This is a genomic window from Rhodovulum sp. YNF3179, assembly GCF_050586465.1.
Lineage (GTDB): Bacteria > Pseudomonadota > Alphaproteobacteria > Rhodobacterales > Rhodobacteraceae > CAJXYS01.
On the sequence record NZ_JBOCEG010000001.1, the window covers coordinates 54,996 to 109,999 of the forward strand.

General features: G+C 66.3%; 62 protein-coding genes and 1 tRNA gene (1 of these 63 only partly in view). 51 read left to right on the plus strand and 12 right to left on the minus strand.

What is annotated here, in order from left to right; genetic code table 11:
• From rplA to ACQ5SP_RS00495, 47 genes are all read left to right on the plus strand, one after another.
• Positions 1-26: the end of a 50S ribosomal protein L1 gene (rplA, locus tag ACQ5SP_RS00265; RefSeq protein WP_430935225.1), read on the plus strand. 676 nt of this gene lie to the left of the window's left edge; the window shows 26 of its 702 coding nt (coding positions 677-702); the start codon falls outside the window, past its left edge; it ends in the stop codon at positions 24-26.
• A gap of 241 nt (positions 27-267) precedes the next feature.
• Positions 268-786, plus strand: coding sequence for a 50S ribosomal protein L10 (rplJ, locus tag ACQ5SP_RS00270; RefSeq protein WP_430935226.1), 519 nt, complete (start codon positions 268-270; stop codon positions 784-786).
• A 74-nt stretch (positions 787-860) separates the two neighbouring features.
• Complete coding sequence (rplL, locus tag ACQ5SP_RS00275) at positions 861-1,244, plus strand: 50S ribosomal protein L7/L12 (protein ID WP_430935228.1); 384 nt, start codon at positions 861-863, stop codon at positions 1,242-1,244.
• 244 nt (positions 1,245-1,488) lie between these two features.
• Positions 1,489-5,628, plus strand: coding sequence for a DNA-directed RNA polymerase subunit beta (gene rpoB, locus ACQ5SP_RS00280; RefSeq protein WP_430935229.1), 4,140 nt, complete (start codon positions 1,489-1,491; stop codon positions 5,626-5,628).
• 53 nt (positions 5,629-5,681) lie between these two features.
• Positions 5,682-9,923, plus strand: coding sequence for a DNA-directed RNA polymerase subunit beta' (gene rpoC, locus ACQ5SP_RS00285; RefSeq protein WP_430935231.1), 4,242 nt, complete (start codon positions 5,682-5,684; stop codon positions 9,921-9,923).
• A gap of 235 nt (positions 9,924-10,158) precedes the next feature.
• Positions 10,159-11,034 carry a DMT family transporter gene (locus ACQ5SP_RS00290; protein WP_430935233.1) on the plus strand — a complete coding sequence of 292 codons (876 nt, stop codon included), beginning with the start codon at positions 10,159-10,161 and terminating at the stop codon, positions 11,032-11,034.
• A gap of 238 nt (positions 11,035-11,272) precedes the next feature.
• Positions 11,273-11,644 carry a 30S ribosomal protein S12 gene (rpsL, locus tag ACQ5SP_RS00295; RefSeq protein ID WP_430935235.1) on the plus strand — a complete coding sequence of 124 codons (372 nt, stop codon included), beginning with the start codon at positions 11,273-11,275 and terminating at the stop codon, positions 11,642-11,644.
• 12 nt (positions 11,645-11,656) lie between these two features.
• A complete protein-coding gene (gene rpsG, locus ACQ5SP_RS00300) occupies positions 11,657-12,127 on the plus strand; it encodes a 30S ribosomal protein S7 (protein ID WP_430935237.1) in 471 nt (156 codons plus the stop codon).
• 21 nt (positions 12,128-12,148) lie between these two features.
• Positions 12,149-14,290, plus strand: a complete 2,142-nt coding sequence (gene fusA / locus ACQ5SP_RS00305) for an elongation factor G (RefSeq protein WP_430935239.1) — start codon at positions 12,149-12,151, stop codon at positions 14,288-14,290.
• 45 nt (positions 14,291-14,335) lie between these two features.
• On the plus strand, positions 14,336-15,511 hold the full coding sequence (gene tuf / locus ACQ5SP_RS00310; protein ID WP_430935215.1) for an elongation factor Tu: 1,176 nt from the start codon (positions 14,336-14,338) through the stop codon (positions 15,509-15,511).
• Between the two features lie 74 nt (positions 15,512-15,585).
• On the plus strand, positions 15,586-15,894 hold the full coding sequence (gene rpsJ / locus ACQ5SP_RS00315) for a 30S ribosomal protein S10 (RefSeq protein WP_430935241.1): 309 nt from the start codon (positions 15,586-15,588) through the stop codon (positions 15,892-15,894).
• Positions 15,895-15,908: 14 nt separating this feature from the next.
• Complete coding sequence (gene rplC, locus ACQ5SP_RS00320; RefSeq protein ID WP_430935243.1) at positions 15,909-16,754, plus strand: 50S ribosomal protein L3; 846 nt, start codon at positions 15,909-15,911, stop codon at positions 16,752-16,754.
• Entirely contained in the window at positions 16,751-17,371 is a 621-nt protein-coding gene (gene rplD, locus ACQ5SP_RS00325; RefSeq protein WP_430935245.1) for a 50S ribosomal protein L4, read from the plus strand. The genes rplC and rplD overlap by 4 nt, the downstream gene beginning before the upstream one ends.
• Positions 17,368-17,664, plus strand: a complete 297-nt coding sequence (locus ACQ5SP_RS00330; RefSeq protein WP_430935247.1) for a 50S ribosomal protein L23 — start codon at positions 17,368-17,370, stop codon at positions 17,662-17,664. The genes rplD and ACQ5SP_RS00330 overlap by 4 nt, the downstream gene beginning before the upstream one ends.
• Positions 17,665-17,752: 88 nt before the next feature.
• Entirely contained in the window at positions 17,753-18,592 is an 840-nt protein-coding gene (gene rplB, locus ACQ5SP_RS00335; RefSeq protein ID WP_430935249.1) for a 50S ribosomal protein L2, read from the plus strand.
• A 3-nt stretch (positions 18,593-18,595) separates the two neighbouring features.
• Entirely contained in the window at positions 18,596-18,874 is a 279-nt protein-coding gene (gene rpsS / locus ACQ5SP_RS00340; RefSeq protein WP_430935251.1) for a 30S ribosomal protein S19, read from the plus strand.
• Positions 18,875-18,879: 5 nt separating this feature from the next.
• Positions 18,880-19,260 carry a 50S ribosomal protein L22 gene (rplV, locus tag ACQ5SP_RS00345; protein ID WP_430935253.1) on the plus strand — a complete coding sequence of 127 codons (381 nt, stop codon included), beginning with the start codon at positions 18,880-18,882 and terminating at the stop codon, positions 19,258-19,260.
• Positions 19,260-19,958 (plus strand): 30S ribosomal protein S3, encoded by a 699-nt coding sequence (gene rpsC / locus ACQ5SP_RS00350; RefSeq protein ID WP_430935255.1) that lies wholly within the window; start codon positions 19,260-19,262, stop codon positions 19,956-19,958. Before rplV ends, rpsC begins: the two co-directional genes overlap by 1 nt.
• A gap of 21 nt (positions 19,959-19,979) precedes the next feature.
• Positions 19,980-20,393, plus strand: a complete 414-nt coding sequence (gene rplP / locus ACQ5SP_RS00355; protein WP_430935257.1) for a 50S ribosomal protein L16 — start codon at positions 19,980-19,982, stop codon at positions 20,391-20,393.
• A gap of 95 nt (positions 20,394-20,488) precedes the next feature.
• Positions 20,489-20,692 carry a 50S ribosomal protein L29 gene (gene rpmC, locus ACQ5SP_RS00360; RefSeq protein WP_430935259.1) on the plus strand — a complete coding sequence of 68 codons (204 nt, stop codon included), beginning with the start codon at positions 20,489-20,491 and terminating at the stop codon, positions 20,690-20,692.
• Between the two features lie 13 nt (positions 20,693-20,705).
• A complete protein-coding gene (gene rpsQ, locus ACQ5SP_RS00365) occupies positions 20,706-20,939 on the plus strand; it encodes a 30S ribosomal protein S17 (protein ID WP_430935261.1) in 234 nt (77 codons plus the stop codon).
• 77 nt (positions 20,940-21,016) lie between these two features.
• On the plus strand, positions 21,017-21,385 hold the full coding sequence (gene rplN / locus ACQ5SP_RS00370; RefSeq protein WP_109424462.1) for a 50S ribosomal protein L14: 369 nt from the start codon (positions 21,017-21,019) through the stop codon (positions 21,383-21,385).
• Positions 21,385-21,699, plus strand: a complete 315-nt coding sequence (gene rplX / locus ACQ5SP_RS00375) for a 50S ribosomal protein L24 (RefSeq protein WP_430935263.1) — start codon at positions 21,385-21,387, stop codon at positions 21,697-21,699. The genes rplN and rplX overlap by 1 nt, the downstream gene beginning before the upstream one ends.
• On the plus strand, positions 21,692-22,252 hold the full coding sequence (gene rplE, locus ACQ5SP_RS00380; protein ID WP_430935265.1) for a 50S ribosomal protein L5: 561 nt from the start codon (positions 21,692-21,694) through the stop codon (positions 22,250-22,252). The genes rplX and rplE overlap by 8 nt, the downstream gene beginning before the upstream one ends.
• 20 nt (positions 22,253-22,272) lie before the next feature.
• Positions 22,273-22,578: a 30S ribosomal protein S14 gene (rpsN, locus tag ACQ5SP_RS00385; RefSeq protein ID WP_430935267.1), complete on the plus strand. Its 306-nt coding sequence runs from the start codon at positions 22,273-22,275 to the stop codon at positions 22,576-22,578.
• 12 nt (positions 22,579-22,590) lie between these two features.
• The gene (gene rpsH / locus ACQ5SP_RS00390; RefSeq protein ID WP_430935269.1) at positions 22,591-22,989 is read left to right on the plus strand and encodes a 30S ribosomal protein S8; all 399 of its coding nucleotides are present in this window, start codon (positions 22,591-22,593) and stop codon (positions 22,987-22,989) included.
• An 11-nt stretch (positions 22,990-23,000) separates the two neighbouring features.
• The gene (rplF, locus tag ACQ5SP_RS00395) at positions 23,001-23,534 is read left to right on the plus strand and encodes a 50S ribosomal protein L6 (RefSeq protein WP_430935271.1); all 534 of its coding nucleotides are present in this window, start codon (positions 23,001-23,003) and stop codon (positions 23,532-23,534) included.
• 12 nt (positions 23,535-23,546) lie between these two features.
• The gene (gene rplR, locus ACQ5SP_RS00400) at positions 23,547-23,906 is read left to right on the plus strand and encodes a 50S ribosomal protein L18 (protein WP_430935273.1); all 360 of its coding nucleotides are present in this window, start codon (positions 23,547-23,549) and stop codon (positions 23,904-23,906) included.
• A gap of 10 nt (positions 23,907-23,916) precedes the next feature.
• Positions 23,917-24,465, plus strand: coding sequence for a 30S ribosomal protein S5 (gene rpsE / locus ACQ5SP_RS00405; RefSeq protein ID WP_430935275.1), 549 nt, complete (start codon positions 23,917-23,919; stop codon positions 24,463-24,465).
• 12 nt (positions 24,466-24,477) lie between these two features.
• Positions 24,478-24,666, plus strand: a complete 189-nt coding sequence (rpmD, locus tag ACQ5SP_RS00410) for a 50S ribosomal protein L30 (RefSeq protein ID WP_430935277.1) — start codon at positions 24,478-24,480, stop codon at positions 24,664-24,666.
• Positions 24,667-24,765: 99 nt separating this feature from the next.
• A complete protein-coding gene (gene rplO, locus ACQ5SP_RS00415) occupies positions 24,766-25,239 on the plus strand; it encodes a 50S ribosomal protein L15 (protein WP_430935279.1) in 474 nt (157 codons plus the stop codon).
• Between the two features lie 102 nt (positions 25,240-25,341).
• On the plus strand, positions 25,342-26,697 hold the full coding sequence (gene secY, locus ACQ5SP_RS00420) for a preprotein translocase subunit SecY (RefSeq protein WP_430935281.1): 1,356 nt from the start codon (positions 25,342-25,344) through the stop codon (positions 26,695-26,697).
• Positions 26,694-27,341 carry an adenylate kinase gene (locus ACQ5SP_RS00425; RefSeq protein ID WP_430935283.1) on the plus strand — a complete coding sequence of 216 codons (648 nt, stop codon included), beginning with the start codon at positions 26,694-26,696 and terminating at the stop codon, positions 27,339-27,341. The genes secY and ACQ5SP_RS00425 overlap by 4 nt, the downstream gene beginning before the upstream one ends.
• A 193-nt stretch (positions 27,342-27,534) precedes the next feature.
• Complete coding sequence (gene rpsM / locus ACQ5SP_RS00430) at positions 27,535-27,903, plus strand: 30S ribosomal protein S13 (protein WP_430935285.1); 369 nt, start codon at positions 27,535-27,537, stop codon at positions 27,901-27,903.
• Between the two features lie 15 nt (positions 27,904-27,918).
• Entirely contained in the window at positions 27,919-28,311 is a 393-nt protein-coding gene (gene rpsK, locus ACQ5SP_RS00435) for a 30S ribosomal protein S11 (RefSeq protein ID WP_430935287.1), read from the plus strand.
• A gap of 110 nt (positions 28,312-28,421) precedes the next feature.
• The gene (locus ACQ5SP_RS00440; protein ID WP_430935289.1) at positions 28,422-29,438 is read left to right on the plus strand and encodes a DNA-directed RNA polymerase subunit alpha; all 1,017 of its coding nucleotides are present in this window, start codon (positions 28,422-28,424) and stop codon (positions 29,436-29,438) included.
• A 139-nt stretch (positions 29,439-29,577) separates the two neighbouring features.
• Positions 29,578-29,997, plus strand: a complete 420-nt coding sequence (gene rplQ / locus ACQ5SP_RS00445) for a 50S ribosomal protein L17 (RefSeq protein ID WP_430935291.1) — start codon at positions 29,578-29,580, stop codon at positions 29,995-29,997.
• A gap of 146 nt (positions 29,998-30,143) precedes the next feature.
• Positions 30,144-31,526, plus strand: coding sequence for a Do family serine endopeptidase (locus tag ACQ5SP_RS00450; RefSeq protein ID WP_430935293.1), 1,383 nt, complete (start codon positions 30,144-30,146; stop codon positions 31,524-31,526).
• A gap of 45 nt (positions 31,527-31,571) precedes the next feature.
• Positions 31,572-32,888, plus strand: coding sequence for a replication-associated recombination protein A (locus ACQ5SP_RS00455; protein ID WP_430935295.1), 1,317 nt, complete (start codon positions 31,572-31,574; stop codon positions 32,886-32,888).
• A gap of 63 nt (positions 32,889-32,951) precedes the next feature.
• Positions 32,952-33,329, plus strand: coding sequence for a fluoride efflux transporter CrcB (crcB, locus tag ACQ5SP_RS00460; RefSeq protein ID WP_430935297.1), 378 nt, complete (start codon positions 32,952-32,954; stop codon positions 33,327-33,329).
• The gene (locus tag ACQ5SP_RS00465) at positions 33,326-34,366 is read left to right on the plus strand and encodes an RluA family pseudouridine synthase (RefSeq protein WP_430935299.1); all 1,041 of its coding nucleotides are present in this window, start codon (positions 33,326-33,328) and stop codon (positions 34,364-34,366) included. Before crcB ends, ACQ5SP_RS00465 begins: the two co-directional genes overlap by 4 nt.
• Positions 34,363-35,046, plus strand: a complete 684-nt coding sequence (locus ACQ5SP_RS00470) for an HAD-IA family hydrolase (RefSeq protein WP_430935301.1) — start codon at positions 34,363-34,365, stop codon at positions 35,044-35,046. Before ACQ5SP_RS00465 ends, ACQ5SP_RS00470 begins: the two co-directional genes overlap by 4 nt.
• Before the next feature lie 4 nt (positions 35,047-35,050).
• Entirely contained in the window at positions 35,051-35,797 is a 747-nt protein-coding gene (locus ACQ5SP_RS00475; RefSeq protein ID WP_430935303.1) for an ATP12 family chaperone protein, read from the plus strand.
• Between the two features lie 216 nt (positions 35,798-36,013).
• Positions 36,014-37,030 (plus strand): amino acid ABC transporter substrate-binding protein, encoded by a 1,017-nt coding sequence (locus ACQ5SP_RS00480; protein ID WP_430935305.1) that lies wholly within the window; start codon positions 36,014-36,016, stop codon positions 37,028-37,030.
• 130 nt (positions 37,031-37,160) lie between these two features.
• Positions 37,161-38,420 carry an amino acid ABC transporter permease gene (locus tag ACQ5SP_RS00485; protein WP_430935307.1) on the plus strand — a complete coding sequence of 420 codons (1,260 nt, stop codon included), beginning with the start codon at positions 37,161-37,163 and terminating at the stop codon, positions 38,418-38,420.
• Position 38,421: 1 nt separating this feature from the next.
• Positions 38,422-39,723, plus strand: a complete 1,302-nt coding sequence (locus ACQ5SP_RS00490; RefSeq protein ID WP_430935309.1) for an amino acid ABC transporter permease — start codon at positions 38,422-38,424, stop codon at positions 39,721-39,723.
• A gap of 12 nt (positions 39,724-39,735) precedes the next feature.
• A complete protein-coding gene (locus ACQ5SP_RS00495) occupies positions 39,736-40,527 on the plus strand; it encodes an amino acid ABC transporter ATP-binding protein (protein ID WP_430935311.1) in 792 nt (263 codons plus the stop codon).
• 31 nt (positions 40,528-40,558) lie between these two features.
• On the opposite strand, the gene ACQ5SP_RS00500 is transcribed toward ACQ5SP_RS00495, so the two are convergent.
• From ACQ5SP_RS00500 to rpmH, 12 genes are all read right to left on the minus strand, one after another.
• Complete coding sequence (locus ACQ5SP_RS00500; RefSeq protein ID WP_430935313.1) at positions 40,559-41,062, minus strand: SixA phosphatase family protein; 504 nt, start codon at positions 41,060-41,062, stop codon at positions 40,559-40,561.
• Positions 41,063-41,065: 3 nt separating this feature from the next.
• A complete protein-coding gene (locus ACQ5SP_RS00505; protein WP_430935315.1) occupies positions 41,066-41,731 on the minus strand; it encodes a ferredoxin in 666 nt (221 codons plus the stop codon).
• Position 41,732: 1 nt separating this feature from the next.
• Positions 41,733-42,599 (minus strand): acetylglutamate kinase, encoded by an 867-nt coding sequence (gene argB / locus ACQ5SP_RS00510; protein WP_430935317.1) that lies wholly within the window; start codon positions 42,597-42,599, stop codon positions 41,733-41,735.
• 71 nt (positions 42,600-42,670) lie between these two features.
• Positions 42,671-43,324: a ribosome biogenesis GTP-binding protein YihA/YsxC gene (gene yihA / locus ACQ5SP_RS00515; protein ID WP_430936249.1), complete on the minus strand. Its 654-nt coding sequence runs from the start codon at positions 43,322-43,324 to the stop codon at positions 42,671-42,673.
• Positions 43,321-44,076 (minus strand): MOSC domain-containing protein, encoded by a 756-nt coding sequence (locus tag ACQ5SP_RS00520; RefSeq protein ID WP_430935319.1) that lies wholly within the window; start codon positions 44,074-44,076, stop codon positions 43,321-43,323. The genes yihA and ACQ5SP_RS00520 overlap by 4 nt, the downstream gene beginning before the upstream one ends.
• Positions 44,073-45,911, minus strand: a complete 1,839-nt coding sequence (gene yidC, locus ACQ5SP_RS00525) for a membrane protein insertase YidC (RefSeq protein WP_430935321.1) — start codon at positions 45,909-45,911, stop codon at positions 44,073-44,075. The genes ACQ5SP_RS00520 and yidC overlap by 4 nt, the downstream gene beginning before the upstream one ends.
• A gap of 114 nt (positions 45,912-46,025) precedes the next feature.
• The gene (locus ACQ5SP_RS00530; protein WP_430935323.1) at positions 46,026-47,600 is read right to left on the minus strand and encodes a putative bifunctional diguanylate cyclase/phosphodiesterase; all 1,575 of its coding nucleotides are present in this window, start codon (positions 47,598-47,600) and stop codon (positions 46,026-46,028) included.
• 112 nt (positions 47,601-47,712) lie between these two features.
• Complete coding sequence (gene ttcA, locus ACQ5SP_RS00535) at positions 47,713-48,543, minus strand: tRNA 2-thiocytidine(32) synthetase TtcA (RefSeq protein ID WP_430935325.1); 831 nt, start codon at positions 48,541-48,543, stop codon at positions 47,713-47,715.
• Between the two features lie 48 nt (positions 48,544-48,591).
• A complete protein-coding gene (locus tag ACQ5SP_RS00540) occupies positions 48,592-49,734 on the minus strand; it encodes an AI-2E family transporter (protein ID WP_430935327.1) in 1,143 nt (380 codons plus the stop codon).
• Positions 49,735-49,796: 62 nt separating this feature from the next.
• On the minus strand, positions 49,797-50,054 hold the full coding sequence (yidD, locus tag ACQ5SP_RS00545) for a membrane protein insertion efficiency factor YidD (protein WP_430935329.1): 258 nt from the start codon (positions 50,052-50,054) through the stop codon (positions 49,797-49,799).
• On the minus strand, positions 50,051-50,473 hold the full coding sequence (gene rnpA, locus ACQ5SP_RS00550) for a ribonuclease P protein component (RefSeq protein ID WP_430935331.1): 423 nt from the start codon (positions 50,471-50,473) through the stop codon (positions 50,051-50,053). Before rnpA ends, yidD begins: the two co-directional genes overlap by 4 nt.
• A 26-nt stretch (positions 50,474-50,499) precedes the next feature.
• Complete coding sequence (gene rpmH, locus ACQ5SP_RS00555) at positions 50,500-50,634, minus strand: 50S ribosomal protein L34 (protein WP_430935333.1); 135 nt, start codon at positions 50,632-50,634, stop codon at positions 50,500-50,502.
• A 313-nt stretch (positions 50,635-50,947) separates the two neighbouring features.
• Here rpmH and ACQ5SP_RS00560 point away from each other — a divergent pair, with 313 nt between their 5' ends.
• The 4 genes from ACQ5SP_RS00560 to ACQ5SP_RS00575 all read left to right on the plus strand — a co-directional run bounded on the left by ACQ5SP_RS00560 (position 50,948) and on the right by ACQ5SP_RS00575 (position 54,657).
• Positions 50,948-51,667 carry a TVP38/TMEM64 family protein gene (locus ACQ5SP_RS00560; RefSeq protein ID WP_430935335.1) on the plus strand — a complete coding sequence of 240 codons (720 nt, stop codon included), beginning with the start codon at positions 50,948-50,950 and terminating at the stop codon, positions 51,665-51,667.
• A 1-nt stretch (position 51,668) separates the two neighbouring features.
• Positions 51,669-53,084 carry a dihydrolipoyl dehydrogenase family protein gene (locus ACQ5SP_RS00565; RefSeq protein WP_430935337.1) on the plus strand — a complete coding sequence of 472 codons (1,416 nt, stop codon included), beginning with the start codon at positions 51,669-51,671 and terminating at the stop codon, positions 53,082-53,084.
• Positions 53,085-53,124: 40 nt separating this feature from the next.
• The gene (locus ACQ5SP_RS00570; RefSeq protein WP_430935339.1) at positions 53,125-54,534 is read left to right on the plus strand and encodes a sensor histidine kinase; all 1,410 of its coding nucleotides are present in this window, start codon (positions 53,125-53,127) and stop codon (positions 54,532-54,534) included.
• 46 nt (positions 54,535-54,580) lie between these two features.
• Positions 54,581-54,657: transfer RNA gene (locus tag ACQ5SP_RS00575), tRNA-Arg, on the plus strand.
• Positions 54,658-55,004: the final 347 nt, after the last annotated feature.

Consider the following 55,004-nt stretch of genomic DNA (forward strand, 5'->3'; position numbering starts at 1 on the left):
TTACGTCGGCCACGGGTAACGCCTGATCGAGAATTCCCTCGGTCTTCGGGCCGGGGAATACGGCGGGCCTTCGGGCCCGTCGGTCTGTCCGAGACGGTGGGTGCCCTTCGGGGCTTAATTTCCTGCCTGAGACGGGAAGCGAGGAGATCAGCCAAGGGCTCTGCCCTCGGGCGATTTTGGCCTCGGGACCCGTAGTCAAGGACCCGAACCCCGGAGCGATCCGGGGAAATGAGAGCCGGGGAGAGATCCCCAGATTGGAGTGGAACTGTGGATAGAGCCCAGAAAGAGAAAGTGGTCGAGGAACTCGGCCAGATCTTCGAAAGCTCTGGCGTGGTCGTCGTCGGACACTACGCGGGTCTCACGGTTGCTGAGATGCAGGATCTGCGCGCGCGCATGCGTGACGCGGGCGGATCCGTGCGCGTCGCCAAGAACAGGCTCGCCAAGATCGCCCTCGAGGGCAAGCCGTGCGAAAGCATTGCCGACCTCATGCAGGGCATGACCGTTCTCGTCTATTCCGAGGACCCCGTCGCTGCGGCGAAAGTTGCCGACAGCTATGCCAAGGAGAACGACAAGTTCGAAATCCTTGGCGGGGCCATGGGCGAGAGCGCTCTGGACCAGGCCGGTGTGAAAGCCGTGGCCGCCATGCCGTCGCGCGAGGAGCTCATTGCCTCCATCGTCGGCGCTATCGGCGCCCCCGCCTCGAACATCGCCGGTGCAGTTGGCGCACCTGCTTCGAACATCGCGAGCATCCTCTCGACCATCGAGGAGCGCGCGGAAGCGGCTTAAGCAACATCGTGAGGCGTGCGTGGGGAAAGACCCCGGACACGTTGGAACACAACTGAACGAACGGAAACGGAAAAATGGCTGATCTGAAAAAACTGGCTGAAGAGATCGTCGGTCTGACGCTGCTCGAGGCCCAGGAACTGAAAACCATCCTCAAGGACGAGTACGGCATCGAGCCCGCAGCGGGCGGCGCCGTCATGATGGCTGGCCCGGCCGGCGGTGACGCCGGCGGCGAAGCTGCCGAGGAGCAGACCGAATTCGACGTCATCCTGAAGTCGGCTGGCGACAAGAAGATCAACGTCATCAAAGAGGTGCGTGCGATCACCGGTCTCGGCCTGAAGGAAGCCAAGGAGCTCGTCGAAGCCGGCGGCAAGGCCGTCAAGGAAGGCGCTCCGAAGGAAGAAGCCGAAGAGATGAAGAAGAAGCTCGAAGAGGCTGGCGCCGAAGTCGAGCTGAAGTAATCGGACGGGCGCGTCAGCGTCCAGACGACCTATCCTGGCTGGATCCGCCGAAAACGCGGGTCCAGCCGAACCTGTCTTGGAGAGGGCCGGAACGGTCCGGTCCTGCCCAAGGCGCGGTTCGAGGTTCGGGAGCCGATCGGTGGGACGGTCGGCATGAATGGAACCTCACCCCCTGTTTTGTGAGCGGTGGTGTGCCGGTGCCCGACGGTCGCACATCGCGAACAACTGAGAGGTGACGACGAGCATGGCTCAGACCTACGAAGGCCAGAAGCGCATCCGCAAATACTACGGGAAAATCCGCGAAGTCCTGGAGATGCCGAACCTCATCGAGGTTCAGAAATCCTCCTACGACCTGTTCCTGAACTCCGGCGATCAGCTGGAGCCGACGGACGGCGAGGGCATCCAGGGCGTTTTCCAGTCGGTGTTCCCGATCAAGGATTTCAACGAGACCTCCGTGCTCGAATTCGTGAAATACGAGCTCGAGAAGCCGAAATACGATGTCGAGGAATGCCAGCAGCGCGACATGACCTACAGCGCGCCGCTGAAGGTGACGCTGCGCCTGATCGTCTTCGACGTGGACGAGGACACCGGCGCCAGATCGGTGAAGGACATCAAGGAGCAGGACGTGTTCATGGGCGACATGCCGCTGATGACCCAGAACGGCACGTTCATCGTCAACGGGACCGAGCGTGTGATCGTCAGCCAGATGCACCGCTCTCCCGGCGTGTTCTTCGACCATGACAAGGGCAAGACCCATGCCAGCGGCAAGCTGCTCTTCGCCTGCCGGATCATTCCCTACCGCGGCTCCTGGCTCGACTTCGAGTTCGACGCCAAGGATATCGTGTTCTGCCGGATCGACCGCCGCCGCAAGCTGCCGGTGACGACCCTGCTCTACGCGCTCGGGCTCGACCAGGAAGGCATCATGGATGCCTATTACGACACGGTCGACTTCAAGTACAAAAAGAACAAGGGCTGGGTCACGAAATTCTTCCCCGAGCGGATTCGCGGCACCCGTCCGGCCTATGACATCGTCGACGCCAAGACCGGCGAGGTCATCGCCGAGGCCGGCAAGAAGGTCACCCCGCGCGCGGTCAAGAAGCTGATCGAGGAAGGCAACGTCACCGAGATCCTCATGCCCTTCGATCGGATCGTCGGGCGCTACGTCGCGCGCGACATCATCAACGAGGAAACCGGCGAGATCTGGGTCGAGGCCGGCGACGAGCTGACCTGGGAGACCGACAAGGACGGCGAGGTCACCGGCGGCACGCTGAAGCGTCTGCTGGACGAGGGCGTGACGGACATCCCGGTGCTCGACATCGATAACGTCAATGTCGGCCCCTATATCCGCAACACCGTGGCCGCGGACAAGAACATGAACCGCGAGACGGCGCTCATGGATATCTACCGCGTCATGCGTCCGGGCGAGCCGCCCACCGAGGAAGCCGCGTCGGCGCTGTTCGACCAGCTCTTTTTCGACTCCGAGCGGTACGACCTTTCGGCCGTCGGCCGCGTGAAGATGAACATGCGCCTTGCGCTCGATGCGCCGGACACCCAGCGCACGCTGCGCAAGGAAGACATCATCGCCTGCGTGAAGGCGCTGGTCGAACTTCGGGACGGCAAGGGCGAGATCGACGACATCGACCATCTCGGTAACCGCCGGGTGCGGTCTGTCGGCGAACTGATGGAAAACCAGTATCGCGTCGGCCTGCTGCGGATGGAGCGCGCCATCAAGGAGCGCATGTCCTCGGTCGAGATCGACACGGTGATGCCGCAGGACCTGATCAACGCGAAGCCGGCCGCGGCCGCGGTGCGTGAATTCTTCGGCTCGTCGCAGCTCAGCCAGTTCATGGACCAGACCAACCCGCTGTCGGAGGTGACGCACAAGCGGCGCCTGTCGGCGCTGGGCCCGGGCGGCCTGACGCGCGAGCGTGCGGGCTTCGAGGTGCGCGACGTGCACCCGACCCATTATGGCCGGATGTGCCCGATCGAGACGCCGGAAGGCCCGAACATCGGGCTGATCAACTCGCTCGCCACCTTCGCGCGGGTCAACAAGTACGGTTTTATCGAGACGCCCTACCGCAAGGTCGAGGACAGCCAGGTCACCGACGAGGTGATCTACATGTCGGCGACGGAAGAGATGCGCCACACCATCGCCCAGGCGAACGCGCAACTCGACGACGAAGGCCGGTTCGTCAACGACCTGGCCTCCACCCGGCGCGCGGGGGAATACACGCTGAACCCGCCGGTGAACATCGACTACATCGACGTGTCGCCGAAGCAGCTGGTCTCGGTCGCGGCCTCGCTCATCCCGTTCCTCGAGAACGACGACGCGAACCGCGCCCTGATGGGGTCGAACATGCAGCGCCAGGCTGTGCCGCTCCTCCAGGCCGAGGCCCCCTTTGTCGGCACCGGCATCGAGTCGGTCGTGGCCCGCGATTCCGGCGCCGCGATCATGGCGCGGCGGGCCGGCGTCATCGACCAGGTGGACGCCACCCGGATCGTCGTGCGCGCGACCGAGAACCTGGAGCCGGGCGACCCGGGCGTCGACATCTATCGTCTGCGCAAGTTCCAGCGGTCGAACCAGAACACCTGCATCAACCAGAAACCCCTGGTGAAGGTGGGCGACCGCGTGGTGAAGAGCGAGGTGATCGCGGATGGTCCCTCGACCGACCTGGGCGAGCTGGCGCTGGGCAAGAACGTCCTCGTCGCCTTCATGCCCTGGAACGGCTACAACTACGAGGACTCGATCCTGATCTCCGAGCGGATCGCCAAGGACGACGTCTTCACCTCGATCCATATCGAGGAGTTCGAGGTCGCCGCGCGCGACACCAAGCTCGGGCCCGAGGAAATCACCCGCGACATCCCCAATGTCGGCGAGGAGGCGCTGCGCAACCTCGACGAGGCGGGCATCGTCTATATCGGGGCCGAGGTCGGGCCGGGCGACATCCTCGTGGGCAAGATCACGCCCAAGGGTGAATCCCCGATGACGCCGGAGGAAAAGCTGCTCCGCGCCATCTTCGGTGAAAAGGCTTCCGACGTGCGCGACACGTCGCTGCGCCTGCCGCCGGGCGATTTCGGGACCGTGGTCGAGGTGCGCGTCTTCAACCGCCACGGCGTCGAGAAGGACGAGCGCGCGCTGCAGATCGAGCGCGAGGAAGTCGAACGTCTGGCCCGTGACCGGGACGACGAGATGGCAATCCTCGAGCGCAACATCTACGCGCGTCTGAAGTCCATGCTTCTCGGCAAGACCGCGGTGAAGGGACCCAAGGGCGTCAAGTCCGGCTCCGAGATCACCGAGGAGCTTCTGGAGACCCTGTCGCGCGGCCAGTGGTGGCAGCTCGCGCTCGGCGACGAGAAGGACGCCTCGGCCGTCGAGGCGCTGAACGCCCAGTTCGAAAGCCAGAAACGTGCGCTCGAGCACCGTTTCGAGGACAAGGTCGAGAAGGTTCGCCGCGGCGACGATCTGCCCCCGGGCGTGATGAAGATGGTCAAGGTCTTCATCGCGGTGAAGCGCAAGCTGCAGCCGGGCGACAAGATGGCCGGCCGTCACGGCAACAAGGGCGTCATCTCGAAGGTCGTGCCGGAAGAGGACATGCCGTTCCTCACCGACGGGACCCCGGTGGACCTGGTGCTGAACCCGCTCGGCGTGCCGTCGCGGATGAATGTGGGCCAGATCCTCGAGACCCACATGGGCTGGGCCTCGCGCGGGCTGGGCATCCAGATCGACGAGGCGCTTCAGGAATACAAGCGCTCCGGCGACATGACCCCGGTGCGTGACGCGATGAAGCTGGCCTATGGTGACGACGTCTACGAGCTGGCGCTCGGCGACCGCGACGACGAACAGTTCCTCGAGGCGGCGCACAACGTCACCAAGGGGGTGCCGATCGCGACCCCGGTCTTCGACGGGGCAAAGGAGCCGGACGTCAACGACGCGCTCAAGCGTGCCGGGTTCGACGAGTCGGGCCAGTCGGTCGTCTATGACGGGCGCACCGGCGAGCAGTTCGCGCGGCCGGTCACCGTCGGCATGAAGTACCTGCTGAAACTCCATCACCTCGTGGACGACAAGATCCACGCGCGCTCGACCGGGCCTTACAGCCTCGTCACCCAGCAGCCGCTGGGCGGCAAGGCCCAGTTCGGCGGCCAGCGTTTCGGCGAGATGGAAGTCTGGGCGCTCGAAGCCTACGGCGCGGCCTACACGCTGCAGGAAATGCTCACGGTCAAGTCGGACGACGTGGCCGGGCGGACCAAGGTCTACGAGTCCATCGTCAAGGGCGAGGACAACTTCGAGGCCGGCGTCCCCGAGAGCTTCAACGTGCTCGTGAAGGAAGTCCGGGGCCTCGGCCTCAACATGGAACTCCTGGATGCGGAGGAAGAGGACGAGTGAGGGCGGCGCGCGCCCTCACCCCCTCCCTTCCCCAGCAGAGTTAGGATCGCAGAATGAACCAGGAACTGACCACCAACCCGTTCAACCCGCTTCAGTCGCCGAAGAGCTTCGACGAGATCAAGATCTCGCTGGCCTCGCCCGAGCGGATCCTTTCGTGGTCGTATGGCGAGATCAAGAAGCCGGAGACCATCAACTACCGCACGTTCAAACCGGAGCGTGACGGCCTGTTCTGCGCCCGGATCTTCGGGCCGATCAAGGACTACGAGTGCCTCTGCGGCAAGTACAAGCGGATGAAGTATCGCGGCGTCGTCTGCGAGAAATGCGGCGTCGAGGTCACGCTGCAGAAGGTCCGCCGCGAACGCATGGGCCATATCGAACTGGCCGCGCCCGTCGCGCATATCTGGTTCCTCAAGTCCCTGCCCTCGCGCATCGGTCTCATGCTCGACATGACGCTGCGCGATCTCGAGCGGATTCTCTACTTCGAGAACTACGTGGTGATCGAGCCCGGCCTCACCGATCTTACCTACGGTCAGCTGATGACCGAGGAAGAATACATGGACGCCCAGGACCAGTACGGCATGGATGCCTTCACCGCCGGTATCGGCGCCGAGGCGATCCGCGAGATGCTGAGCCAGATCGACCTGGAATCCGAGGCCGAGCAGCTGCGCGCCGACCTGGCCGAGGCCACCGGCGAGCTGAAGCCGAAGAAGATCATCAAGCGGCTGAAGGTTGTCGAGGCGTTCCTCGACTCGGGCAACCGGCCCGAGTGGATGATCATGACCGTGATCCCGGTCATCCCGCCGGAACTGCGCCCGCTGGTGCCGTTGGATGGCGGCCGCTTCGCCACCTCGGACCTGAACGACCTGTATCGCCGGGTGATCAACCGGAACAACCGCCTGAAGCGCCTGATCGAGCTGCGCGCGCCGGACATCATCGTTCGCAACGAAAAGCGGATGCTGCAGGAATCGGTCGACGCGCTCTTCGACAACGGCCGCCGCGGCCGCGTCATCACCGGCGCCAACAAGCGCCCGCTGAAGTCGCTGTCGGACATGCTGAAGGGCAAGCAGGGCCGCTTCCGGCAGAACCTGCTGGGCAAGCGCGTCGACTTCTCGGGCCGCTCGGTCATCGTGACCGGGCCGGAACTGAAGCTGCACCAGTGCGGCCTGCCCAAGAAGATGGCGCTGGAGCTGTTCAAACCCTTCATCTATTCGCGGCTCGAGGCCAAGGGCCTGTCCAGCACCGTGAAGCAGGCCAAGAAGCTGGTGGAGAAAGAGCGCCCCGAGGTGTGGGACATCCTCGACGAGGTGATCCGCGAACATCCCGTGCTGCTGAACCGCGCGCCGACGCTGCACCGCCTCGGCATCCAGGCCTTCGAGCCGGTGCTGATCGAGGGCAAGGCGATCCAGCTTCACCCGCTGGTCTGCGCGGCCTTCAACGCCGACTTCGACGGTGACCAGATGGCCGTGCACGTGCCCCTGTCGCTGGAAGCCCAGCTCGAGGCGCGCGTCCTGATGATGTCCACGAACAACGTGCTGTCGCCGGCCAACGGCAAGCCGATCATCGTGCCGTCGCAGGACATGATCCTCGGGCTCTACTACATCACCATGATGCGCGAGGGCGTGAAGGGCGAAGGCATGATCTTCGGCTCGGTCGAAGAGGTCGAGCACGCGGTCAATGCCGGCGAGGTCAGCCTGCATGCCAAGATCACCTGCCGCATCCCGCAGGTGGACGAGGAAGGCAACGTCATCCAGCAGCGCTTCGAGACCACGCCGGGCCGCGCCCGGCTGGGCTCGATGCTGCCGCTGAACGCCAAGGCGCCCTTCGATATCGTGAACCGCCTGCTGCGCAAGAAAGAGGTCGGCGAGGTCATCGACACCGTCTACCGCTACTGCGGCCAGAAGGAATCGGTGATCTTCTGCGACCAGATCATGGGGCTTGGCTTCCGCGAGGCCTTCAAGGCCGGCATCTCCTTCGGCAAGGACGACATGCTCATCCCCGAGGAGAAGTGGAAGATCGTGGGTGACACCCGCGACTCCGTGAAGGAGTTCGAGCAGCAGTACATGGACGGCCTCATCACCCAGGGTGAGAAATACAACAAGGTCGTCGATGCGTGGTCGAAATGCTCCGACGAGGTGGCCGGGGCCATGATGGCCGAGATCTCGGCGGTGCGTAAGGACGACACCGGGGCCGAGATGGAGCCGAACTCGGTCTACATGATGTCGCATTCCGGGGCCCGTGGCTCGCCGGCGCAGATGAAGCAGCTGGGCGGGATGCGCGGCCTGATGGCCAAGCCCTCGGGCGAGATCATCGAGACGCCGATCATCTCGAACTTCAAGGAAGGCCTGACCGTGCTGGAGTACTTCAACTCCACCCACGGCGCCCGGAAGGGCCTGGCCGATACCGCGCTCAAGACGGCGAACTCGGGCTACCTGACGCGCCGTCTCGTCGACGTGGCGCAGGACTGCATCGTGCGGGCCCATGACTGTGGGACCGAACGCGCGATCACCGCGCAGGCGGCGGTCTCCGACGGCGAGGTCGTGGCCTCGCTCGGCGAACGCATCCTGGGCCGCGTCGCGGCCGAGGACGTGATCGTGCCGGGCTCCGACCGGGTGGTGCTGCGCAAGGACGAGCTGGTCGACGAACGCATCGCCGACGAGATCGAGAATGCCGGTATCCAGACCATGCGGATCCGCTCGCCCCTGACCTGCGAGGCCGAGGAAGGCGTCTGCGCGATGTGCTACGGCCGCGACCTGGCCCGTGGCACGATGGTCAATGTCGGCGAAGCCGTGGGCACGATCGCCGCGCAGTCGATCGGCGAGCCGGGCACGCAGCTGACGATGCGGACCTTCCACATCGGCGGCATCGCCCAGGGCGGGCAGCAGTCCTTCCTGGAATCGAGCCAGTCCGGCAAGATCGAGTTCCGCAATGCCAATGTCCTGAAGAACGCGTCGGGCGACCAGATCGTCATGGGCCGCAACATGTCCCTGGCCATCGTCGACGAGAACGGCGTGGAACGGGCGAGCCACAAGATGGGCTACGGCACCAAGATCCTGGTCGAAGAAGGCCAGGAGATCGAGCGCGGTGCCAAGCTCTTCGAATGGGATCCCTACACCCTGCCGATCATCGCCGAGAAGGCCGGCGTCGCGCGCTTCGTCGACCTGACCTCGGGCGTCTCGGTCCGGGAAGAGACCGACGAGGCGACGGGCATGACCCAGAAGATCGTCTCCGACTGGCGCGCCGCGCCGAAGGGCAACGACCTGAAGCCCGAGATCATCATCATGGATCCCGCGACCGGCGAGCCCATGCGCAACGATCTCGGCAACCCGGTCAGCTACCCGATGTCGGTGGACGCGATCCTATCGGTCGAGGAAGGCCAGGAGATCAAGGCCGGTGACGTGGTCGCGCGGATTCCGCGCGAGGGCGCCAAGACGAAGGACATCACCGGCGGTCTGCCGCGTGTGGCCGAACTCTTCGAGGCGCGCCGTCCCAAGGATCACGCGATCATCGCCGAGGTCGATGGCTATGTCCGCTTCGGGCGCGACTACAAGAACAAGCGCCGGATCACGATCGAGCCGACGGACGAGAGCCACGAGCCCGTGGAATACATGGTGCCCAAGGGCAAGCACATCCCCGTGCAGGAGGGCGATTTCGTCCAGCGCGGCGACTACATCATGGATGGCAACCCGGCACCGCACGACATTCTGCGGATTCTCGGGATCGAGGCCCTGGCCGATTACCTGATCGACGAGGTGCAGGACGTCTACCGCCTGCAGGGCGTGAAGATCAACGACAAGCACATCGAGGTGATCGTGCGCCAGATGCTCCAGAAGTGGGAGATCCTCGACAGCGGGGAGACCACGCTTCTCAAGGGCGAGCATGTGGACAAGGCCGAGTTCGACGCCGCCAACGAACGGGCGCTGGCCGAAGGCCGCCGTCCGGCCGAGGGCGAGCCGATCCTGCTGGGCATCACCAAGGCGTCGCTGCAGACCCGGTCCTTCATCTCGGCGGCCTCGTTCCAGGAGACCACGCGCGTGCTGACCGAGGCCTCGGTCCAGGGCAAGCGCGACAAGCTGATCGGTCTGAAGGAGAACGTGATCGTCGGGCGCCTGATCCCCGCCGGTACCGGCGGCGCCACCCAGAAGGTGCGCCGGATCGCGACGGATCGCGACCAGAAGATCATCGATGCCCGCCGGGCCGAAGCCGAGGCGGCCGCCGCGCTGGTCGCCCCGGAAGAACCGGCGGAGCCGACCGATGCGGCCGATTTCCCGGAAACGCCGGAGAGCCGCGAGGAGTGATCCCGGCGCAGCCCGGACATGATAAGGCCCGGCCGGAAACGGCCGGGCCTTTCGCATGCCGGGTGGCCCGTCCGGCCCGCCCCGGCGGCACGGGCCGCCGGAACCGCGACCGCGGCGCGCGGAAAGGACTGCCGGCGCATCATGCGAGGTACCCCCGTGTCGCGCCCCTGGCCCGCTTCGGGTGTAGCGGGCAGGCGGGGGCGGTGCTACGTCTGTGCCGTCAGGGGAGGCGCGGTTGACGGCGAGCGAGAATACCCGTGCGGCGGTGATGATGATGGCCGGCATGGCCGGCTTCACGCTGAACGATACCTGCATGAAACTGGTCACGCAGGATCTGCCGCTCTTCCAGGCGATCTTCCTGCGGGGGCTGGGCACCAGCATGTTGCTGGCCGTTCTCTGTCACCTGGAGGGCGCGCTGCATTTCCGCGTCGCCCGCGGTGACCGCGCGGTGATCGCCTGGCGAACCCTGGGTGAGATCGGCGCGACGGTCTGTTTCCTGACCGCACTGATGCACATGCCGCTGGCCAACGTGACCGCGGTGTTGCAGTCGCTGCCGCTGGCGGTGACGCTGGCCGGCGCGCTGTTTCTCGGCGAGGCCGTCGGCTGGCGCCGCTGGCTGGCCATCCTGGCCGGCTTCGCCGGGGTGATGCTGATCGTGCGGCCGGGCACCGAGGGCTTCGACCGGTACTCGGTCCTGGCGCTGGGGGCCGTCTGCTTCGTGGTGCTGCGGGATCTCAGCACCCGGCGCCTGACGCCCGGCGTCAGTTCCGCGGCCGTCGCGCTTGTCACCGCGGTCGCGATCACGCTGGTCGCGGCCGGGGCCTCGGTCTTCGAAAGCTGGGTCTGGCCCGCGCCGGGCAACGTGGCCCTCTTGCTGGCGGCCTCGGTTCTCATCGTGGGCGGCTACCTGTTCATCGTCCTGGCGATGCGGACCGGCGAGATCGCGGTCGTGGCGCCGTTCCGCTACACCGGGCTGCTCTGGGCGCTGGCGCTGGGCTGGGCGGTGTTCGGCGATTTCCCGGCCCTGCCGACGCTGCTCGGCGCGGCGATCGTGGTCGGCACGGGCATCTTTACCTTCTACCGCGAACGCGCCGCGCGCCCCGGCGGCTAGCCGGGCTGTTGACAACCCCCGCGACTCCCCTTATACGCGCGTCACTTGCCGGCTCGACCTGCGTGTGGGGTCGGCTCAAATGCCACAATTTGGCGGTCATGATCCTGGCCAAGCGGCCACGATCCTCTGGAATTCCACCGCGGCGGCCCCGGAAACCCGGGGGCGCAGGCGGTCTTGGCGTTTTGCAGTTGTGCAGGGCGCAGTGACACATGAACGGGTTGAGATACGGGGAACCGGTATGCCAACGATCCAACAGCTGATCCGCAAGCCGCGGCAGCCGAAAGTAAAACGCCAGAAGTCCATGCACCTGCAGGCTTGCCCGCAGAAGCGGGGCGTCTGCACGCGCGTCTACACCACGACGCCGAAGAAGCCGAACTCGGCGATGCGGAAAGTCGCCAAGGTGCGGCTGACCAATGGCTACGAAGTCATCAGCTACATCCCCGGTGAATCCCACAACCTTCAGGAACACTCCGTCGTGCTCATCCGCGGCGGCCGTGTGAAGGACCTTCCGGGTGTCCGCTACCACATCCTGCGTGGTGTGCTGGATACCCAGGGCGTCAAGGATCGCCGCCAGCGCCGCTCGAAATACGGCGCCAAGCGTCCGAAGTAAGGAGAGAAGTCCATGTCGCGTCGCCACCGCGCCGAGAAACGCGAAATCCTGCCCGATCCGAAGTTCGGCGACCGGGTGATTTCCAAGTTCATGAACAACATGATGGTCGACGGGAAGAAATCCGTCGCCGAGCGTATCGTCTACAGCGCCTTCGATCGCGTCGAGGAGAAGCTGAAGCGGGCACCGGTCGAGGTGTTCCACGAGGCGCTCGACAACATCAAGCCGGCCGTCGAGGTCCGCTCCCGCCGTGTCGGCGGCGCCACCTACCAGGTTCCCGTCGAGGTGCGCCCCGAACGCCGCGAGGCGCTGGCCATCCGCTGGCTGATCACGGCGTCGCGCGCGCGCAACGAGAACACCATGGAAGAGCGTCTGGCCGGTGAGCTGATCGACGCCGTCCAGAGCCGCGGCACCGCCGTGAAGAAACGCGAAGACACCCACAAGATGGCCGAGGCGAACAAAGCCTTCAGCCATTACCGCTGGTAATCCCCGAAGGTTTCAGAACTCATGGCACGCGAATACTCTCTCAGCCGCTACCGCAACTTCGGTATCATGGCGCATATCGATGCGGGCAAGACCACCTGCACCGAGCGCATCCTGTTTTACACCGGCAAGTCCCACAAGATCGGCGAAGTCCATGACGGCGCCGCCACGATGGACTGGATGGAGCAGGAGCAGGAACGCGGCATCACCATCACCTCGGCCGCGACGACCACCTTCTGGTTCCGCACCGAGGATGGCGAGAACCCGACCGGCATCTACGGCGACACGCCGCAGGAAGCCAAGTTCCGCTTCAACATCATCGACACCCCGGGCCACGTCGACTTCACCATCGAGGTGGAGCGCTCGCTCGCCGTGCTCGACGGTGCCGTCGCGGTGCTGGACGCCAATGCCGGCGTCGAGCCGCAGACCGAGACCGTCTGGCGCCAGGCCGACCGCTACAAGGTTCCGCGCATCGTCTTCGTCAACAAGATGGACAAGATCGGCGCCGATTTCTGGAACTGCGTGCGCATGATCAAGGACCGGACGGGCGCCACGCCCGCGCCGATCCAGATGCCGATCGGGGCCGAGGACAAGCTCGAGGGCATCGTCGACCTGGTGACGATGAAGGAATGGGTCTGGAAGGGCGAAGACCTCGGCGCGAGCTGGGTCGTCCAGGACATCCGTGACGATCTCAAGGACCAGGCCGAGGAAATGCGCGCCGAACTCATCGAGCTCGCCGTCGAGATGGACGACGACGCGATGGAGGCGTATCTTGAGGGCGAAGAGCCGGATCTGCCGACCCTGCGCGGCCTGATCCGCAAGGGCACGCTGAGCATGGCCTTCGTGCCGGTTCTCGCGGGCTCGGCCTTCAAGAACAAGGGTGTCCAGCCGCTGCTCAACGCGGTGATCGACTACCTGCCCGGCCCGCTCGACGTGCCGCCCTACATGGGCTTCTCGCCGGATGACGAGACCGAGACCCGCAACATCGAGCGGACCGCCGATGACGGTCAGCCGTTCTCGGCGCTGGCGTTCAAGATCATGAACGACCCCTTCGTGGGCTCGCTCACCTTCACCCGTATCTACTCGGGCACCGTGAAGAAGGGCGAGAGCGTCCTGAACTCGACCAAGGGCAAGAAAGAGCGCATCGGCCGGATGATGATGATGCACTCCAACTCGCGCGAGGAAATCGAGTGGGCGGGCGCCGGCGACATCATCGCGCTGGCCGGTCTGAAAGAGACCACCACCGGTGACACGCTTTGCGCCGCGAACGCCCAGGTCGTCATGGAAACCATGACCTTCCCGGACCCGGTGATCGAGATCGCGGTCGAGCCCAAGACCAAGGCCGACCAGGAAAAGATGAGCCAGGGCCTGCAGCGGCTTGCCGCCGAGGACCCGTCCTTCAAGGTGGAGACCGATCTGGAATCGGGCCAGACCATCATGAAGGGCATGGGCGAACTTCACCTCGACATCCTCGTCGACCGCCTCAAGCGGGAGTTCAAGGTCGAGGCGAATATCGGTGCCCCGCAGGTGGCCTATCGCGAGACGATCAGCCACAAGGCCGAGGTGGACTACACCCACAAGAAGCAGACCGGTGGTTCGGGCCAGTTCGCCCGCGTCAAGCTCGAGATCGAGCCGACCGAGGCCGGCGAGGGCTACAGCTTCGAAAGCCTCATCGTGGGCGGTTCGGTGCCGAAGGAATACGTCCCCGGCGTCGAGAAGGGCATCGAGTCCGTCATGGACAGCGGCCCGCTCGCCGGCTTCCCGGTGATCGACTTCAAGGTCAAGCTCATCGACGGCGCCTACCACGACGTCGACTCGAGCGTTCTGGCCTTCGAGATCGCCTCGCGCGCCGCGATGCGCGAAGGTCTGCGCAAGGGCGGCGCCAAGCTGCTCGAGCCGATCATGCGGGTCGAGGTGGTCACGCCGGAGGAATACACCGGCAACATCATCGGCGATCTGACCAGCCGCCGCGGCCAGGTCCAGGGCCAGGAGCCGCGCGGCAACGCGATCGTCATCAACGCCTTCGTGCCGCTGGCCAACATGTTCGGCTACATCAACAACCTGCGCTCGATGTCCTCGGGCCGTGCGCAGTTCACGATGCAGTTCGACCACTACGAGGCGGTCCCGCAGAACATCTCGGAAGAGATCCAGGCGAAATACGCGTGAGGTGCAGCCGGTTTCCGGCCGGCCAAGAATTGACAGGAGGCCATCATGGCAAAAGAGAAGTTTGAACGTACGAAACCGCATGTGAACATCGGGACTGTTGGTCACGTTGACCACGGCAAGACGACGCTGACGGCTGCGATCACGAAGTATTTCGGGGACTTCCGGGCGTATGACCAGATTGACGGCGCGCCGGAGGAGAAGGCGCGCGGGATCACGATCTCGACGGCGCATGTGGAATACGAGACGGACAACCGTCACTACGCGCATGTCGACTGCCCCGGCCACGCGGACTACGTGAAGAACATGATCACGGGTGCGGCGCAGATGGACGGCGCGATCCTCGTGGTGAACGCGGCGGACGGTCCGATGCCGCAGACGCGCGAGCACATCCTTCTGGCGCGCCAGGTTGGCGTTCCGGCGCTTGTGGTGTTCCTGAACAAGGTTGACCAGGTCGACGACGAGGAGCTTCTCGAGCTTGTCGAGATGGAAGTTCGCGAGCTTCTGTCGGATTACGACTTCCCGGGCGACGACATTCCGATCGTGGCGGGCTCGGCGCTTGCGGCGATGGAAGGGCGCGACCCCGAGATCGGCGAGAACAAGATCCGCGAGCTGATGGCGGCGGTTGACGAGTACATCCCGACGCCGGAGCGTCCGGTGGACCAGCCGTTCCTGATGCCGATCGAGGACGTGTTCTCGATTTCCGGCCGTGGCACGGTCGTGACCGGCCGCGTCGAGCGCGGCGTGATCAACGTGGGCGACGAGGTCGAGATCGTCGGTCTCAAGGACACGAAGAAGACGACGGTCACGGGCGTCGAGATGTTCCGCAAGCTGCTGGATCGTGGCGAGGCGGGCGACAACATCGGCGCGCTTCTGCGCGGTGTGGACCGCGAGGGCGTTGAGCGTGGGCAGGTTCTCTGCAAGCCGGGCTCGGTGACGCCGCACACGAAGTTCGAGGCCGAGGCCTACATCCTGACCAAGGAAGAGGGTGGCCGTCACACGCCGTTCTTCGCCAACTACCGCCCGCAGTTCTACTTCCGCACGACGGACGTGACCGGGACGGTCCAGCTGGCCGCGGGCACCGAGATGGTGATGCCGGGCGACAACGTGTCCTTCACCGTCGAGCTGATCGCGCCCATCGCGATGGAAGAGAAGCTCCGCTTCGCCATCCGTGAAGGCGGCCGCACCGTCGGCGCCGGCGTCGTGTCCAAAATCATCGAGTGAACCATTCGGGTTCGACGTAGGCCGGGCGATCCCGCCCGGTCTACCTCTCAACCCTAGCCGCGAAAGGCACCGACATGCAGTCGCAAAACATTCGCATCAGGCTCAAGGCCTTCGATTACCGGGTGCTCGACTCCAGCACCGCGGAAATCGTGAACACGGCCAAGCGGACCGGCGCGCAGGTGCGTGGCCCGATCCCGCTGCCGAACAAGATCGAGAAGTTCACGGTTCTCCGGGGCCCGCACATCGACAAGAAGTCGCGCGAGCAGTTCGAGATCCGGACGCACAAGCGTCTTCTCGACATCATCGACCCGACGCCGCAGACCGTGGACGCGCTCATGAAGCTCGACCTGGCCGCCGGTGTCGACGTCGAGATCAAGGTTTGAGGAGGGCACCCGAGATGCGCTCTGGAGTTATCGCAAAGAAGCTGGGCATGACCCGGCTGTTCATGGAGGACGGACGGCAGGTGCCGGTCACCGTTCTTCAACTCGACAATCTGCAGGTGGTCGCGCAGCGCACCGCCGACAAGGACGGCTATTCGGCGGTCCAGCTCGGCGCGGGCACGGCCAAGGCGAAGCGCGTGTCCAAGGCGATGCGCGGGCATTTCGCCACCGCCAGCGTTGCGCCGAAGCGCAAGATCGCGGAATTCCGCGTCGCGCCGGAAAACCTGATCGGTATCGGCGAAGAGATCACCGCCGACCATTACTTCGAGGGGCAGTTCGTGGATGTCTGCGGCACCTCGATCGGTAAGGGGTTCGCGGGCGCCATGAAGCGGCACAATTTCCGCGGCCTCGAGGCCACCCACGGCGTGTCGATCAGCCACCGCTCGCACGGCTCCACGGGTCAGTGTCAGGATCCGGGCCGCGTGTTCAAGGGCAAGAAGATGGCCGGCCACATGGGCGCGGCGCGCGTGACCACGCAGAACCTGCAAGTCGTCAAGACCGACGCCGAGCGGGGCCTGATCATGGTCAAGGGCGCGGTGCCGGGGTCCAAGGGCGGCTGGGTCACGATCAAGGACGCGGTCAAGAAGCCGACGCCCGACAACGTGATCCTGCCCGCGGCGCTGAAATCCGCCGCCGAGGAAGCCAAGCGCGCCGCCGAGGAAGCTGCCGCGCAGGCCGCGGCCGAGGAAGAGGCTGCCCGCGAGGCCGCGCTCGCCGAAGAGCAGGCCGCGATCGAGGCGGCCGAGGCCGAGGCCGAAGAGTCCACCGACGACAACGCCCCCGAAGGAGGCGAGGACAAATGAAGGCTGAAGTAGTCAAGCTCGACGCGTCGGGCGCGGGCTCGATCGATCTCGACGACGAGATCTTCGGCCTGGAGCCGCGCGCGGACATCCTGCACCGCGTCGTGCGCTGGCAGCGCGCGCGGGCCCAGCAGGGGACGCACAAGGTCAAGACCCGCTCCGAGACGAGCTACTCGTCGAAGAAGATCTATCGCCAGAAGGGCACCGGTGGCGCACGCCACGGCGACCGGAACGCGCCGATCTTCCGCAAGGGCGGCATCTACAAGGGCCCGACCCCGCGCAGCCACGCGCATGACCTGCCCAAGAAGGTTCGCAAGCTGGGCCTCAAGCACGCGCTGTCGTCCAAGGCGTCGGCCGGCGCGCTGATCGTGCTGGACTCGGCCGAGATGGGCGAAGCCAAGACCAAGGAACTGGCCAAGGCGGTCAAGAACCTGGGCTGGAAGCGCGCGCTCGTCATCGACGGGCCGGAGGTCAACGAGAACTTCGCCCGCGCCGCGGGCAACATCGAGGGTCTCGACGTGCTGCCGAGCCAGGGCGCGAATGTCTATGACATCCTCAAGCGTGACACGCTGGTGATCACGAAGGCGGGTGTCGAAGCACTGGAGGCTCGACTGAAATGAGCGCGAAACCCCAGCACTACGACGTGATCCGCAAGCCGGTCATCACCGAGAAGGCCACGATGGCGTCCGAACAGAACGCCGTCGTCTTCGAGGTGGCCATGGACGCGACGAAACCCGCGATCAAGGAAGCGATCGAGGGGCTCTTCAACGTCAAGGTGAAGGCGGTCAACACCACCGTCACCAAGGGCAAGACCAAGCGGTTCCGCGGCATCAGCGGCCGCCGCAAGGACGTCAAGAAAGCCTATGTCACGCTCGAGGAAGGCAACACCATCGACGTGACAACCGGCCTCTGATAGAAGACCGCGAATCGCGGCCCCCAGGGGCCGCGTTCCCTTTTTGAACCAGGGTCCTCAAGACCCAAAGCAACGGAAGACAGAAAGCATGGCACTGAAGTCGTACAAACCGACCACGCCAGGCCAGCGCGGGCTGGTTCTGATCGACCGTTCGGAGCTTTGGAAAGGACGCCCGGTCAAGGCCCTCACGGAGGGTCTGACCAAGAAAGGCGGCCGGAACAATACCGGACGGATCACGCAGCGACGTCGCGGCGGCGGGGCGAAGCGCCTCTACCGCGTGGTGGATTTCAAGCGTCGCAAGATGGATGTCCCGGCGACCGTGGAGCGGATCGAATACGATCCGAACCGGACCGCCTTCATCGCGCTCATCCGCTACCAGGACGGCGAACAGGCCTATATCCTGGCACCGCAGCGGCTCGCGGTGGGCGACACCGTCATCGCGGCGGCCAAGGCCGACGTGAAACCCGGCAACACGATGCCGTTCGTCGGCATGCCGATCGGCACGATCGTGCACAACATCGAGTTGAAGCCGGGCAAGGGCGGCCAGCTGGCCCGCGCCGCGGGCACCTACGCGCAGTTCGTGGGGCGCGACGGTGGCTATGCCCAGATCCGCCTGTCCTCGGGCGAGCTGCGGATGGTTCGCCAGGAATGCCTGGCAACCGTCGGCGCCGTGTCGAATCCGGATCACTCGAACGAGAATTACGGCAAGGCCGGGCGCAACCGTCACTTCGGCAAGCGTCCCTCGGTCCGTGGCGTGGTGATGAACCCGATCGATCACCCGCATGGCGGCGGCGAAGGCCGCACCTCGGGCGGCCGTCACCCGGTGACGCCCTGGGGTCGTCCCACCAAGGGTATGCGCACGCGCAAGAACAAGGCGACGGACAAGTACATCATCCGCTCGCGCCACGCACGCAAGAAGGGACGCTAAGCCATGGCACGTTCTGTTTGGAAGGGCCCCTTCGTTGACGCCCACGTCCTGAAGAAGGCCGAAAAGTCGCGTGAATCCGGCCGCAACGAGGTCATCAAGATCTGGTCGCGCCGCTCCACCATCCTGCCGCAGTTCGTCGGCCTCACCTTCGGGGTCTACAACGGGCGCAAACACATTCCCGTCCTCGTCACCGAGGACATGATCGGCCAGAAGTTCGGGGAATACTCGCCGAGCCGCACCTATTACGGGCACATGGCCGACAAGAAGGCGAAAAGGAAGTAATCGTCATGGGTAAGGACAAGAATCCGCGCCGCGTGGCGGAGAACGAGGCGATGGCCAAGACGCGCATGCTCCGGACGTCGCCGCAGAAACTGAACCTGGTCGCCGCGATGATCCGCGGCAAGAAGGTGGACAAGGCGCTTGCCGATCTCACCTTCTCGAAGAAGCGGATCGCGCAGGATGTGCGCAAGTGCCTCCAGTCGGCCATCGCGAACGCCGAGAACAACCACAACCTTGACGTGGACGAGCTGGTCGTCGCCGAGGCCTTCGTGGGCAAGAACCTGGTCATGAAGCGCGGCCGTCCGCGCGCCCGTGGCCGCTTCGGCCGGATCATGAAGCCGTTTTCCGAGCTGACCATCAAGGTGCGGCAAGTCGAGGAGCAAGCATAATGGGTCAGAAGGTCAATCCGATCGGCATGCGCCTCCAGGTCAACCGCACCTGGGACAGCCGCTGGTACGCCGACACCAAGGAATACGGCGATCTCCTGCTTGAGGACATCAAGATCAAGGAGTTCATCAAGGACGAGTGCAAGCAGGCCGGCGTCAGCCGCGTGATCATCGAGCGCCCGCACCGCAAGTGCCGCGTCACGATCCACACCGCGCGCCCGGGCGTGATCATCGGCAAGAAAGGCGCCGATATCGAGAGCCTGCGCCGCAAGCTGGCGAACCTGACCGACAGCGAGCTGCACCTCAACATCGTCGAGGTTCGCAAGCCCGAGCTGGACGCCGCGCTCGTGGGCGAGTCCATCGCCCAGCAGCTCGAGCGCCGGGTGTCGTTCCGCCGCGCGATGAAGCGGGCGGTGCAGAACGCCATGCGCATGGGCGCCCAGGGTATCCGGGTGAACCTCGCCGGCCGTCTCGGCGGTGCCGAGATTGCCCGCACCGAGTGGTATCGCGAGGGCCGCGTCCCGCTGCACACGCTGCGCGCGGATATCGACTACGCCAATGTCGAGGCGTCGACCCCCTACGGCATCATCGGGATCAAGGTCTGGATCTTCAAAGGCGAGATCATGGAACACGACCCGTCCGCCCGCGATCGCCGCCAACAGGAATTGCAGGAAGGCGGCGGCCCGCGTCCGCGCCGCTGATCCTTCCCAGGGAGAAGAGAGATGCTTCAACCCAAGCGTACGAAGTTCCGCAAGATGCACAAAGGCCGTATCCACGGCCAGGCAAAGGGCGGTACCGAACTGAATTTCGGCAGCTACGGGCTCAAGGCGGCGACGCCCGAGCGCGTGACCGCGCGCCAGATCGAGGCCGCGCGCCGCGCGCTCACCCGTCACATGAAACGCCAGGGCCGGGTCTGGATCCGGATCTTCCCCGACGTTCCGGTGTCGAAGAAGCCGACGGAAGTCCGGATGGGCAAGGGCAAGGGCTCGGTCGAGTACTGGGCCGCCAAGGTCAAGCCCGGCCGGGTGATGTTTGAGATTGACGGCGTGTCCGAATCTGTGGCAAAGGAAGCGCTCCGCCTCGCAGCGATGAAGCTTCCGCTCCAGACACGGATCGTTGTCCGCGAGGATTGGTAAAAATCCGGACCCCCGCGATACGCGGGGGTTTGGGTTTTTTGTTGGAAAAGCACCGGCACGCCGTCCGGTGACTTCTGATGAAAGGAAGAGTGGCGATGAACGCTGCTGAGCTGAGAGACAAGACGCCCGACCAGCTTCGCGAGGAGCTGTCGAACCTGAAGAAGGAAGCCTTCAATCTGCGCTTCCAGCAGGCGACCGGGCAGATGGAAAACACCGCGCGGATGAAGACCGTCCGCCGCGACGTCGCGCGCGTGAAAACCGTTCTGAACGAAAAGGCCGCGCAAGCGGCCACGGAATAAGGGAGCGCGTGAGATGCCGAAGAGAATTCTGCAGGGCACCGTGACCAGCGACAAGAACGACCAGTCCGTCACTGTGCTGGTCGAGCGCCGCTTCACGCACCCGGTTCTGAAGAAGACCATCCGCAAGTCCAAGAAATACCGGGCGCATGACGCGGAGAACAGCTGCAAGGTGGGGGATGTCGTGCGCATCCAGGAATGCCCGCCGCGCTCGAAGATGAAACGCTGGGAGGTGGTGACGACCGCGTAAGGTCCGCCACATTCCGGTTTGATCGAAACCCTGGGGCCCGATGAACGGATCAGTCCCCAAAGGTCGGGAGAAACCACATGATCCAGATGCAGACCAATCTGGATGTCGCTGACAACTCCGGCGCGCGCCGGGTGCAGTGCATCAAGGTCCTGGGTGGTTCCAAGCGTAAATACGCCTCCGTGGGCGACATCATCGTCGTCTCGGTGAAGGAAGCCATCCCGCGTGGCCGCGTGAAGAAGGGCGACGTGCGCAAGGCCGTCGTGGTGCGCACCGCGAAGGAAGTGCGCCGCGAGGATGGCACCGCCATTCGCTTCGACCGCAACGCCGCCGTGATCCTCAACAACAACAACGAGCCGATCGGCACCCGGATCTTCGGACCCGTGGTGCGTGAACTGCGCGCCAAGCAGTTCATGAAGATCATTTCGCTGGCCCCGGAGGTGCTCTGATGGCTGCAAAGCTCAAGAAGGGCGACAAGGTGGTCGTGCTCGCCGGCAAGGACAAGGGCAAGGAAGGTGAGATCACCTCCGTCGACCCGAAGGCCGGCAAGGCGATCGTTCAGGGCGTGAACGTGGCGATCCGCCACCAGCGCCAGTCCCAGACCGCACAGGGCGGCCGCGTGCCGACCGAGATGCCGATCGACCTGTCGAACCTCGCCATGGTCGACCCCAAGGACGGCGGCCCGACCCGCGTCGGGTTCCGCGTCGAGGATGGCAAGAAGGTGCGTGTCGCCAAGAAATCGGGAGCGGTGATCGATGCTTGATACCACCACCTACACCCCGCGCCTGAAGGCCACCTTCCGCGAGACGATCCGTCCCGCGATGAAGGAGGAGTTCGGCTACAAGAACGACATGATGATCCCGCGCCTGGACAAGATCGTCCTGAACATCGGCGTCGGCGAGGCCGTCAAGGACACCAAGAAGATCAAGTCGGCCGAGAACGACCTTGCGCTGATCGCGGGCCAGAAGCCCGTCGTCAACCGCGCCAAGAAGTCGATCGCCGGGTTCCGTGTCCGCGAAGGCATGCCGCTCGGTGTGAAGGTCACGCTCCGCGGCGACCGCATGTACGAGTTCCTGGACCGGCTGATCACCATCGCCATGCCGCGTATCCGCGACTTCCGCGGCGTGTCCGGCAAGTCCTTCGACGGCTCCGGCAACTACGCCATGGGGCTCAAGGAACACATCGTGTTCCCCGAGATTGAGTACGACAAGGTCGACGAAGTCTGGGGAATGGACATCATCATCTGCACCACCGCGAAGTCCGACGCGGAAGCGAAGGCGCTGTTGAAGCATTTCAACATGCCGTTCAGCAGCTAAGCGCGGGAGGAGAGAGAAACATGGCTAAAGTCTCGATGGTCGAGCGCGAGAAAAAGCGTCAGCGCATGGTGGAGAAATACGCCGCCAAGCGTGCCGCGCTCAAGGAAATCGCGAACAACCAGGATCTGTCGATGGAAGAGCGTTTCAAGGCCCGCCTCAAGCTGGCGAAGCTGCCGCGCAATTCCTCGCCGACCCGCCTGCATAACCGCTGCCAGCTGACCGGCCGGCCGCACGCCTATTATCGCAAGCTCAAGATGTCGCGGATCGCGATGCGCGACCTTGGTTCCACCGGGCAGATCCCCGGCATGGTCAAGTCGAGCTGGTAAGGAGGGGAAGAGATGTCTGTGAACGATCCTCTCGGCGATATGCTCACCCGGATCCGCAATGCGCAGCTGCGCGGCAAGTCCACCGTCGTCACCCCGGCGTCCAAGCTTCGCGGCTGGGTGCTGGACGTGCTGATGGAAGAGGGCTTCATCCGCGGCTACGAGAACACCACCGATGCGCGTGGCCTGCCCGCGATCGAGATCAGCCTGAAGTATTTTGACGGCGCGCCCGTCATCCGCGATCTTCAGCGCGTCTCGACGCCCGGCAGGCGCGTCTATGCCGGCGTGAAAGAGCTGCCCTCGGTCCGCCAGGGTCTCGGCGTCGCGATCGTCTCCACGCCCAAGGGCGTGATGTCGGACGCGGCCGCGCGGTCGGCGAATGTCGGCGGCGAAGTGCTCTGCACCGTCTTCTAAGGAGGTCTGGAATGTCTCGTATTGGAAAAAGACCGGTCGAGCTTCCGTCGGGCGTCACCGCGTCCGTCTCGGGCCAGACCGTCGAAGTGAAGGGCCCGAAAGGCGCCCGGAACTTCACCGCAACCGACGATGTGACCATCACGCTGGATGACAATGTCATCACGGTGCGGCCGCGCGGCGAGTCCAAGCGCGCCCGCCAGCAGTGGGGCATGGCCCGCACGATGGTGGCCAACCTCGTCCAGGGTGTCACCGAAGGGTTCAAGAAGGAACTCGAGATCAACGGCGTCGGCTACCGGGCCCAGATGCAGGGGAACACCCTGAAGCTGAACCTCGGCCTCAGCCACGAAGTGAATTTCGAAGTGCCCGAGGGTGTCACCGTCACCGCGCCGAAGCCGACCGAAGTGGTCGTCGAGGGCGCCGATCAGCAGCTCGTCGGCCAGGTCGCGGCCAATATCCGCGAATGGCGCGTGCCCGAGCCCTACAAGGGCAAGGGCATCAAGTACAAGGACGAGTACATCTTCCGCAAGGAAGGCAAGAAGAAGTAAGGACGCGAGACGATGGCGAACAAGAAGAGAGCGATGTTCCTCAAGCGCCGCCTGCGCGTTCGGAACAAGCTGCGGAAGGAATCGAACGGGCGCCTGCGTCTTTCGGTCCACCGCTCTAACAAGAACATTCACGTCCAGCTCATCGACGATGCGAACGGCGTGACCCTGGCATCCGCCTCCTCCCTGGAGAAGGATCTCGGGATCGCCGGGAAGAACAACGTCGATGCCGCGGCGAAGGTCGGCGCCAAGATCGCCGAGCGTGCCAAGGAAAAGGGCGTGGAAGAGTGCTACTTCGATCGTGGTGGCTTCCTGTTCCACGGGAAGGTCAAGGCATTGGCCGACGCCGCGCGCGAAGGCGGCCTGAAGTTCTGAGGAGACGATAATGGCGAGAGAAGACAACCGTCGGAACCGCGACGAGGCGCCCGAATTCGCTGATCGTCTCGTGGCGATCAATCGGGTTTCCAAGACCGTGAAGGGCGGCAAACGCTTCGGCTTTGCAGCGCTCGTGGTCGTGGGCGACCAGAAGGGCCGCGTCGGCTTCGGCAAGGGCAAGGCCAAGGAAGTGCCCGAGGCCATCCGCAAGGCGACCGAACAGGCCAAGCGGAACCTGATCCGCGTGCCGCTCCGCGAGGGGCGCACCCTGCACCACGACGTCGAAGGGCGTCACGGCGCCGGCCGGGTCATCATGCGCTCGGCGCCGCAGGGGACCGGCATCATCGCCGGCGGCCCGATGCGCGCCGTGTTCGAGATGCTCGGCATCCAGGACGTGGTGGCCAAGTCGAACGGCAGCCAGAACCCCTACAACATGATCCGCGCGACGCTGGACGGGCTCCAGTCCGAATCCAGCCCGCGCCAGGTGGCCCAGCGCCGCGGCAAGAAGGTCGCAGAGATCCTTCACCGCGACGGCGCCGAGCAGCCGGCGGAAGCCTAAGGAGAGGGTCCCATGGCAAAAACCATCGTCGTCAAGCAGATCGGCAGCCCGATCCGCCGGCCCCAGAAACAGCGCCAGACGCTGATCGGGCTCGGCCTCAACAAGATGCACAAGACCCGCGAGCTGGAAGACACCCCGGCGATCCGTGGCATGATCCGCAAGATCCCGCATCTGGTGGAAATCGTCGAGGAGCGCGGCTAAGCGCCCTCGATCCCTCGCGCGCGGCGCGGGGAAACGTGACAACAGGCCGTGGCCGTCCCCTCAGTCGCTCGGGGACGCGTCCGGCAGAGGAGAAGCGACATGAAACTGAACGAACTACGCGATAACGCGGGCGCCACGCGCCCGAGGAAACGCATCGGCCGCGGCCCGGGCTCGGGCAAGGGCAAGACCGGCGGCCGTGGCATCAAGGGCCAGAAGTCGCGCTCGGGCGTGGCGATCAACGCCTACGAGGGCGGCCAGATGCCGCTGTACATGCGGCTTCCGAAGCGTGGCTTCAACAAGCCGAACCGCAAGAAATTCGCCGTGGTGAATCTCGGGCTGATCCAGAAGTTCATCGAGGCCGGCAAGATCGACACCAAGAAGCCGATCACCGAGGCGGCCCTGGTCGAATCGGGTCTCGTCCGGCGCAAGCGCGACGGCGTCCGGGTTCTGGCAAAGGGCGATTTCAGCGCCAAGGTCGAGCTGCAGGTTTCGGGCGCGTCCAAGTCGGCGGTCGAGGCGGTCGAAAAGGCCGGCGGCTCGCTGACGGTCACCTCTGCGGCAGCGGCGGAATAACGCTTGCAGGCGGCGGTCGCGCCGCCTAGGTACACGATAGTTTTCCCGCGCCGCGAGACCTGGAAAACGGTCCTCGCGGCGCTTTCGTGAAAAGGACAGGGCATGGCATCAGCAGCGGAACAGATGGCCCGGAACATGAGCTGGGGGACTCTCGGCAAGGCCACGGAGCTGCGCCAGAGGATCTTCTTCGCGCTCGGGCTCCTGATCGTTTACCGGATCGGCACCTATATTCCCGTCCCCGGCATCGACGGCCAGGCGCTGCGCGAATTCGTCGACCAGGCCTCGGCCGGTCTCGGCGGGATCCTGAACATGTTCACCGGCGGCGCCATCGGGCGCATGGGCGTCTTCGCGCTGGGGATCATGCCCTATATCTCGGCGTCGATCATCGTGCAGCTTCTGGCCGCGATGGTGCCGAAGCTGCAGCAGCTCAAGAAAGAGGGCGAGCAGGGCCGCAAGAAGATCAACCAGTACACCCGCTACGGCACGGTGTTCCTGGCGACCTTCCAGGCCTATGGCCTCGCCGCCAGCCTCGAGGCCGGCGATCTCGTCACCGATCCGGGCTGGTTCTTCCGGGTTTCCTGCGTCATCACGCTGGTCGGCGGCACGATGTTCCTGATGTGGCTGGGCGAGCAGATCACCGCCCGCGGTATCGGCAACGGCATCTCGCTCATCATCTTCGTGGGCATCATCGCCGAGATCCCGGCCGCGCTGGCACAGTTCTTCAGCCAGGGCCGCACCGGCGCCCTGTCGCCGGCCGTCATCATCGGCGTGATGATCATGGTGGTCGTGGTGATCGCCTTCGTCGTCTTCATGGAGCGGGCGCTCCGGAAGATCCACATCCAGTATCCGCGTCGCCAGGTCGGCATGAAGATGTATGACGGCGGCTCGTCGCACCTGCCGGTCAAGGTGAACCCGGCCGGCGTCATCCCGGCGATCTTCGCCTCGTCGCTGCTGCTGCTGCCGACGACGGTCTCGACCTTCTCCGGCAGCCAGACCGGCCCGGTGATGTCCACCATCCTGGCCTATTTCGGCCCGGGCCAGCCGCTCTACCTGCTCTTCTTCGCGGCGATGATCGTCTTCTTCGCCTATTTCTACACGCTCAACGTGTCCTTCAAGGTGGACGACGTTGCCGAAAACCTGAAGAACCAGAACGGTTTCGTCCCCGGCATCCGGCCGGGCAAGCGCACCGAGGAATACCTTGAATACGTCGTCACGCGCGTACTGGTGCTCGGGTCGGCCTATCTTGCGGCAGTTTGTCTCCTTCCGGAGATTCTCCGTTCACAACTGGCCATCCCTTTCTATTTTGGCGGCACTTCGGTGCTGATCGTCGTGTCGGTCACGATGGACACGATCAGCCAGGTTCAGTCGCATCTGCTGGCACATCAGTATGAAGGGCTGATCGAAAAATCTCAGCTGCGCGGCAAGAAGCGCGGCAAGAAAGGGACAGCGAAACGATGAATATCATTCTCCTCGGCCCGCCGGGCGCTGGAAAGGGTACCCAGGCCAGACGACTGGTAGAGCAGAGGGGCATGATCCAGCTCTCCACTGGCGACATGCTCCGCGAGGCCCGCACCAGCGGCACCGAGATGGGCAAGAAGGTCGCCGAGATCATGGACCGCGGCGAGCTTGTCACCGACGAGATCGTCATCGGCCTGATCGAGGAAAAGCTGCGCGGGGAAAGCGCCTCGGGCTTCATCTTCGACGGCTTCCCCCGCACGCTGGGCCAGGCCGACGCGCTCGGCGCGCTGCTGGACAAGCTGGGCCAGTCGCTCGACGCGGTGATCGAGATGCAGGTCGACGACGAGGCGCTGGTGCGCCGGATCACCGGCCGCTTCACCTGCGGCAATTGCGGCGAGGTCTATCACGACGAGACCAAGCCCACCAAGGTCGAGGGCGTCTGCGACGTCTGCGGGTCGACCGAGCTCAAGCGCCGGGCCGACGACAACGAGGAAAGCCTGCGCACGCGGCTTCTGGAATACTACAAGAAGACCTCGCCGCTGCTGGGCTACTACTACGCCAAGGGCAAGCTTGACCGTGTCGACGGCCTCGCAGAGATCGAGGACGTGGCCGCCGCGATCAAGGATGCGCTTGACAAGGTGTGATGGGCGGCGGGCGCCCCTTGACCTTCGGTTGAAAACCCCTTATTCGGGCGCATCTCGCGACGAGAATCGCTTGATTTCATAAGCTTCGGCATTGTGGCAGGCGAAGATACAGGCCCGGCGGCATGCAGCCTCGGGCCTGCGTTGTGAAAAAAGGTTCTGGGGCTACGGAACCGCAACGGAAAGGTAGACGAAATTGGCACGTATTGCTGGCGTGAACATCCCGACCCATAAACGGGTCCCCATCGCACTGACCTACATCCACGGCATCGGTCACAGCTCGGCCCGCGAAATCTGCGAGGCCGCAGGCGTCGACCAGTCGCGCCGTGTCAACGAGCTCAGCGATTCCGAGCTGCTCGCGATCCGTGAGCACATCGACTCCAACTTCACCGTCGAGGGCGACCTGCGCCGCGAAGTTCAGATGAACATCAAGCGCCTCATGGACCTCGGCAGCTATCGCGGCTTGCGGCACCGCCGCAACCTCCCCGTCCGCGGACAGCGCACGCATACCAATGCGCGCACCCGCAAAGGCCCGGCGAAACCCATCGCCGGCAAGAAGAAGTAAGGGAGGCACAGGATAATGGCACGCGATCGTCAACGCACCACCCGCCGCAAGGAACGCAAGAACATCGCCGCCGGCGTGGCGCATGTGAACTCGTCCTTCAACAACACCAAGATCCTGATTTCCGACGTGCAGGGCAACGCGATCTCTTGGTCGTCCGCCGGCACGATGGGCTTCAAGGGCTCGCGCAAATCGACCCCCTACGCCGCGCAGATGGCCGCCGAAGACGCCGGTCGCAAGGCGCAGGAACATGGCGTCAAGACGCTCGAGGTCGAGGTGCAGGGCCCCGGGTCCGGCCGCGAGAGCGCGCTGCGCGCCCTGGCCGCCGTCGGGTTCCAGATTACCGCGATCCGGGACGTTACGCCCATCGCGCATAACGGCTGCCGTCCGCCGAAGCGTCGGCGCGTCTGACAAAGGCATTATCTCGGGCCGCGCAGACCCGCGCGGCCCGAATCCGTCATATTGATCCTCGGGCGTTCCCGGTCTCGGGTCAGACCGGCGAACAGGAATGGAGGCAACTCATGATCCATAAAAACTGGCAGGAACTCATCAAGCCCACGCAGCTGGACGTGCGTCCGGGTGCCGACCCGCACCGGCAGGCCATCGTCGTGGCAGAACCGCTCGAACGCGGCTTCGGTCTGACGCTGGGCAACGCGCTGCGCCGGGTGCTGCTCTCGTCGCTCCAGGGCGCGGCCATCACCAGCGTGCAGATCGACAACGTCCTGCATGAATTCTCGTCCATCGCGGGCGTCCGCGAGGACGTCACCGACGTGGTGCTGAACCTCAAGGGCGTCGCGCTCCGGATGGAAGTCGAGGGGCCGAAGCGCCTGTCGATCACCGCCAAGGGGCCGGGCGTCGTCACCGCCGCCGATATCTCGGAATCCGCGGGTATCGAGATCCTGAACAAGGATCACGTGATCTGCCACCTCGACGAGGGCGCGGAACTCTTCATGGAGCTGACGGTGAACACCGGCAAGGGCTATGTCGCGGCGGACAAGAACCGCCCGGACGATGCGCCCATCGGCCTGATCCCGATCGACGCGATCTATTCGCCGGTCAAGAAGGTGTCCTACGACGTGACGCCCACCCGCGAGGGCCAGGTGCTGGATTACGACAAGCTGACGCTGAAGGTGGACACCGACGGGTCCGTCACGCCGGACGACGCCGTGGCCTATGCCGCGCGCATCCTGCAGGACCAGCTGTCGATCTTCGTCAACTTCGAGGAGCCCGAGGCCGCCGGCCGCGGCGAAGAGGAGGAGGAGCTGGAGTTCAACCCGCTTCTGCTCAAGAAGGTGGACGAACTCGAGCTCAGCGTCCGTTCGGCAAACTGCCTGAAGAACGACAACATCGTCTATATCGGCGACCTCATCCAGAAGACCGAGGCCGAGATGCTGCGGACCCCGAACTTCGGCCGGAAGTCGCTGAACGAGATCAAGGAAGTGCTTTCGTCCATGGGCCTGCACCTGGGCATGGACATCGTCGACTGGCCGCCCGACAACATCGAGGAACTGGCCAAGAAGTACGAAGAGCAGTTCTGATTGACAGGATGCGGGCCGTGGCTTAAGCGGCCCGCATTCCAATGCCCGCACTGGCGGGGAAGACCGGGCCAACGCCCCAAGGAGAGCGGTCGCCACGCACGGCCGCCGGACAAAGCACAAAGAGAGAAGGAACCAAGACATGCGTCACGCAAACGGCTATCGCCGCCTGAACCGCACCGCCGAGCACCGCAAGGCGCTCTTTGCGAACATGGCCGGCTCGCTCATCGAGCATGAGCAGATCAAGACCACGCTGCCCAAGGCCAAGGAACTGCGCCGGGTGGCCGAGAAACTCGTCACCCTCGCCAAGAAAGGCGATCTGCACGCGCGCCGCCAGGCGGCCTCGCGTCTCAAGCAGGACGCCCATGTGGCCAAGCTCTTCGACGTCCTCGGCCCGCGCTACAAGGATCGCCAGGGCGGCTATGTCCGCGTCCTCAAGGCCGGCTTCCGCTACGGCGACATGGCGCCGATGGCGATCATCGAGTTCGTCGACCGCGACCCGGACGCCAAGGGCCAGGCCGACCGCGCGCGTGTCGCCGAGGAAGAGGCCGCCGAGGAATAAACCGGTCTCCTGCCGGATCGCAGAAACCCCGCCCCTCGGCGGGGTTTTTCGTTTTCGGCGCATCGGGGGCGTCGCGGTTGAAACCCGCCGCCCCAGTTTGCATATCCCGCTCCGGACACAGACTGACCGAACGGAGGCCCCGTCCCATGCGTGCCCTTGTCTCGCTGTTTCTCGCCCTTACGCTCGCGCTGCCCGTCACCGCCGAGACCCGGGTGCCGGCAAGCGGCGCGGAGATGCAGCTCTCCTTCGCGCCGGTTGTGCGCAAGGCCGCGCCGGCCGTGGTCAACATCTACGCCAGGCGGGTGGTGGAAGAGCGGCGCACGCCTTTCGCCGGCGATCCCTTCTTCGACGAGTTCTTCCGGAATTTCGGCCGCCCGACGCCGCGGGTGCAGAACTCGCTCGGCTCGGGGGTGATCCTGTCGCCCGACGGGATCGTGGTCTCGAACTACCACGTGGTGGGCCAGGCGACCGAGATCCGCGTCGTGCTGAAGGACCGGCGCGAATACGATGCCGAGGTTCTGCTGGCCGACGAGGAGTCCGATCTGGCCGTGCTGCGCCTCGAGGGCGCCGAGGGTCTTCCGGCGCTCGAGATCCGCGATTCGGACAGCCTCGAGGTGGGCGACCTTGTGCTGGCGATCGGCAACCCCTTCGGCATCGGGCAGACCGTTTCCTCGGGCATCGTGTCCGGCCTGGCGCGCTCGGGGCTCTTCGCGGGCAGCGCGCGGGGCTACTTCATCCAGACCGACGCGGCCATCAACCCGGGCAATTCCGGCGGTGCGCTGGTCGACGGGGCGGGCCGGCTCGTCGGCGTGAACACGGCGATCCTGTCGCGATCCGGCGGGTCCAACGGGATCGGCTTCGCGATCCCGTCGAATCTCGTCGCGGGGTTCGTCGAGCAGGCCAGGGCGGGCAAGACCCGGTTCGAACGGCCCTGGGCCGGGCTGACGGGGCAGGCCGTGGATTCCGACCTGGCCGAGGGCTTCGGCCTGTCGCGCCCGGCGGGCATGGTGATCGCCGCGATGCACGCCGAAAGCCCCTTCCGGGCCGCGGGCCTGCGGCCGGGGGACGTGGTGGTGTCGCTCGACGGCCTGCCGGTGAACGGCCCGCAGGAAATGCTATACCACATGAGCGTGCGCGGGATCGGCGAGACGGTTGCCGTGGATTACGTGCGCGACGGCCGGGCCGATGCCGCCGAGGTCAGCCTGATCGCGCCGCCGGAGATTCCGGCCCGTGATGCGCGCCGCATCGGCGGCGAGGTGCCGCTCAACGGGCTGAGCGTGTCGAACCTGAACCCGGCGGTGATCGACGAGATGGACCTGCCTTTCGACGCCGAGGGGGTCGTCGTCACGGCGGCCGAGGGCTTCGCGGCCCGCGCCGGGCTGCGGCCGGGCGACGTCCTGCTCGAGATCAACGGCCGCCCGGTCGCCACCACCGCCGAAGTCGCACGGGCCGCCCGCGATCGCACCCGGAACTGGGCGATCCGGCTTGTCCGCGACGGCCGGCAGAGGCTGTTGCGGTTCCGTATCTGACCCGTTGCGCTTTCCCCGCGCCGTCCCGCGGCTTAAGGTTTGCCCATGACCGATCTCTTCGATCTTCCGGGTGCCGAGGCGCCCCCGCCCGATGCGCCGCGGCCGCTGGCCGACCGGCTGCGGCCCCGGCACCTGTCCGAGGTAATCGGCCAGGATCACCTGCTGGGACCGGAGGGATCGCTGACCACGATGCTCGCGGGCGGGCACATGTCCTCGCTGATCTTCTGGGGGCCGCCCGGTGTGGGCAAGACCACCATCGCGAGGCTGCTGGCCGACGAGACCGACATGGCCTTCGTCCAGATCAGCGCGATCTTTACCGGCGTCGCCGAGCTGAAGAAGGTCTTCGAGTCCGCCAAGATGCGCCATCGGAACGGGCAGGGGACACTGCTCTTCGTCGACGAGATCCACCGCTTCAACAAGGCACAACAGGACGGCTTTCTGCCGCACATGGAAGACGGGACCATCCTGCTGGTCGGTGCGACCACCGAGAACCCGTCCTTCGAGCTGAACGCGGCGCTGTTGTCCCGTGCGCAGGTCCTGGTGCTGGAGCGGCTGAGCCTCGCGGACATGGAGCTGATGCTCCAGCGCGCCGAGAAGGACCTGGGCCGCGCCCTGCCGCTGACCGGCGATGCGCGCGAGGCGCTGATGGAAATGGCCGACGGCGACGGGCGCGCGCTCTTGAACATGGTCGAACAGGTCGAGACGTGGTCGGTCGAGACGCCGCTCGACCGCGCGGCGCTTGCCCGGCGCCTGACCCGGCGGGCGGCTCAGTACGACAAGTCGGGCGATGCCCATTACAACCTGATCTCTGCGCTTCACAAGTCGGTGCGGGGGTCGGACCCCGACGCCGCGCTCTACTGGTTCGCGCGGATGCTCGAGGGCGGCGAGGATCCGCGCTATCTGGCGCGGCGGATCACCCGCATGGCGGTGGAGGATATCGGCCTTGCCGATGCCCAGGCGCAGACGCTCTGCCTGCACGCCTGGGAGACCTATGAACGCCTCGGCAGTCCCGAGGGCGAATTGGCCCTGGCAGAGGCGGTGATCTACCTGGCGCTGGCGCCGAAATCGAACGCGGCCTATGTCGCCTACAAGGCCGCCCGGCGCGCGGCCAGCGAGACCGGGTCGGAGCCGCCGCCCAAGCATATCCTGAACGCGCCCACGAAGCTGATGAAGGCGCAGGGCTACGGCGCCGGTTACGAATACGACCACGACGCCGAAGCGGGGTTCTCGGGGCAGGACTATTTCCCCGAAAAGATGAAGCGCCCGGTTCTCTACCAGCCGGTCGAGCGCGGCTTCGAGCGGGAGCTCAAGAAACGCGTCGACTACTTCGCGGGGCTCCGCGCCAAGCGGGGCAGGGGCTGAGCGCCCCTTGACATCCGCCGCGGGCTCGGGCCTACCCCGGGCGCATCTGGAAACGGGATGGCCATGACCTGGACCCTTCTGCAAGTCGCCCTGGGCGGCGCGATCGGCGCCGTCGGCCGGTACCTGACCGGGCTGGCCGCGCTGCGCCTCGGCGCGGGGGGCTTTCCCTACGGGACGCTGACCGTGAACGTGATCGGCTCGTTGGCGATGGGTGTCGTCTTCGTGGCGCTGACGGCGCGCGGGGCCGACCGGCTGGCGCCTTTCCTGATGGCGGGCGTTCTGGGCGGGTTCACGACCTTCTCGGCGTTTTCCCTGGACACGCTCGCCCTCTGGCAAGAGGGGCGCCTGATCGCGGCCATGGCCTACGTCGCGGCGTCGGTCGCGCTCTCGCTCGGGGCGGTGGCGGCAGGCGTCGCGCTTGGCCGCGGGATGTTCCCATGAGCGGCGTCCAACACCTGACCATCGCCGCCGAGGAGGCGGACCAGAGGCTCGATCGCTGGTTTCGCCGGCGCTTTCCGCATGTTCCCCAGGGACGCATCGAGAAGATGTGCCGCAAGGGCGAGATCCGGGTCGACGGCGGCCGGGTCAAGCCGGCCACGCGGGTCGCGGCCGGGCAGTCGGTTCGGGTGCCCCCCCTGCCCGAGCCGGGCGAAGCGCCCGAGCCGCCGCGCGTCAGCGCCGCCGATGCCGAGATGATCCGCGCCGCGGTGATCTACCGCGACGACCACGTGATCGCCCTCGACAAGCCACCCGGCCTGCCGGTGCAGGGCGGCAGCGGCCAGACCCGCCACGTGGACGGCCTGGCGGAGGCGCTGCGCTTCGGTCTCGACGAGAAGCCCCGGCTGGTGCACCGGCTCGACAAGGATACCTCGGGCGTTCTGATCATGGCGCGGACCCAGCGCGTCGCCGGGGCGCTGACCAAGGCGTTCCGGGCCCGGGAGACGCGCAAGATCTACTGGGCCGCCGTCGCCGGCGTCCCGTCGCCGCGGATGGGCACGATCCGCTTCGGCCTGGTCAAGGCGCCGGGCCACGGGCCACATGGCGAGGGCGAGAAGATGATCTGCGTGTATCCCGACGAGATCGGCGCGACGCCCGGCGCCAAGCGGGCGACGACGGATTACGCCGTGCTCTCGGCGCTGGCCAAGCGCACCGCCTGGGTCGCTCTGGTGCCGGTGACCGGCCGGACCCACCAGCTGCGCGCGCACATGGCAGAGATCGGCCATCCCATCGTGGGCGACGGGAAATACGGACCCAACCGGCAGGACAACCTGGGCGACGGCTGGGGCGCGCAGCTGGGCGGCGAGGTTTCGCGCAAGCTGCACCTGCACGCGCGGTCGCTGCGCCTGACGCATCCGGTGACCGGGGCCGAGCTGCACCTGACGGCACCGCTTCCGTCCCATATGCGGCGAACATGGGAAAACCTCGGCTGGGCCGAGGACGACGTGCCCGAGGATCCGTTCGAGGAGGAGATGCCGTGAGCGATGCACCGCTGCGTCTCGTGGTCTTCGACATGGACGGGACGCTGATCGACAGCCAGAACGCGATCGTGCATTGCATGGGCGAGGCTTTCGGGGCCGCGGGGCTGGCGTGCCCGCCGCGCGAGGCGGTGCTGTCCATCGTCGGCCTGTCGCTGCCGCAGGCGATGGAACGGTTGGCGCCGGACGCCGCGCCGCCGGTGCTGGCGCGCATGGTGGCCGATTACAAGCACGCCTTCGTGGCGCAGCGCCTGGCCGATGGCGGCGAAGCCTCGGCGCCGCTCTATCCCGGTGCGCGGGCCGCGCTGGACAGGCTGTCCGCGCGCGACGAACTGCTTATGGGCGTGGCGACCGGCAAGGCGCGCCGCGGGCTGGACCATACCTTCGATGCGCATGAGCTGCGCGGGTATTTCGTGACCACCCAGACCGCCGACGATCACCCTTCGAAGCCGCACCCCTCAATGCTGGAGCGGGCCCTTGCCGAGACCGGGGCTCGGTCCGACTCGGCGGTGATGATCGGTGACACGAGTTTCGATATCGAAATGGGGCGCGCGGCCGGCTTCCGGACGATCGGGGTCGCGTGGGGATACCATCCGCCGCAGGCGCTCGGCGCTGCAGGGGCGGATGTCGTGATCCGCGATTTCTCCGCCCTCGACGCCGCCCTGCACGCATTATGGACCTGACGACATGACCGAGTGGAAACTGAAACGGTTCTGGACCGAGGCGCGCCCCGAGCCTGCCGAGGGCGGTTTCACCGTCACCCTGGACGGGCGTCCGGTGAAGACCCCCGCCAAGGCCGCGCTGACCGTTCCGACCCGCGCCATGGCCGAGGCGATGGCCGCCGAGTGGGACGCGCAGCAAGAGGCCGTCGATCCGCGGACCATGCCCGTCACCCGGGCGGCCAACGCGGCGATCGACAAGGTGGCGGTCCAGCACGGACGCGTCGCGGAGATGCTGGCCGAATACGGCGGAACGGACCTGCTCTGCTACAGGGCGGAGGCCCCGGCCGAGCTGGTGGCCCGCCAGGAGGCCGCCTGGGACCCGCTGCTGGCCTGGGCGCGGGATGCCCTGGACGCGCCGCTCGTGACAACGCGGGGCGTGATGCATGTGCCGCAGCCGGAACGCAGTCTGCAGGCCTTCGATGCGCAGGTCCGGGCGCTCGATCCGTTTGCGCTGACCGCCCTGCATGATCTCGTGACGCTCTCGGGCTCGCTGGTCATCGGGCTCGCGGCCATTCACGCACACCTGCCGGCCGGGGATCTCTGGCAGAGGTCGCGAATCGATGAAATCTGGCAGGAAGAGCAATGGGGTGCCGACGAGGAAGCGGCCGAGGCGGCACGGCGCAAGGAAACCGCGTTTCATGACGCGGTGATCTTCTTCGGGTTGTGCGGAGGGACCGCATCGCGCGCAAGGCCGGGGCACGAAAGCGCCTAATCCGGGTAGCCATTGCCCCCTTATGCCGTTGAATTATTAAGCAGGATTGGAATGCCGCACCTGACGCTTGGTTAACGAGCCAGTGCACCCTTGACTGGCTGTTGCGATTTTGCCCAAACTCCTCCGGGCTGTGGGGGATCAATCTCTCGCTCCGTTAGTCCCGGCCGCGTGGCCGGATGAACCGCCGTCAAGGCGGACCATCAGGAAGAGGTAGAAATGAAAAAATCGGTATTTCTTGGCGCGCTGACCGTTGCCGGCCTGGCGGCCGGCGCCGCGTCGGCCGCGACGCTGGATGACGTCAAGGCGAAAGGGTTCCTTCAGTGCGGTGTGACCACCGGCCTGACCGGGTTCGCCGCGCCGGACGCCAACGGCGAATGGGAAGGCTTCGACGTTGGTGTTTGCCGCGCTGTTGCGGCTGCTGTCTTCGGCGATCCGACCGCCGTCAAATTCACCCCGACCACCGGCAAGACGCGGTTCACCGCGCTGGCGTCGGGTGAGATCGACATGCTCGCGCGGAACACCACCTGGACCTTCACCCGCGACGTGGACCTGAAGTTCGAATTCACCGGCATCAACTACTATGACGGTCAGGGCTTCATGGTGCCGAAGGAACTTGGCGTGACCTCCGCCAAGGAACTGGACGGCGCCACGGTCTGCATCCAGACCGGCACCACGACCGAGCTCAACCTCGCGGACTACTTCCGCGCCAACAACATGAGCTACGAGCCGGTGCCGATCGAGACCAACTCCGAAGCGCAGCAGCAGTACCTCGCCAATGCCTGCGACGTGTACACCACGGACCGCTCTGGCCTGGCCGCGACGCGCGCCACCTTCGAGAACCCGGCCGATCACGTGATCCTGCCCGAGACCATCTCGAAAGAGCCGCTCGGGCCGCTCGTGCGCCACGGCGATCATGAGTGGGGCGACGTCGTGCGCTGGGTGCTGAACGCGCTGATCATCGCGGAAGAGAAGGGCGTCACCTCGGCCAATGTCGACGAGCTGGCCAAGGGCACCGACAACCCCGAGATCAACCGTCTGCTCGGCACCGAGGGCAGCTACGGCGAGATCCTGGGGCTCGACGCCGCATGGGCCGTCAACGCCATCAAGGCCGGCGGCAACTACGGTGAGCTCTTCGAGAAGCACATCGGGGAGAACACCCCGATCGGCCTCGCGCGCGGCCTGAACGCGCAGTGGACCGATGGTGGGCTGCTCTACGCACCGCCGTTCCGCTGATCACCATTCGGAAAGGGCGCGGCTTCGTCGCGCCCTTTTCATATCCTGAACAAGAATAAGAACCTCTCCGCAGCCGGGCGATAAAGAAACCGGCGCATGCAGGGACAAGCACCAACCGGGGAACGCGTCAATGTCCGCACTTTCGGAAACGCCGAAGGAGTCGTTCCGGCTGCGCATGTTGCTTTACGATACCCGTTACCGCGCGATCACCATCCAGATCGTGGCGCTGATGGGGTTCATGCTCTTCGCAGCCTGGCTCATCAACAACATGCTGACGAACCTTGCCGAACTCGGCAAGCCGCTCGGCTTCGGCTTCCTGACGGAGACGTCGGGCTACGACATTAACCAGTCGCTTATCGAGTACACCTCACAGAGTTCGCACCTGCGGGCCGCCTTCATCGGGCTGATGAACACGCTGATCGTCGCCGTCCTGGGCTGTGCGCTCGCGACGGTCGTGGGGCTGCTGATCGGCATCCTGCGCCTGTCGAAAAACTGGATCGTCGCGCGACTGATGACGATCTGGATCGAGGGCTTCCGCAACGTGCCGGTGCTGCTCTGGATCGTGTTCTTCATGGCCGTCCTGATCGAGACGCTGCCGGCGCCGAGCGCGTTCAGGGGCGACGACCCGGACGCGACCATGAACCTCTTCGGCAGCATCGCCGTCACGAACCGCGGGGTCTATATCCCCGAACCGCTCTTCGCGAGCGGGCTGGGGGATATCCCGGTCCTTGGCGGCCTGTTCTACGTCAGCGCGGACCTGATCGTCCTGCTCTTGTCGCTCTTTGCCGGGCTTCTCGTCTCGGGGCTGATCCGCAACCGCGCCGACCGCATCCAGGAGGCCACCGGCGACCGTCCCCGGACCTGGCACTGGCGCATCCTGAGCGTCTTCGCCCCGCCGCTGATCGTGCTCTGGATGCTTGGCTTCCATCTTGGCTACCCGGAACTCAAGGGCTTCAATTTCGGCGGCGGCATTCACATGCGGAACTCGCTGATCGCGCTGTGGCTCGCGCTGGGGCTCTATACGTCGGCCTTCGTGGCGGAGATCGTCCGCGCCGGGATCGAGTCGGTGTCCAAGGGCCAGACAGAGGCCGCCTTTGCGCTCGGCCTCCGGCCGAACCGGACGATGAACCTCGTCATCCTGCCGCAGGCGCTTCGGGTCATCATCCCGCCGCTGATCTCGCAATACCTGAACCTCACCAAGAACTCGTCGCTGGCGATCGCGGTGGGGTACATGGACATCACCGGCACGCTGGGCGGCATCACCATGAACCAGACCGGGCGCGAGCTTGAATGCGTTCTGCTGCTGATGATGTGCTACCTCGCCATCTCGCTGACGGTGTCGATGGTGATGAACTGGTACAACAACAGCGTTAAGCTGAAGGAGCGGTGAGATGAGCGATACGTCCTTTGTCCGCCGCGAGATGCTCGATGCGCAGGCGCCGCCGCCGTCGCAGGTGGGGATCATCGGCTGGATCCGCGAGAATCTTTTCAGCGGGTGGTTCAACAGCATCCTGACGCTGTCCTCGATCTACGTGGTCTACTGGATCCTCGCCTCCGTCCTGCCCTGGGTGCTGCAATCCTCCTGGACGGCGACCTCGCTCAACGAGTGCCGCGAACAGATCGCGGCCGCCTATGGCGAGGGCACCAGCGGGGCCTGCTGGGCCGTGATCCGCGAGCGTTACCTGCAGCTGATCTACGGCTTCTACCCGAGCGAGCTCTATTGGCGTCCGAACCTGGCCTTCATCCTGATGATCTTCGCGCTCGCGCCGGTTCTTTACCCGAACGTGCCGCGCAAGATGCTGTGGTTCTCGGGGCTCTACCCGTTCATCGCGGGCTGGCTGCTCTGGGGCGGTACCATCTGGACGCCGATCGCCATCGTCGCCGGTTTCGCCGTGGGCTACGGCCTGTTCCGCGTCCTGATCGATCGCTTCGGCAGCCTGGCCGCGGTGATCGCGGCGGTGCTGGGCACGGTGCTGTGGTGGCTCTTGCTGGCCGGGCCCGTGGCCGCGACGCTGGCCTCGACGATCCCGATCGGGCTGACGCCGGTCGAAAGCCGCCAGTTCGGGGGCTTCATGCTGTCGATCATCATCGGGGTGACGGGCATCGGCGCCTCGCTGCCGCTCGGCATCGTGCTGGCGCTTGGCCGGCAGTCGGACCTGATGATCCTCAAGTCGCTCTCGGTCGGGTTCATCGAGTTCATCCGGGGCGTGCCGCTGATCACGCTGCTCTTCGTGGCGTCGACCCTTCTGAACATCTTCATGCCGCCGGGGACGAATTTCGACATCATCCTGCGGGTGGTCATCATGGTGACGCTCTTCGCCTCGGCCTATATCGCCGAAGTGGTCCGGGGCGGGCTCGCGGCGCTGCCGCGCGGCCAGTACGAGGCCGCCGACGCGCTGGGCCTCGACTACTGGAAGTCGATGCGCCTGATCATCCTGCCGCAGGCTCTGAAGATCTCGATCCCGGGGATCGTCTCGACCTTCATCGGGCTCTTCAAGGATACCACGCTGGTGTCGATCATCGGTCTGCTGGACCCGATCGGGTTCTCCAACGCGATCCGCGCCAATGCCGAATGGCAGGGCATCGTCTGGGAGCTCTACGCCTTCATCGCGCTGATGTTCTTCATCTTCTGTTTCTTCATGTCCCGTTATTCCATGTCCCTGGAGCGCAGGCTTCAGACCGGGCACAACTGAGAGGGCTGAAAAATGTCTGAAGTTGCCTTCGACCGCCAGATCGACCGGAGCCACATGCAGGTCTCCGACGAGGTCGCGATCCAGATCTCGTCCATGAACAAGTGGTTCGGGGAGTTTCACGTCCTCAGGGACATCAACCTCACCGTGAACCGGGGCGAACGTATCGTCATCTGCGGTCCCTCCGGGTCGGGCAAGTCGACGCTCATCCGCTGCATCAACCGCCTGGAGGAACACCAGGCCGGCGACATCGTGGTCGACGGCATCGAGCTGACGAGCGACCTGAAGAACATCGACAAGATCCGCTCCGAGGTCGGGATGGTGTTCCAGCACTTCAACCTGTTCCCGCACCTGACGATCCTCGAGAACTGCACGCTGGCGCCGATCTGGGTGCGCAAGACGCCCAGGAAGGAGGCCGAGGAAACCGCGATGCATTACCTCGAGCGGGTCAAGATCCCCGAGCAGGCGCACAAGTATCCCGGCCAGCTGTCGGGCGGGCAGCAGCAGCGCGTGGCGATCGCGCGCTCGCTCTGCATGAACCCGCGGATCATGCTTTTCGACGAGCCGACCTCCGCCCTCGACCCGGAAATGATCAAGGAAGTGCTCGACACCATGATCGGGTTGGCCGAGGAAGGCATGACGATGCTCTGCGTCACGCACGAGATGGGCTTCGCCCGGCAGGTGGCGAACCGGGTGATCTTCATGGACCAGGGCCAGATCGTCGAGCAGAACGAACCCGAAGAGTTCTTCAACAACCCGCAGAGCGACCGGACCAAGCTGTTCCTCAGCCAGATCCTCGGTCACTGAGGGGGCGGCGGCGCGGGCTGTCCCGCGCCGGTCAGTCCAGGTCTTTCGGGACGACGAAATCCACCAGCGTGCCGGTGTCCGGCAGCACGCCGCGCCAGTCGTCGGTGCGGAAATCCAGAACCAGCGTTGCGGCCGTCGGGTACTGGCCGAATTTCGGATGGTCCGGGGCCGTCGCCGCCAGCCGCCGGGCAACCTCGCCGATGGTGGGGTTATGCCCGATCATCGCCACCGACCGGCCCCGTGCCCGGTGCAGCGCCGCGATCATTTCGCGCGGACCCGCATGGTAGAGTTCCGGCAGAAGATGCAGCTCCGCGGCGTCGCCGGGCAGCCCCCCCGAGATCAGGTCCCAGGTTTCGCGGGCGCGGACGGCATCGCTGCACAGCACCTCGTCCGGCACGTGGCCCTTCTCCGCCAGCCAGCGCGCGATACGCGGGGCATCGTGGCGCCCGCGGTCGTTCAGCGTCCGGGCATGGTCGTCGATGTCGGGGTCGTCCCAGCTTGACTTGGCATGGCGGATCAGGATCAGGCGGCGCATGGCTCAGTCTCCGTGAAAGGCCCGCATATGGAAGGCCGATTGCACGGCAAGCCTGCCATAGCCCTGGCTGACCGGGCAACTCCGGCGAACGGCACAGCCGCGCTCCAGGCAGTCTGCACCGGCAGGCGTCCCGAGAAACCCGTGGCAGGCGGCGAGGTCGTAGCCTTCGCCGGTCAGCGCCCCGGCCGGGCAGGCGGCCAGGCAGGGCCGGTCCGGACAGCCGTCACAGGGACAGGGGCCCGCGGCGGGCAGGTCGAGCCGCCGGGGTAGCGCCAGTGCGCCCCTGTAAGAGACCATGAGCCCGGCGCGGTCATGCACCAGCAGCCCGACGGGCGAGGGCCAGGCGCGCCGGCTGCGTTCGGCCCAACGGATGAAGGGCTGGAACGGCGGCCCGCCGAAGGGGAATAGCGCCACCGCGCCGATCGCGGCGGCGCTCTCCGCGATCACCCGTTCCGACCAGCGGTCCAGCGGGTCGGGGCGATCGTCCGCGAATTCCGGTGCGGCCCGGACCGCGGGCCAGAAGCCCGGCTCGTCGGGGCCGAGCAGCAGGAGCGTACCGGTGCCGGCGGGGGCGCCGTCATCCGGTCGCGGGTGGAAGGCGCCGAAGATGTCCAGATGAACCGAGCGGAGCCCGGCGCGGATCGCGTCGTAGGACGCCGTGCCCGGCATCTCAGCCCTTGCGGATCAGCGTGCCGGCGCCATGGTCCGTGAAAAGCTCCAGCAGGCAGGCATTGGGGGCCCGGCCATCCAGGATCACCACGGCGCGCACCCCGCCCTCGATCGCGGCCAGCGCGGTCTCGGTCTTGGGGATCATGCCGCCGGCGATGACGCCGGCCGCCGTCAACTCGTGCACCTGTTCGGGGGTCAGGTCGGTCAGCACGTCGCCGGTCTCGTCCTTGACGCCGGCCACGTCGGTCAGCAGGAGCAGCCGGTCGGCCTTCAGCGCGCCGGCCACGGCGCCGGCCACCGTGTCGCCGTTGACGTTGTAGGTCTCGCCCCCGCGCCCCATCCCGAGCGGGGCCATCACCGGGATCATGCCTGCTTCGAACAGCTGGGTCAGAACCTCGGGGTTCACCTCCGCCGGGCGTCCGACGAAGCCGAGTTCCGGGTCGTCGGGTTCGCAGACCATGAGCCGCGCATCCTTGCCCGAAAGGCCGACCGCCTTGCCGCCCTGGTTGTTGATGGCCTGCACGATGCGCTTGTTCACCAGGCCCGACAGGACCATCTCGACCACGTCGATCGTGGCGCCGTCCGTGACACGCTTGCCGCGCACGAAATCGGACTCGATGCTCAGCTTTTCCAGCATCTCGTTGATCATCGGCCCGCCGCCATGGACGATCACCGGGTTCACGCCCACCTGGCGCATCAGGACGATGTCGCGGGCAAAGCTGTCCATCTCCGCGGCGTCGCCCATGGCGTGGCCGCCGAACTTGATGACGACGATCGCGCCGGTGTAGCGCTGAAGATAGGGCAGCGCCTCGCTCAGCGTGCGCGCGGTGGCGATCCAGTCCCGGTTCATGGTGCTCCGCTTTTTCATCGGCCTCGTCCTGCGTCCGGCCCGTGTTACGCGCTGCGGCGCGCCTTGCCAAGAGCGGGCGGCGCGGGCGTTCAGTCGAGACCGGCGATGATCGCGCGCAGCGTTTCGATCCCGGTGCCCTTTTCGGCCGAGGTGACGACGATCTCGGGAAAGGCCGTCGGGTGCGTGGCCAGCGACGCGCGCAGTTTTTCCAGCACCGCGTCGCGATCCTTTGCCTTGACCTTGTCGGCCTTGGTCAGCACCGCCTGGAAGGTGACGGCGGCGCGGTCGAGCAGCGTCATGATCTCCTCGTCCACGGGCTTGGGGCCGTGACGGGCATCGATCAGCACGAAGGCCCGGCGGAGCGAGACCCGCCCGCCGAGATAGGCCTTGAGCAGGCGCTGCCAGCTTTCGACCTTGGGCTTCGGGGCCTGGGCGTAGCCGTAGCCGGGCAGGTCCACCAGGTAATGGCTTTCGCCGAGGGCGAAGTAGTTGATCTCCTGGGTGCGGCCGGGCGTGTTCGAGGCCCGCGCCAGCGCCCGGCGCCCGGTCAGCGCGTTCAGGAGCGTCGACTTGCCGACATTGGAGCGTCCCGCGAAACAGACCTCGGCCCGGTCGGCGGGCGGAAGGCCGTCCATCGCGACGACGCCCTTCACGAAATCGCAGGGGCCTGCGAAGAGCAGCCGGCCGGCCTCGGCGGCCCGGGCGTCGGGGGCGGCGGCCTCGGGGAAGGAGAGCTGCATCAGAGCACCTCGACCCGGTCGCCCAGGGCGACGGGGCCGCTCTCGATCACCTCGGCATAGACGCCGAAATCGCGGTGTCCCCAGCCCTCTTCCAGCACGCCCAGCGTGTCGGCGTCCCGGCGGCCGGTCTCGGGGTTCGCGGTGGTGGCCATGCAGCGGCCGATCCGTTCGCGCACCGCCAGCCGCGCGCCCCCGATGGCGATCTCGCGGTCGATCCAGTCGAACTCTTCCCACGGAGCAAGGCCATCAAGGATCAGGTTGCCACGCCAGCGCAGCACCGAGAGATCGCGGCCGAGCTTCTGCGACACAGCGCGGTGCGAGGAGAGGTTGTTGATCGACACGGACGGGAAATCGGTGTCGGTCATGCCCCGCTCGGGAACCGTGACGATGGCTGTGGGCCGGGCCCGGTCCGCCGGGCAGAGCGGCGCGACCCAGTCCAGGAAGCGCGCGGCGTCCGCCGGGTCGTCGGGGTGGATGGTCACCTCGGGCCGGTCCGGGTGGGTCAGGGTCACAGATCGTGCGGACTCGTCCAGCCGGGCGTCGATCGCCATGAGCGCCGCGACCTTGGCGCCGCGCATGAAATTCGCGCAGGGCATCCAGGCGGGATGATCCGGTATCCGCGCCGAGTCGTGGGCCACGGCCCAGACCCGGTCGCCGGGCAGTGTCCGGCCGGCCTCGAGCGTCACGCGATCCAGCGGCTCCCGCCCATGGGACTTGATCGGGTGCCGCCAGATATGCGCGAGGCGGGCGGTCATTTCTCTTCCGATGAATCCCGCTTGAAGCCGGAGCGGATATTCCCGAGCAGGTCGGGCTTGTAGCCCTGGCTGCGCATGATCAGGTACTGCTGCGTGAAGGTGATCACGTTGTTCGATATCCAGTAGAGCACCAGCCCGCTGGCGAACTGCCCCAGCATGAACATGAAGACCCAGGGCATCCAGGCGAAGATCATCGCCTGGGTCTTGTCCGTCGGGGCCGGGTTCAGCTTTTGCTGGAGCCACATCGACACGCCGAGCAGGATCGGCAGGATGCCGAGCGACAGGATCTCGAGAATGCCGAGGTTCGGCACCGTGTAGGGCAGCAGCCCGAACAGGTTGAAGATCGAGGACGGGTCCGGCGCGCTGAGGTCGCGGATCCAGCCCAGCCAGGGCGCGTGGCGCAGTTCGATCGTGACGAAGATCACCTTGTAGAGCGAGAAGAAGATCGGGATCTGCAGCAGGATCGGCAGGCAGCCGGAGGCCGGGTTGACCTTCTTCTCCTTGTAGAGCTGCATCATCTCCTGCTGGAGCTTCTGGCGATCCTCGCCGGCGCGCTCCTTGATCTTTTCCATCTCGGGCTGGAGTTCCTTCATCTTCGCCATCGAGACATAGGACTTGTAGGCGAGCGGGAAGAGGATCGCCTTGATGATCAGCGTCAGCCCGATGATGGCCCAGCCCATGTTGCCGATCAGGGCATTGAGCCAGTGCAGCACCGCGAAGATCGGTTTCGTCAGGAAGAAGAACCAGCCCCAGTCGATGGAATCGACGAACCGGTCGATGCCGAAGGTTTCCTCGTAGTTGCGGATCTTTTCCCACTCCTTGGCGCCCGCGAAGAGGCGCGAGGAGATCTCCTGGCTTTCGCCGGGCGCCACGGTGACCGTCGGCAGCCGCATTTCCGTCTGGTAGATATCCGCGGCGCCGGTGTATTTCGCCACCGAGCTGAACGACTGGCCCGGCTCGGCGATCAGCGTCGTCATCCAGTACTTGTCGGTGAACCCGACCCAGCCGGTCTGCTCGACCGCCTGCAGGTTGACCCGGCCGGCCTCGCGCTCGTCGAAATCCATGTCCGGCATGTCGTTGTAGTCGATCTCTTCCAGCTCGCCGTCCGAGACCCGGACCACGCCTTCGTGCAGGATGAAGAAGCCGGTGACGTCGGGCTCGCCATGACGTGCCACGACGCCGTAGGGGGCCAGGCGCTGGGCGTCCGCGCCGGTGTTGATGACGCGCTGGGTGACGGAGAACATGTAGTCCTCGTCGACCGAGATCGTGCGTTCGAAGCGCAGGCCGCCGGCGTTCTCCCAGCTCAGCGTGACGGGGCTGTCGGGCGTCAGGCGGGCGCCTTCGGGCACCTGCCACTGGGTGTTGGCACCGGGCACGTCCTCGAGCGCGAGCGCGCCGCCGGGCGCCCAGCCGAAGAGTGCGTAGTAGGAATCCGGCCCGCCCACCGGCGAGAGTAGCGTGACCAGCGGCGATTCCGGGTCCAGATCCTCGTTGTAGGCCTTGAGCGCGAGATCGTCGATCCGCCCGCCGCGCACCGCGATGGAGCCCGTCAGGCTGGGGGTGTCGATCTCGATCCGGGGCGATTTGGACAGCGCGATCTCGCGCGACTCCTCGGCCGTGGTGGCCAGCGTCGGCGGCGTGCCGGTCTGCCCCGCGGTGCCGCCCGTGCTGGGCGTGGCGGCGATCGGGGCGCCGCCGTCGGTCTGCACCTGGCCCGCGGTTTCCTGCGGTGTTTGCTGGACGGGTTCCTCGGGCGGAAACAGGACGAACCAGACCAGGATGACGAGAAAGCTCAGGGCCGTCGCGAGGATGAGGTTCTTGTTCTGATCGTCCATCAGGGGCACACCGCCTGTCCGTCCAAGTTCAGGGCCGTTCAACAGATGTGGACCTGAAAGGTCAAGCGCTTTTCGGGCAAGGGCGCCGGGGGCGCGCCGGGGCCGCGCCGGAGATCAGCCGGCCCGGCGCCCGATGTCGGGGCCGGGCGAGAGTTTCTCGTTGTGCTTGTGGATCCAGGCGATGGTGTCGCCGAAGGGCATCGGCCGCGCCAGCCCGTAGCCCTGGATATAGCGGCAGCCCAGCTGCGCCAGCATGGATTGCTCGGCCAGCGTCTCGACGCCCTCGGCCAGCGCGGAGATGTCGAGGCATTCTGCCATCCGCACGATGGCTGCGATCATCAACTGCTGTTCGCTGTCCTGGTCGACACCCCGGACGAAGGACCGGTCGATCTTGATCCGGTTCACCCCGAAGCGGCGGATATTGGCGATGGCGGCATGGCCGGTGCCGAAATCGTCGAGATCGATCGCGGCGCCCATCGCCGCCAGCCCGTGAATGTTGCGGCTGATGCTGTCATCCTCGGGCTCGGCGACCACGGTCTCGAGGATCTCGATGGTCAGGCGTTCCGGCGCGAGGTCGAAGCGGTCGACCTCCCACTTGATCTTCTCGCAGAGCCGCGGGTTGCGCAGCTCGTCGGTGGCGAAATTGACGCCGACATTGGGCACGTCCAGCCCGGCCTTGTCCCAGGACCGCAGCGCGGACAGCGAGTGGTAGAGCACCACCTCGCCCAGCCGTTCGGTCCGACTGGCGGCCTCGACGATGGACAGGAAACGACCGGGGGCAAGCACGCCTTCCTCGGGGTGTTCCCAGCGCGCCAGGGCCTCGAACCCGGTGATCCGGCCGGTATCGGTGCAGATCTGGGGCTGGAACCAGGGCCGGATCTGCCCGTTCTCGAGCGCCGCGTCCAGCTCGGCGCTGAGCGTGCTGCGCTTGCGCTGCTCGCGCCGCATCCGGGGCGAGAAGCTGCGGATGGTGCCTTCGCCCGCCTGCCGGGCCTCGATCAGCGCGACCTCGGCCGATTGCAGCATTGACAGTGCGGTGTTCTCCGGCGCGCGCCCCATCAGGCAGATCCCGGCCGAACAGGTCAGGTGCAGCCTGTGCCCCCCGGCCTGCAGCGGTTGCGCGACGCCGGCCATGACCCGTTCCGCGACCGCCACCACGCTTTCCAGGTCCGCGCGTCGTACCGGGGCGAGGATCACCGCGAAGGAATCCCCGTCCATCCGCGCGACCAGATCCTTGCCCCGCACGGCCGCCGTCAGGCGCGTGGCCAGCGTCGCGAGCGCGGCGTCGCCGGCCTCGATCCCGAAACGCTCGTTGGCCTTGTGGAAATTGTCGATGTCGAAGAGCAGCACGGCCGTGATCCGGCCCGTGGTGCGTTCGGAGGTGATGTAGCTTTCGAGACGGGCAACGGCTTCCTGCCGGGTGGCGAGGCCGGTCAGGCTGTCGCGTTCCGGGACGTCTTCGGGCTCGGCCGCCGGCGGGGCCGCCACCGGCTGCGCGGGGCGGTTCAGATCCTGCAGCACGAAGAGGATCGGGAACAGGAAGGAGACCACGAAGAGGACCGCGTCGACATGGATCCAGTAGGCGATCAGGGTCAGGACCGGCAGAAAGCTGGCCAGCTGCAGCGTATCGAATTCCCGGCGCAGCCACGCGATCACGCCGGATCGCCCTGCGTCCTTCCCGTCCTGCATCGCCTGGCTCCTCCGCCTGTCGCGGGTCTTCGGTCCGCAGGCGCAGGCTAGGGGCGCGGCCTCTGATACTGGTTAAGACCGCGACGGAAAATCCGCTCGATTTTCAGAAAACTCACTCGACCGGCCGGGTGAGCCCGGCGAAGTCGAAAAGCGCTGAATCCAGCAGGTGCGAGGGCCGGGCGTTCATCAGCGCGCGGAACATGACCTGGCGGCGGCCCGGGCTGTTGGCTTCCCATTGATCGAGGATCTTCTTGACCTGCTGGCGCTGAAGGCCGTCCTGGCTGCCGCAGAGATCGCAGGGAATGATCGGGTAGTTCATCGCCTGCGCGAAGCGCGCGCAATCCTCCTCGGCCACGAAGGCGAGCGGGCGATAGACGAAGAGGTCGCCCTCTTCGTTGACGAGCTTCGGCGGCATGGTCGCCAGGCGCCCGCCGTGAAAGAGGTTCATGAAGAACGTCTCGAGGATGTCGTCGCGGTGATGGCCCAGCACCACCGCCGCGCAGCCTTCCTCTCGGGCGATCCGATACAGATGCCCGCGCCGCAGACGCGAGCAGAGCGCGCAGTAGGTGCGCCCCGCCGGGACCTTGTCGGTAACGATGGAATAGGTGTCCTGGTACTCTATCCGGTGCGGCACGCCCATCCGCTCGAGGAAGGCCGGCAGAACGGTCGCCGGGAAGCCCGGCTGGCCCTGGTCGAGGTTGCAGGCGAGGATCTCGACCGGCAGCAGGCCGCGCCACTGCAACTCGTGGAGAACCGCGAGCAGGGTATAGCTGTCCTTGCCACCCGAGAGGCAGACGAGCCAGCGCGCGCCGCGTTCGACCATGCCGAACTGCTCGATGGCCTCGCGGGCCTGGCGCACGACCCGCTTGCGAAGCTTCTTGAACTCCGTGGTCGCGGGCGCGCCGGCGAAAAGCGGATGGATGTCGTCGGTCTCGTCGAGCATGGCCGTGCCTTTACTGCACCGCCGGGTCCCGGGCAAGGGTGCGGCCGGTCACCGGGGCGCGGCGCCTGTCCCGGCCCGGGTTTCGGCCTCGGTTTCCGGCAGGCCCTCGCGCGAGAGCAGGATCGCGATCGGGCGCAGCCCCGGCACGTGGCTGCAGACGATCAGCAGCGCCACCATGATCGGCACCGACAGGAACATGCCCGGAATGCCCCAGACCGCGCCCCAGAACGCCAGCGAGATGATGATCCCGAAGGTCGAGACACGCAGCGCCCGGCCCATCAGGATCGGGTCGATCACGTTGCCGTTCAGGAACTGGATCACGCCCACCACGGCGAAGATCGCGATGGTCGCCGTCGGATCGGCCAGCTGGACATAGGTGACCAGCGCGACCAGCACCGTGGCCACGATCGAGCCGATATTCGGGATGTAGTTCAGGATGAACGTGATGACCCCGAGGGCGCCGGCAAGGTCGAGGGCAAAGAGCTTGGCCACGAAATAGACCATGACGCCGGTCACCGCGCTGACGAAGGTCTTGACCAGCAGGTAGTAGTTCACCCGGTGGATGATCGAGCCCATGATCCGCCCGACCCGTTCGGCCTGGGCCTCGTCGCCGAAGAAATTGGTGAGCTTCGTCGAGAACCAGATCCGTTCGCCGAAGAGAAACCCGACGAAGAGGATCACCAGCACCGTGCCCTGCATCAGGTTGCCGGCCTGTCCCGCGATGGAGCGGAGATAGCCCGAGACGTCCACCGTGCGCACCGCGTCGAAGACGGCGGTCTGGATGTCCGGGCCCAGGAAGGAGAAGAGCGCCGCGATGGCCGACGGCGCGCTCTCGGCATAGGTCAGGGTCGTCGTCAGGACCGTGTTGACCTGCGACAGGATGATCGAGGTCAGCGTCAGCAGGATCGCCGAGATCAGCGCCACCGCCGCGATGCTTGCCAGCCAGTTCGGGATCCCGACCGGCCCCAGACGGAACCGCGCGATGAAGTTGATGGCGTCGCTCGTCAGGCTGAAGACAACGATGGCCGTGGCCAGGGAGATCAGCAGGAACTGTGCCTGCACAAGCAGGAAAAGCACGACCGCGAAGGCGATGATGACCAGCGCGCCGGTCTGCAGGGCGCCGCGGTCCGTCAGGGCCTTGCGGGCCGGTTCGGTGTCCCGCCTTTCGGATCTCGTCGGTGGCGCGTTCATCTCGGGGCGCTCGTTCCTGTTCTGACAGCCATGCCCTACTTTGGTGAATTGTGCGCCGGGACTCAATGTCTCGGGGGCAGGGACGCTTTGCGGCGCTTGCGGCCCGGCACCGGATCGTAGCCCGACCCGCCCAGCGGATGGCAGCGCGCGATGCGCCGCGCGGCCAGCCAGCCGCCCCGGACGGCACCATGTTTCTCGAGCGCTTCCAGCGCATAGGCCGAGCAGGTGGGCTGGTAGCGGCAGCCATGCCCCACCCAGGGGCTCAGCACGAGCCGGTAGGCGCGCACGGGCAGGGACAGGACCCAGGCGAGCGGGCTCATGACCGGCCCCCGTGGATGCGGCCGAGCGCCTTGACGAGATCCGCCCGGAGCGCCGCGAAAGGGCGCGCGACGGTCGCGCCGGGCCGGCCGACCAGGACGTAATCCCAGCCGGGCTGCCCGGCCTCGGGCAGCACGTCGCGGGCCAGGGCGCGCAGGCGGCGCTTGGCGCGGTTGCGGGTGACGGCATTGCCGACTTTCCGGGAACAGGTGAAGCCCACGCGGATCGTGTCGCCGGGCGCCTCGTCGGGCGCGCGGCATCGCGCCTGCAACAGGAACCCCGGCATGGGCTGCCGTCGGGCCCGGGCCGTGCGCAGGAAATCGGCGCGCTTCTTCAGAATGTCCAGACGAACGGAAACCGCCGGGTCCGCTTGCGCGGCCCGGCCTGTCTGGCCTGCCACGTGCGTCCCCGGCGGTGTCATCCGATAATCTCGGTCGGGCGCGTGCCTCAGGCGGACAGCTTCTTGCGGCCGCGGGCGCGACGCCGGTTCAGGACCTGGCGGCCGGCCTTCGTGGCCATGCGCGCGCGGAAACCGTGGCGGCGCTTGCGCACGAGGTTGCTCGGCTGAAAGGTGCGTTTCATGTCTCTTCTCCTGCGCGGTGCGGCCCGCCCTCCGGCGGATTCGCGGGCCGATGCTGTTCGGAAGCCGCTGTTTAGGGGGTGATCGGGGCGAAGTCAATTCGCCGGCTGTCCGAAAACTGCAACATTCGGCCGCGTCCTGCCGGAAATCGGGACCCGTGCTGACACAAACCGGCGCGAAGCCGTCATAAACGGGCGAAATCCATCACCCGTCATCAAGCGCGCGTGAACCCCCTATGCCGGGCGCGGCCCCGCGGTCCAGATAAGGGGAACGAAACGGGCTGAAACCGCGGGGCGGCAAGACATGGACAGAAGCATGGACCGGAACAAGAGCCAATGGATGCGACACCTGCCTTTGGGCGTGATCCTCGCGGTGGCGGTGACCGGCTACCTGGCGCTGGGCGACGTGCTCACCTTCGAGGCGCTGGCCGAGAACCGCGAGAGGCTGCTGGCCTTCCGCGATGCGTATTATGTCTCTACCGCGCTTGCCTTCATGGCCGCCTATGTCGTGATCGTGGCCTTCTCGCTGCCCGGCGCGACGGTGGCGACGCTGACGGGCGGCTTTCTGTTCGGGCTCTTTCCCGGGGTGCTCTTCAACGTGGTGGCCGCCACGGTCGGGGCGACCGCGATCTTCCTTGCCGCGCGCTGGGGGCTGGGCGACGCGCTGTCGCGCCGGATCGACGCCTCGGAGGGCCGGGTGAAGCGGATGCGCGCAGGTCTCCGGGACAACGAGCTGAGCTTTCTCTTCCTGATGCGGTTGGTTCCGGCGGTGCCGTTCTTCGTGGCCAACCTCGTGCCCGCGCTGGTCGGCGTCGGTACCGGGCGCTTCGTGTTCACGACCTTCTTCGGCATCATTCCCGGGGGGCTGGTCTATACCTGGGTCGGGGCCGGGCTCGGCCGGGTCTTCGCCCGGGGCGAGACGCCGAACCTCGGCATCATCTTCGAGCCGCACATCCTCGGCCCGATCCTCGGGCTCTGCGCCCTGGCGGCGCTGCCGATGGTGCTGCGGGCGCTGCGTGGCCGGAAAGGAGACTGACATGCCGGAACGGATCGAGACGGATCTCTGCGTGATCGGCGCCGGGTCGGGCGGGCTTTCGGTCGCGGCGGGCGCGGTGCAGATGGGCGCGCGGGTCGTGCTGGTCGAGGGCGGCAAGATGGGCGGCGACTGCCTGAATTACGGCTGCGTGCCGTCGAAATCGCTGATCGCCGCGTCCCGGCACGCCCATGCCATGACGACGGGCGCCCCCTTCGGCGTGGCCCCGGTGGTGCCGGAGGTGGACTACGCCGCCGCCAAGGATCACGTGGCCGACGTCATCGCCGGCATCGCGCCGCATGACAGCCAGGAGCGCTTCGAGGGCCTCGGCGTGCGGGTGATCCGTGCCTGGGGCCGGTTCACCTCGGACCGTGAACTCGAGGCCGGGGACGCGCTGATCCGCGCCCGCCGCTTCGTCATCGCGACCGGCTCGGCGCCGCTCGTGCCGCCGATCCCGGGCGTGGAGACCGTACCGGTCGAAACCAACGAAACCATTTTCGAGCTGCGCGAAAGACCCGAACACCTGCTCGTCATCGGCGGTGGGCCGATCGGGATGGAGCTTGCGCAGGCCCATCTGCGGCTTGGATCGCGGGTGACGGTGCTGGAAGGCGACCGTGCGCTCGGCCGTGACGATCCGGACCTGTCCGCCATCGTGCTGGACCGGCTCAGGGCCGAGGGTGTCGAGATCCACGAGGGGGCCACCGCCGCCGAAATCCGCGGTGCGGCCGGCGCGATCGAGGTCGTCACCAGGGAGGGGGACGTCCATGCCGGCACCCACCTGCTGATGGCCGTGGGGCGCAAGCCCAATATCGGCGCCCTGAACCTCGACGCCGCCGGGATCGCCCATGACCGGCGCGGCGTCACCGTCGATGACGGGCTGCGCAGCAGCAACCGCCGTGTCTACGCGATCGGCGACGTGGCGGGCGGGCTGCAATTCACCCATGTCGCGGGCTACCACGCCGGGATCGTGGTGCGCTCTGCGCTGTTCGGGCTGCCGTCCAGGGCCGCCACGGCGCATCTGCCGTGGGTGACCTATACCGACCCCGAACTGGCCCAGGTCGGCCTGACCGAGGCCGAGGCGCGCGCGCGGCACGGCGCCGCGCTCGAGGTCGTCGGCGCCGACTACGCCGAGAACGACCGGGCCCGGGCCGAGCGGCTCACCCGGGGCCGGGTCAAGGTCATGGTGGTCAAGGGCCGGCCGGTCGGGGCCAGCATCGCCGGCGCGCAGGCGGGCGAGCTGATCCAGATCTGGGCGCTCGCCATTGCCAACGGTCTCAAGATGAAGGCCGTGGCCGACATGGTGGCGCCCTATCCGACGCTGGGCGAGGTGAACAAGCGCGCGGCGAGCGCCTATTTCTCGCCGAAGCTATTTGATAATGCATGGGTGAAGCGGATCGTCAGGCTGGTGCAGAGATTCTGAGCCGGCCACCATTCGCGACGTCGGGAGATTGACCAGGCAGATGTTTCTCAACTCGCTTTCCGGGCGGTTCCTGCTCTTGACGATCGTCTTCGTCATGCTGGCCGAGGTGTTCATTTTCGTCCCGTCTGTCGCGCGCTTCCGCGAGGACTACCTGCTGGCCCGGCTGGAACGCGCGCAGATCGCCTCGCTGGCGCTACTGGCCAGCGAGGACGACATGATCGAGCCGGACCTGGCCGAGGAGTTGCTGCGCAATGCCGGCGTCTACAACGTCGTGCTGCGGCGCAACGAGGTGCGCGAGCTGATCCTGTCCTCCGACATGCCGCGCCCCGTGGACAGCACCTTCGACCTGCGCGCGGCCTCCCCCTGGGCGCTGATCGGCGACGCGCTGTCGCGGCTCTGGGACACGGAGCCTCAGGTGATCCGCGTGATCGGCGAGCCGCTCCGCGATGCGGGGCTGCTGATCGAGGTGACGATGCCGACCCAGCCGCTGCGCGCGGCGATGATCGATTATGGCCTCCGCATCCTCGCGCTCTCGGCCGCGATTTCCATATTCACCGCGTTCCTGCTGTTCCTGGCGGTGCGCCGGTTCCTCGTCACGCCGATCTCCCGCGTGATCACCCATGTAAAGGCCTACGAGGCCGCACCCGACGACGCGCGCCAGATCATCACGCCCACCGCCTCGATCCGCGAACTGCGCGAGGCCGAGGAAGCGCTCCGCTCGATGCAGACGCAGCTGAGCCAGTCGCTGCGGCAGAAGGATCGGCTGGCGGCGCTGGGCGGCGCGGTGGCGCGGGTGAGCCACGACCTGCGCAACATGCTCAGCACGGCGCAGCTTCTGGCCGACCGCATGGAACAGAGCGCGGACCCGACCGTGCAACGCACCGCGCCCAAGCTCGTCGGGTCGATCTCGCGGGCGGTGAACCTCTGCGAGAGCACGCTGGCCTTCGGCCGGGCCGAGGAGCCGGCCCCGCACCTCGGCGAGGTCGCGCTGGGGCCGCTGGTGACCGACGCGATCGAGAACGAGAAGCTGGCAGCAGAGGGCGGGCGCGTCCGCTTCGAGACGGATCTGCCGGCCGGCGCGGTGATCCGCGGCGACGCGGAGCAGCTGCACCGTGTGCTGTCGAACCTGGTGCGGAACGCGCGCGAGGCGATCGAGGGCGCCGGCAAGTCCGGCACCGTCCGGGTAAGCGCCGAGGCCGAAAGCGGCGGCTGGACCATCCGCGTCGCCGATACCGGGCCGGGCCTGCCGGCAAAGGCGCTCGACCATATTTTCGAGCCGTTCCACGCGACGACGCGGCGCGGCGGATCGGGGCTGGGCCTGGCCATCGCGGCCGAACTGGTCCGGGGACATGGCGGCACGCTCGAGCTGGTGCGGACCGACGAGACCGGTACCGAGTTCGCGATCCGCCTGCCGGCGGCGACGCTTGGGGAGTTCCGCAAAAATCCATGAAATCCGCTTGCATCCGCCCGGCGCCGGCGCTACATGCAGCCCTCACGCACCGGTAGCTCAGCTGGATAGAGCACGTGACTACGAATCACGGGGTCGGGGGTTCGAATCCTCCCCGGTGCGCCACCTCACCGATCCTATGGCGACGTAACGTGAGCCCGCAAACGGTGCGGGCTCGGTCGTTCCAGGTCCCGCCGGGTCCGGTTCTCGCCCCCCCCTGGGCCGGACCGCGGACGGCGATGCTGACAGCTGCCAAGGCCGCGGCGATTGCCGCCGCTGCCCGAAAGCAGGCCTTGTATGCTGCCCCTGCTGCAAGCCCCGTGGCCGCGGCGGCGGCCGAGACGCCGAGGAAATTTCGGCGCGACAGGCCGGGGCGCATCGCGGCCGTGGTCGAGCGGCGTTGCGTCGCCGCAGAAAGGCTGCGTTGCGGCGCCTGGAAGTTCATCTTGGCTTGGCAGAAAAGGCACATCGTT

Coding starts and splice junctions, on each gene's coding strand:
- rplB (WP_430935249.1), top strand. CDS start 17,753: ATGGCACTGAAGTCGTACAAACCGACCACGCCAGGCCAGCGCGGGCTG.
- rplE (WP_430935265.1), top strand. CDS start 21,692: ATGCTTGATACCACCACCTACACCCCGCGCCTGAAGGCCACCTTCCGC.
- fusA (WP_430935239.1), top strand. CDS start 12,149: ATGGCACGCGAATACTCTCTCAGCCGCTACCGCAACTTCGGTATCATG.
- rplR (WP_430935273.1), top strand. CDS start 23,547: ATGGCGAACAAGAAGAGAGCGATGTTCCTCAAGCGCCGCCTGCGCGTT.
- ACQ5SP_RS00495 (WP_430935311.1), top strand. CDS start 39,736: ATGTCTGAAGTTGCCTTCGACCGCCAGATCGACCGGAGCCACATGCAG.
- rplL (WP_430935228.1), top strand. CDS start 861: ATGGCTGATCTGAAAAAACTGGCTGAAGAGATCGTCGGTCTGACGCTG.
- rplN (WP_109424462.1), top strand. CDS start 21,017: ATGATCCAGATGCAGACCAATCTGGATGTCGCTGACAACTCCGGCGCG.
- rpsH (WP_430935269.1), top strand. CDS start 22,591: ATGTCTGTGAACGATCCTCTCGGCGATATGCTCACCCGGATCCGCAAT.
- rpsK (WP_430935287.1), top strand. CDS start 27,919: ATGGCACGCGATCGTCAACGCACCACCCGCCGCAAGGAACGCAAGAAC.
- ACQ5SP_RS00455 (WP_430935295.1), top strand. CDS start 31,572: ATGACCGATCTCTTCGATCTTCCGGGTGCCGAGGCGCCCCCGCCCGAT.
- ACQ5SP_RS00330 (WP_430935247.1), top strand. CDS start 17,368: ATGAGCGCGAAACCCCAGCACTACGACGTGATCCGCAAGCCGGTCATC.
- rpmH (WP_430935333.1), bottom strand. CDS start 50,634: ATGAAACGCACCTTTCAGCCGAGCAACCTCGTGCGCAAGCGCCGCCAC.
- yidD (WP_430935329.1), bottom strand. CDS start 50,054: ATGAGCCCGCTCGCCTGGGTCCTGTCCCTGCCCGTGCGCGCCTACCGG.
- ACQ5SP_RS00480 (WP_430935305.1), top strand. CDS start 36,014: ATGAAAAAATCGGTATTTCTTGGCGCGCTGACCGTTGCCGGCCTGGCG.
- yidC (WP_430935321.1), bottom strand. CDS start 45,911: ATGGACGATCAGAACAAGAACCTCATCCTCGCGACGGCCCTGAGCTTT.
- ACQ5SP_RS00505 (WP_430935315.1), bottom strand. CDS start 41,731: ATGCCGGGCACGGCGTCCTACGACGCGATCCGCGCCGGGCTCCGCTCG.
- rpsC (WP_430935255.1), top strand. CDS start 19,260: ATGGGTCAGAAGGTCAATCCGATCGGCATGCGCCTCCAGGTCAACCGC.
- rpsQ (WP_430935261.1), top strand. CDS start 20,706: ATGCCGAAGAGAATTCTGCAGGGCACCGTGACCAGCGACAAGAACGAC.
- ACQ5SP_RS00485 (WP_430935307.1), top strand. CDS start 37,161: ATGTCCGCACTTTCGGAAACGCCGAAGGAGTCGTTCCGGCTGCGCATG.
- rpsN (WP_430935267.1), top strand. CDS start 22,273: ATGGCTAAAGTCTCGATGGTCGAGCGCGAGAAAAAGCGTCAGCGCATG.
- rpoB (WP_430935229.1), top strand. CDS start 1,489: ATGGCTCAGACCTACGAAGGCCAGAAGCGCATCCGCAAATACTACGGG.
- rplQ (WP_430935291.1), top strand. CDS start 29,578: ATGCGTCACGCAAACGGCTATCGCCGCCTGAACCGCACCGCCGAGCAC.
- crcB (WP_430935297.1), top strand. CDS start 32,952: ATGACCTGGACCCTTCTGCAAGTCGCCCTGGGCGGCGCGATCGGCGCC.
- secY (WP_430935281.1), top strand. CDS start 25,342: ATGGCATCAGCAGCGGAACAGATGGCCCGGAACATGAGCTGGGGGACT.
- tuf (WP_430935215.1), top strand. CDS start 14,336: ATGGCAAAAGAGAAGTTTGAACGTACGAAACCGCATGTGAACATCGGG.
- rplP (WP_430935257.1), top strand. CDS start 19,980: ATGCTTCAACCCAAGCGTACGAAGTTCCGCAAGATGCACAAAGGCCGT.
- ACQ5SP_RS00540 (WP_430935327.1), bottom strand. CDS start 49,734: ATGAACGCGCCACCGACGAGATCCGAAAGGCGGGACACCGAACCGGCC.
- rplO (WP_430935279.1), top strand. CDS start 24,766: ATGAAACTGAACGAACTACGCGATAACGCGGGCGCCACGCGCCCGAGG.
- rpsS (WP_430935251.1), top strand. CDS start 18,596: ATGGCACGTTCTGTTTGGAAGGGCCCCTTCGTTGACGCCCACGTCCTG.
- ACQ5SP_RS00500 (WP_430935313.1), bottom strand. CDS start 41,062: ATGCGCCGCCTGATCCTGATCCGCCATGCCAAGTCAAGCTGGGACGAC.
- ACQ5SP_RS00560 (WP_430935335.1), top strand. CDS start 50,948: ATGGACCGGAACAAGAGCCAATGGATGCGACACCTGCCTTTGGGCGTG.
- rpsJ (WP_430935241.1), top strand. CDS start 15,586: ATGCAGTCGCAAAACATTCGCATCAGGCTCAAGGCCTTCGATTACCGG.
- rplC (WP_430935243.1), top strand. CDS start 15,909: ATGCGCTCTGGAGTTATCGCAAAGAAGCTGGGCATGACCCGGCTGTTC.
- rplV (WP_430935253.1), top strand. CDS start 18,880: ATGGGTAAGGACAAGAATCCGCGCCGCGTGGCGGAGAACGAGGCGATG.
- rpmC (WP_430935259.1), top strand. CDS start 20,489: ATGAACGCTGCTGAGCTGAGAGACAAGACGCCCGACCAGCTTCGCGAG.
- ACQ5SP_RS00565 (WP_430935337.1), top strand. CDS start 51,669: ATGCCGGAACGGATCGAGACGGATCTCTGCGTGATCGGCGCCGGGTCG.
- rpsL (WP_430935235.1), top strand. CDS start 11,273: ATGCCAACGATCCAACAGCTGATCCGCAAGCCGCGGCAGCCGAAAGTA.
- ACQ5SP_RS00465 (WP_430935299.1), top strand. CDS start 33,326: ATGAGCGGCGTCCAACACCTGACCATCGCCGCCGAGGAGGCGGACCAG.
- rnpA (WP_430935331.1), bottom strand. CDS start 50,473: ATGACACCGCCGGGGACGCACGTGGCAGGCCAGACAGGCCGGGCCGCG.
- rplX (WP_430935263.1), top strand. CDS start 21,385: ATGGCTGCAAAGCTCAAGAAGGGCGACAAGGTGGTCGTGCTCGCCGGC.
- ACQ5SP_RS00490 (WP_430935309.1), top strand. CDS start 38,422: ATGAGCGATACGTCCTTTGTCCGCCGCGAGATGCTCGATGCGCAGGCG.
- ACQ5SP_RS00475 (WP_430935303.1), top strand. CDS start 35,051: ATGACCGAGTGGAAACTGAAACGGTTCTGGACCGAGGCGCGCCCCGAG.
- rplD (WP_430935245.1), top strand. CDS start 16,751: ATGAAGGCTGAAGTAGTCAAGCTCGACGCGTCGGGCGCGGGCTCGATC.
- ACQ5SP_RS00425 (WP_430935283.1), top strand. CDS start 26,694: ATGAATATCATTCTCCTCGGCCCGCCGGGCGCTGGAAAGGGTACCCAG.
- ACQ5SP_RS00450 (WP_430935293.1), top strand. CDS start 30,144: ATGCGTGCCCTTGTCTCGCTGTTTCTCGCCCTTACGCTCGCGCTGCCC.
- ACQ5SP_RS00520 (WP_430935319.1), bottom strand. CDS start 44,076: ATGACCGCCCGCCTCGCGCATATCTGGCGGCACCCGATCAAGTCCCAT.
- rpoC (WP_430935231.1), top strand. CDS start 5,682: ATGAACCAGGAACTGACCACCAACCCGTTCAACCCGCTTCAGTCGCCG.
- ttcA (WP_430935325.1), bottom strand. CDS start 48,543: ATGCTCGACGAGACCGACGACATCCATCCGCTTTTCGCCGGCGCGCCC.
- rpsG (WP_430935237.1), top strand. CDS start 11,657: ATGTCGCGTCGCCACCGCGCCGAGAAACGCGAAATCCTGCCCGATCCG.
- argB (WP_430935317.1), bottom strand. CDS start 42,599: ATGAAAAAGCGGAGCACCATGAACCGGGACTGGATCGCCACCGCGCGC.
- ACQ5SP_RS00440 (WP_430935289.1), top strand. CDS start 28,422: ATGATCCATAAAAACTGGCAGGAACTCATCAAGCCCACGCAGCTGGAC.
- ACQ5SP_RS00570 (WP_430935339.1), top strand. CDS start 53,125: ATGTTTCTCAACTCGCTTTCCGGGCGGTTCCTGCTCTTGACGATCGTC.
- rpmD (WP_430935277.1), top strand. CDS start 24,478: ATGGCAAAAACCATCGTCGTCAAGCAGATCGGCAGCCCGATCCGCCGG.
- rpsE (WP_430935275.1), top strand. CDS start 23,917: ATGGCGAGAGAAGACAACCGTCGGAACCGCGACGAGGCGCCCGAATTC.
- rplF (WP_430935271.1), top strand. CDS start 23,001: ATGTCTCGTATTGGAAAAAGACCGGTCGAGCTTCCGTCGGGCGTCACC.
- ACQ5SP_RS00530 (WP_430935323.1), bottom strand. CDS start 47,600: ATGCAGGACGGGAAGGACGCAGGGCGATCCGGCGTGATCGCGTGGCTG.